Source organism: Halomonas sp. I1, from assembly GCF_032334135.1.
In the GTDB taxonomy this organism is placed as follows: domain Bacteria; phylum Pseudomonadota; class Gammaproteobacteria; order Pseudomonadales; family Halomonadaceae; genus Halomonas.
On sequence record NZ_JAVXUS010000026.1, the window covers coordinates 1 to 40,541 of the forward strand.

Here is a 40,541-nt window from a genome sequence, read left to right on the forward strand (position 1 = left end):
GAAGCTCGAAGCTCGAAGCTCGAAGCTCGAAGCTCGAAGCTCGAAGCTCGAAGCTCGAAGCTCGAAGCTCGAAGCTCAGTATGCCGAACCTCGCGCCTAAAACGTCAAACCCTCCGCGGCATCGCCACGGAGGGTTTTCTTAAAGCTTAGCGCTTACGGCTTACAGCTCCGGACGTAGTCCGGTCAGCCTTCCGGTTGCTCGTCGTCCTGATGCTTGGCAGCAGTGTCCTTGACCAGGGTCTCGAGCTCGCCGTTCTGGTACATCTCGACGACGATATCGCAGCCGCCGACCAGCTCGCCCTCGACCCACAGCTGCGGGAAGGTCGGCCAGTTGGCGACCTTGGGCAACTCGGCGCGAATGTCCGGGTTGTCCAGGACGTTGACGAAGGCGAAGCGCTCTCCGCAAGCCATCAGGGCCTGTACGGTCTGGGCGGAGAAGCCGCATTGCGGCAACTGGGGCGTGCCCTTCATGTAGATCAGGATCGGGTTCTCGCTGATCTGGCGCTGGATGTTCTCGACAGTGGTGCTCATGTGCTTTCCCTCTGGATCGCGGTGTTGACCATGGCGTCACGGTAATACCCGAGCACGCTGGTCGGCCTTATGATGACGTCATTCTACTGATGCGAGTCGCATTGCGCATCCCCCGAGGGCTGGCTAGGATGGTCGTTTTTCTCGTGGAGCGACACCATGGCCACCCGCCATTTTCTGACCCTGCTCGACCTGAGCCCGGAGGAGTCTCGTTATCTGATCCAGCGCGCCATCTCGATCAAGAACGGTCTGAAGACGCACGGTCCGACCTACACGCCGTTTGCCAATCGTACCCTGGCGATGATCTTCGAGAAGTCCTCGACCCGCACCCGGGTCTCCTTCGAGACGGCCATGGCGCAGTTCGGCGGCCACGCGCTCTTTCTCTCCCCGCGTGACACCCAGCTCGGGCGCGGCGAACCCATCGGCGACACCGCCCGGGTACTCGCCGAAATGGTCGACGCCGTGATGATTCGTACCTTTTCCCATCAGGGGCTCGAGGAATACGCTGCGGCAAGCGACGTCCCGGTGATCAATGCCCTCACCGACGACTACCACCCCTGCCAGCTACTCGCCGACATCATGACCTGGACCGAGCTGCGCGGCAGTGTCCGGGGCCGCACCGCCGTCTGGATCGGCGACGGCAACAACATGTGCCACTCCTGGATCAACGCGGCGCGACAGTTCGACTTCCAGCTGCGCATCTGCTGCCCGGAAGGCTACGAGCCCCGCCAGGATATCCTCGAGGCCGCCGGCGATCGCGTCAGCATCCTGCATGATCCGCAAGCGGCCGTGGAAGACGCCGACCTGATCACCACCGATGTCTGGGCCTCGATGGGTCAAGAAGAGGAGCAGGCCAAGCGCGAGGCGGACTTCGCCGGCTTCCAGGTCACCGAAGCCCTGCTCGACCGAGCCGCCGACAACGCCCTCTTCCTGCATTGCCTGCCCGCCCATCGCGGCGAGGAAATCAGCGAGACCCTGCTCGACGACCCCCGCGCCGTGGTATGGCAGGAAGCCGGCAACCGGCTGCATGCCCAGAAGGCACTGATCGAGTTCCTGCTGCTGGGGCGCGTCGAACCCTGACGCCACACCATGATGTCACACCCTCCCGCCCCGGCTTCAGGCCGGGGCGATGCGTTCATGGCCAGGCCATCACGGCAGTTTGACGCATGACGTCAAGTCGACGTCGCCTTCTATATACTCTGCATTGCCATCTTCGCGGACACTCCTCTCAGACTTAACGAGGAGGTCCGACCATGAACCGCAATGTCATCCTGACCTGCGCCGTCACCGGCGCCGGCGATACCACCGGCAAGAACCCCAACGTGCCGGTGACGCCCAGGCAGATCGCCGACAGCTGCATCGAAGCCGCTCGCGCCGGTGCCAGCGTGGCCCATATCCATGTGCGCGATCCGGAAACCGGTGGTATCAGCCACTCGATGGACCACTTCCGCGAAGTGATGGAACGCGTCCGTGAATCCGACACCGATATCGTCATGAACATCACCGCCGGTGGCGGTGGCGACTGGATTCCCGACGTCGAAGACCCGACACGCGGCGGCCCGGGCACCGACATTCAGACACCGGCGCAGCGTCACGAGCCGGTGGGCGAACTGCTCCCGGAACTCTGCACCCTGGACTGCGGCAGCCTGAACTTCGGCGACATGGTCTATATCAACACCGCCGACTGGCTCCGCGAGCATGCCCGTCTGGTGCAGGCCGCCGGCGTCAAACCCGAACTCGAGTGCTTCGATCTCGGCCATGTCTGGTTCGCCCGCCAGCTGCAGCAGGAAGGGCTGATCGATGGCGATCCGCTGTACCAACTCTGCCTGGGTATTCCCTGGGGCGCCGAGGCCGACACCGAAACCATGCTGGCCATGCGCAACAAGCTGCCGGAAAACGCCAACTGGGCGGCCTTCGGCATCGGGCGTCACCAGATGCCGATGGTCGCCCAGGCGGCGCTGCTCGGCGGCCACGCCCGGGTCGGCCTGGAAGACAACCTCATGCTGGAAAAGGGCGTGCTGGCCACCAACGGCCAACTCGTCGAGAAGGCCACCGGCATCATCGATGGCCTGGGCGGTCGTGTCATGACGCCGGCCGAGACCCGTGCACACCTCGCCCTGCGCGATCCCAGCACCGGCCGGGTCGCTGGAGGTGAAGCATGAGCCATCAACTCAGCGTCATCGGCACCGGCGTCATCGGCAATGGCTGGATCGCCCGAGCCCTGGCCCAGGGGTGGGATGTCGTGGCCTTCGACCCGGCCCCCAACGCCGCCGAGCGCACCCGCGCCTTCGTCGCCAACGCCTGGCCGTCGCTGGAGAAGCTGGGCCTCGCCGAGGGCGCCGAGCCCGCGCGACTGACCTTCGTCGACAGCCTCGAGGAAGCCGTGGCCGGCGCCGACCTGGTCCAGGAGAACGTGCCCGAGCGCCTCGAGCTCAAGCGCGAGATCCTCGCCGCCATCGATGCCGCGGCTGCCCCCGGCGTGATCGTCGGCTCCTCCACCTCGGGCTTCAAGCCCAGCGACCTGCAGCGCGACTGCGCCTGGGTGCCGGGTCGGGTGATCGTTGCCCACCCCTTCAACCCGGTCTACCTGCTGCCGCTGGTCGAGCTGGTCGGCGGGGAGGCCACCGAGCCCCACCAGATCGAGCAGGCTCAAGCGCTCTACCAGGACCTGGCCATGCGCCCGCTGGTGGTGCGCCGCGAGATCGAGGGCCATATCGCCGACCGGTTGATGGAAGCGCTATGGCGTGAGGCCCTGCACCTGGTCAACGACGGCGTGGCGACCACCGAAGAAGTCGACGCCGCGGTGGTCTATGGCTGCGGCCTGCGCTGGTCGCTGATGGGCACCTTCCTGACCTTCCACCTGGCCGGCGGCGAGCAGGGCATGCGTCACATGCTCGAGCAGTTCGGCCCGGCGCTGAAACTGCCCTGGACCAAGCTCGAGGCCCCGGAGCTCACCGACGAACTGATCGACAAGGTGGTCGAGGGCTGCGAGTTCCAGGCCGCCGACCGTCCGGTGGCCGAGCTGGACCGCCGTCGCGATGACTTCCTGGTCGAGCTGCTCGACCTGGTGCAGAAATACTGGCCCGAGGCCGAAGGCCTCGAAGGACGCATCTGATGGCCCTGCTCGAGCTCCGCGTGGACAGCCAGTGGGTCGACTACAACGGCCACATGAACGACGCCGAATACGCCCGGGTGTTCTCCCTGGGCGTGGAGGCGCTGATGGATGCCATCGGCCTCGACGAGGCCGGCCGGACGCGCCACGGCTATACCCTCTACACCCTGGAAACCCATCTCTGCTATCGCCGCGAAGCCCACGAGGGCCAGGCACTGCACCTCGATGTCATGCTGCTGGACCGCGACGCCAAGCGCCTGCACGTCTTCTTCGAGATGCGGGACAGCGAGGGCAACCTGCTGGCCACCAGCGAACAGATGCTGATGGGTATCGACAGCCAGGCCGGCCGACCGGCGCCCTTCCCGGCCGACATGGGCGAGGCCGTCGAGGCACTGCCTCGGGCAGAGCCCGATGCCTGGCCGGAACTCGCCGGCCGGCGCATCGGCCTTCCCCCGGCCAGACGCTGACACCGAAGGGCGTCACCCAATCGCCCTACTACGCCATCCCGCCCGGCCGATGCCGGGCGGGCACGGGAACGCCGGCCCGAGGCCCGGCTCCGAGAGGATACGGCTTATCGCTACTTCAACCCCACCCACACCGCCCGACTCGTCGGAAGATGCCACCATGACATCGACGGACTACATGGTGACCGAGCTGTCCCAGACCGGTTTTTTCCGCGGCATGCACAAGGGCATGACCCTGACCTCCGCCGCCCTGGTGCTCGCTTTCGTGTTGTTCACCGGCCTCGGCCCCCAACTGGCCGGCGAGGTCTTCGGGGCAGCACGCGCCTGGATCGAGAATACCTTCAGCGGCTATTACCTCGTGACCGTCATGCTCTTGATGGCCGTCTGCGCCTTCATCGTGGTCAGTCGCTACGGCAGCATCCGCCTGGGCAGCGACGATAGCCGTCCGGAATTCAGCAACTTCGCCTGGTTCTCGATGCTGTTCTCCGCCGGCATCGGTATCGGCATCCTCTTTTTCGGCGTTGCCGAACCGGCCTTCTACCTGGATGACAGCGGCGCCTTCGGCTATCCCAACAACCCCCATGCCGACATGGCCGGCGCCACCGCCATCGGCTACGAACGCGCCGTCGACGCGCTGCGCGTCTCGGTGTTCCACTGGGGGCTGCACGGCTGGGCGATCTACGTCATCGTCGGCATGTCACTGGCCTACTTCGCCTATCGCAAGGGGCTCCCGCTGGCCCTGCGCTCCGCCCTCTATCCCTTTATCGGCGAACGCATCTACGGTCCCATCGGTCACCTGGTCGACATCCTCGGTGTGCTGGGCTGCGTGTTCGGTGTCGCTACCTCACTGGGGCTCGGCGTGAGCCAGATGGCCGTCGGCCTGCAGAGGCTGGTGGGCATCAGTGACGGCCTGGACACCCAGCTCATCCTGATCGCCGGCATCTCTCTTGTCTCCATCCTCTCGGTGGTCTCCGGCGTCCAGCGCGGCATCAAGCTCATCTCCGAGCTCAACATCTGGGTCTCGGTGCTTGTCGTCGGCGCTTTCCTGCTGGGTGGCCCCACCCTGTGGTTGATCCAGGCCTTCGGCTCGACCCTGGTCGACTACGCCGCGAACTTCATTCCCATGGGACTGTGGTACGCCGACGACCCCGGACCGGCCGCCTGGCAGCAAGCCTGGACCATCTTCTACTGGGGCTGGTGGCTGGCCTGGGCGCCCTTCGTCGGCCTGTTCATCGCGCGCATTTCGCGAGGCCGCACCCTGCGCGAGTTCGTGCTCGGCGTGCTGCTGGTGCCGACACTGATCATCTTCGTGTGGCTGGTCATCTTCGGCGGCAATGCCCTTTATCAGGAACTGCAAGCCCCTGGTGGACCCGGCAGTGCCGGCATCATCGAGCTGGTCAACGCCTGGAACCTGCCGGCCGCCCTGTTCGCCAGCGCCGATGGCATCGCCGGCACCGGCACCCTCGGCTGGCTGCTCTCGGCGATGATGGTGTTCCTGCTGATGAGCTGGTTCGTGACCTCCTCGGACTCCGGCACCCTGGTGCTGACCACCATCCTGTCACTGGGCAACGATGAGCCACCTCAACGCTTCCGCGTCTTCTGGGGCGTGGTGATCGGCCTGGTGGCGGCTGTCCTGCTGGTCGCCGGTGGCCTCAAGGCCCTGCAGACCGCCCTGATCGCCGCCGCTCTGCCGCTCAGCGGAGTGATCCTGATCATGACCGCCGGCGTGCTGGTCTCGTTGCTGCGCGAATCGCGTCGGTCCCGGATGGCAACCGAATGATGCAACACGATGCCTTTCGCCGACGCTTCGAGAGCGGTCTCGACGCTCTCGCCGGGTTGCCCATGGAGGCAGCCCGGCGGCATTACGACACGCTCTGTGCAAGCTTTGCGCCCGCCGACCCTCCAGGCATGGCGGTAGACGACGGGCACATTGAGAGTGTCGGCGTACGACGCTTCCATCCTGCCGTCGATGCCGAGGTGGCCCCTATCCTCTATGCCCATGGCGGCGGCTGGAACCTCGGCTCGCCACGCAGTCACCACGGCATCGCCGCCGACCTCGCCGAGCGGCTGGGACGCGAAGTGATCAGTGTCGACTACCGGCTGGCCCCGGAGGCTCGCTACGCCGAAGCACTCGACGACTGCCGTCGAGTCGCCGAAGCCTGCTCGCCTATCGCTCTGGTCGGTGACAGCGCCGGTGGTCGACTGGTCATGGATATCGCTCGGCAGTCGCCTTGGCACGGCGTGCTGGGCCTGATCTACCCACCGGTGGGTCGCCCGACACCCGACACCCTGGGGCCAGATGCACCGCTGCTTGCGCGGGACGATATCCTGGCGCTGTGGGACAGCATCGCCGACGATGTACCGATGCCGGACGCCACCTCAGCCCCCGGCGAGGCCATCGAGGTCCTGGCAGTAGAGCATGACCCTCTCACCCGACCGCTCGAGGCAGCCATCGACGGCTGGCGTCGCGACGGCGCCGACATCGGCTACCGCTGTGCCCCGGGCATGCTGCATGGTGCCCTGCACGCTCATGCCGAACTGCCCTCGATGTACGATGCCTGGCGGGATTTCTGTCGGGCCCTGGGACAACGATTACCGAGGACATGAACCACAGCGGCTTACCCTTTACGGATTTGCCGGGGTGACTGTCCGTAACGACCTCGAAATGCCCGGGAGAAACTCGAGCTCGAGCCGAAGCCACAGGCCAGGCCCACCGACAGCACATCCAGGTCGGTCTCCTCGAGCAGGTAGCGGGCGCGCTCCAGCCGCAGGCTCAGGTACCAGTCACGGGGCGACTGCCCGAGTTCTCGCTCGAAAAGCCGTTGTAGATGACGCAGCGAGATGCCGCTGAGCCGCGCCACTTCCGCCAGGCTCAACGGGGACTCCAGATGCTGTTCCATGAGGTCGACGGCTTCCACCAGGCGGCGTCGATGGGTGCCCAGTCGACGTGCCAGGGTCATGCGCTGCTGGTCGCGGCGCGTGCGAATGCGCTCGTGCACCAGCTGTTCCGAGACGTCGATGGCCAACTGATGGCCATGTCGACGGGCGATCACGTCCAACGCCATGTCCATGGCCGCCGCCCCCCCGGCACAGGAAAATCGCCGACGCCCGAGTTCGAACAGTTCATCCGAGGTCGCGATGGCCGGAAAGCGCTCTTGAAAGGCCGGCAGGCTTTCCCAATGGAGGGTGACCCGTTCGCCCTTCAGCAGACCGGCCGCGGCGAGCAGGAAGCAGCCCGTATCGAGACCGCCCAGCACGCATCCCGCCTCGTCGAGACGGTGCAACCAGCGCATCAGGGCACGACTCAGGCAGGATTCCGGGTCGAACCCGCTGCAGACCGCGAGTGAAGGAAGGTGATGCACCGACTCGATGGACTGGTCGGCCAGCAGTGTCATGCCGTTGGAGGCCGTCACCGGCTCACCGTCCTGGCTGAGCAGCGTCCAGTCGAACAGCGGGCGACCGCTGATGCGGTTGGCGATGCGCAGTGGCTCGACGGCCGAGAAGAAGGCCATCATCGAGAAGCGTGGCAGCAACAGAAAGCCGACGAGTTCCGGCGTGGGTCCGGTGTAATCGAGGCGCATGACGGCAAGCCAAGGGTGTAAAGGGGCCGATCATGATGACCGGCCGGAACCTGTCGGGCAAGATGGCCTCAGTCGAAGTGCGCCTCGACCGCCTCGATGGCGGGACGCCCGTCACGAGCCTCGACCCCCTCGAGCCAGGTCGCCACGGTCTCGTGGTTAGCCACGATCCATTCGCTGGCCACCTCGTCGGCAGGACGTTCCTCGTGACTGTAGGCATGCACCCAGTCATTCTGGTCGGCGGTGTCCACCACATACTGGGTCATGAAACGGTGCACATCGGCATCCTGGTCCTTCAGGCCATCCGGCACCACGGTCCAGACCGTGCTCTCGATCTCCGCCACACCGGCATCATCGGCATCCTCGAGATAGACGAGGTCGAAGCTGACGTTCATCCAGTGCGGCTCCCAGCCGACGAAGGTCACCCATTCGCCGTTGCGCATCTTCTGCTCCGCCTGGGCCAGCATCGCCGCCGTGGAACTCTCGCGCAGATTCCAGTCGCCGAGATCGGCCAGGTCTTCATCGATGGCCGCATTGAGGGCCTTGTTGATACCAGTGCCGGCCTCGATGCCCAGAATGGTGCCGTCGAAGCGCTCGCGGTGCTCATTCAGGTCCGCCACCGACTCGATACCGGCCTCCTTGACGTAACGCGGCACCACCAGGCCAGAGATCGCGCCCTGGATGTTGGCGGCGGCCTTCTCCACCTTGTCGTCGGCCACCAGAGGCTCGACCATGTCCGTCTGCACCGGGTACCAGCCACCCAGATAAGCTTCCAGATCCCCCTCGGCAACACCATTGAGAATCACGCTCACCGCCAGGTCATCCTGCTGTGTCTCGTAGCCCATGGCCTCCAGCAACTGGGCGGCGATTTCGGACTTGACGGTAACCCCCGGCCAGGGCGGTACACCGAAACGAACTTCATCGAGATCGGCCTGGGCCATGGGCGCGGCCAGGGAGGTCAGCGCCAGGGTGGCACCCAGCAGGTGGCGACGGTGGTGCAGCATCGGCATGGTAATCTCCTGTTGCTTGGGGAACCTTCACAGTCTGACGCCTTTCATCAGGGTGACTTTTCACAAGTCGACCCATAGGCGACACAATGCGACAGAGCGAATTCATTCTTGCGCCCCCTGGGAAGCGCTGAACAAATCGACGAGCGGAGCGAAGGCTAGGCCCGTTCCCGACGGGCCATCGCATTTCCCACATCCATGTGGGTCACGCAAGGCGCACGGAGCACAGCACCGAGCGGAGCGACAAACATCCGAAGGATGGCCCCGAAGGGGCGAGAAACCGGAGGTTTCGAGTCAACCGGAGCCTATGGGGTATAGGTGAGGATTCCGAGCACCGCGCACAAATTCGCCAGGAGCGAATTTGAACCGTCTTTAGACGGGCCCGCAGGGTAGCCGCCATGGATGGCGGCTATAGCGCAGCGATTTGCCCGCGCAGGCATTTGTGCAGTGTTTCCCTTGCACGGCCATTGCAAAGGAAGCGATGCCCCCTACAATCGTCACTGCTATCCGATCATCCCCGATGCCCACCGGCCAGGTTCGTCGTCCATGCGCCTACACCCCCAGGTTCCCGAGCCGGAATCCATCGGCTTCTTGCTGCTGCCGCGCTTCGCCATGGTGGCGTTTTTCTCGGCCATCGAGCCATTGCGCATCGCCAACCGCATCAGCGGTCGGACCTTGTTCCACTGGAACGTGATCAGTCGCGATGGCGGCCCCGTCACCGCCTCCAACGGCATGCCGCTTGCCGCCACCTGGTCGTTGCAGGACGCGCCCGAGACCCCGAGCCTGGCGGTCTGCGCCAGCTTCGCTCCAGAACAGGCCCTAGACACGGAACTGCTGGAATGGTTGCGATCCCGTGCAAGGGCCGGCTGCGTCCTGGGTGGCATGGACACGGGCTGCTTCGCACTTGCCGCCGCCGGCCTGCTCGATGAGCAGACCGTGACCCTGCACTGGGAGTCCCTGCCCGCCTTTCGCGAGCGATTCCCCGGGATCGAGGCGGTCGAGTCACTCTACGAAATATCGGCCGAGGGATTTTCCTGCGCCGGCGGCAGCTCGGCCATCGACATGAGCCTGGACCTGATCGCCCGCCGACACGGCGACGAACTGGCCGGCCAGGTGCGTGAACAGCTCGTACACGACCAGGGCCGCCTGCCTGCCAGCCGGCAGCGCCACACCGCCCGGCCGGCCAATGATGTCGACCCTGGGCTCCATCGGGCCATTGCGTTGATGGAGACCCACCTGGAGGCTCCCCTGGGCATCCAAGCACTGGCCGATGAGCTCGGGCTTTCCTGGCGACGGCTCGAGCGGCTCTTCGCTCGTCACCTTGGCCAGACGCCGCTGCATTTCTACCAGGAACGGCGCCTGGCTCATGCCCACCAGTTACTGATCGATACTCGCCACGGCATCATGGACATCGCTCTGGCCAGCGGCTTCGCCTCGGCCTCCAGCTTCACCCGGGCCTTCCGCAGGCGCTACGGCCTGACACCCAGCCAGCTGAGGAGACGCTGATTCGAGACGAATTGTCGAATCGTGCATAGTCGATGTCGAATCATGTCGCATGGCGTTGCCTGTCGGTTGGCATCCTGAGCCGCATCATCACGCTGCCATCTCAGGAGATGCCCATGACCGACACCGAACTGCCACGCACGCCGGATTACGACGCCTGGCCGATCGACGCCGATCTCGACGCGGTCTCCTTCACCTCGCGACGGGTCACGGTGCGCTGGAGCGACGGCCGGGTCAGCCGCTATCACGGCATTTGGCTGCGCGAGAACGCCGCCGACGACACCACCATCAACCCGGCGACTCGGGAACGCATCCTGGACCTCTCCACCCTGCCCGCCTGGCCGGAGGTCAAAGGCGCCGAGATAGACGCGACCGGTGCACTGTGCGTGGATTTCGCCCCCGAGGATCGCCGCCTGCGCTTCCATCCCGGTTGGCTGCGCGCCCACGACTACGACAATGCCAGTGATCCTGAAGCGCCGCTGGTGCCGGTGACGACCTGGCAGGGCGGCCCGGAGGCCGGCCCCGATACCCTGGACGCCACTGGCCTGCTCGATACCGATGCGGGCGACGACGCCGACGAAGCGATCCTCGCCCCGACCCTGGAGAGCGTGCTCGGCAAGGGGCTGGTACGGCTGCGCAACCTGCCCACCGAGCCCGGCTCGCTGGAGGCCATCGCCCGGCGTATCGGTCCGGTGCGTCCCACCAACTTCGGGCAACTGTTCGACGTCAAGGCCAAGCCGGACCCGGATTCCAACGCCTATACCTCCATCGCCCTGCCGCCCCACGTGGACCTGCCGACCCGCGAATACCACCCGGGCCTGCAGATGCTGCACTGCCTGGAGAACAGCGTGGAGGGCGGCCAGGCGGTGATGCTCGACGGCTTCGCCGTGGCCGAGGCACTGCGCGACCGTCACCCCGCGGCCTGGGCGACGCTGACCCGGGTGCGCTGGTGCTACGCCAACACCGCCAAGACCACCGACTATGTGTGGTACGAGCCGATGATCCGTCTCGACGCCCGGGGCGAGCTGCTCGAGGTGCGCATCGCCGACTTCCTGCGCGGCCCGCTGCAGACGGCCTTCGAGGACGTCGAGCCGGCCTATGAGGCACTGATGACACTGCAGCGCCTGCTGCGCGACCCGGCCTTCGCCATCCGCTTCACCTACGCGCCCGGCGACCTGGTGATCTTCGACAACCGTCGACTGCTGCACGCCCGGGATGCCTTCGAGGGCGCCAGCGGCCACCGCTGGCTACAGGGCTGCTACATGGAGCGCGACGAGATCCGCTCGCGTTACCGCATGGTCCAGCGAGCGAGGCGCCAGCGCCGTCTCACCACCGATGTCTGAGAAGCGACGAATGCTCGCCCCCCCTGCCGCCGACATCGGCCTTCGCTGAGCGTCCTGTCGGCCGCTTTCAGCCGCGTTCAGCGGTCACACTGGGCGCCTCCCCGAAGCGCGCCCGATAGGCCCGGGAAAAGTGCGCCAGGTGTGCGAACCCGGTGGCCAGCGCCGCCTCGGTGACCCGACAATGGCTGGCGGCCAGCAGACGCTGGGCTTGGTCGAGCCGCATGCCCAGGTAGCATTGCTTGGGCGTCTCGCCGAAATGGGCCATGAAGCGACGCGTCAACTGGCGCTGCGACTGTCCCACCAACCGGCAGATCTCGGGAATGGGCAGCGCCTGGGCCAGGTTCGCCTCCATGACCGCCAGGGCCCGCAGCACGCTGCGCGGCAAATGCGCATAGCGCTCGTCCCGACTCGGCGAAGGGTCATCATCACCGCGCTGGTGCACCAGTTGACGGCCCACGGCATTGGCCAGCGCCGGGCCATAGAGCCGTTCCATCCAGGCCAGCATCATGTCGATGCTCGCCGACCCTCCCGATCCGGTCAGCCGGGACGCATCGAGTTCGAAGCGTGCCTGGCTGACCCTGAGCTGCGGGAACTCGCGTCGAAACGCCGGTACGCTTTCCCAATGCATCGCGACCCGATGCCCTTCCAGCACGCCCGATCGCGCCAGGATGAAGGGGGCCGTATCCAGTCCCCCCAGCCAACCGCCATGGGCTGCCACTCGCCTCAGCACGGCGAGATCCTGCCCCCGGATGGTCGCCTCCGCCTCATAGGAGGACACCACCATCAGATGCGCGTCATCGGCCACGGCATCGAGCTCGCCATCGACATCGATGCGCACGCCGTTGCTGGCCACCAGCCCTTCTCCATCGGCGGACAACAGTCGCCAGGCAAACAGGTCCCGGCCGAAACGATTGGCCACGCGCAACGGCTCCAGCAGACAGAACAGACTCAGCATCGAGAACTTCGGCACCAGCCAGACATCCAGGGTGTGCTCCGCTTCCTCGGGCGCCAGCAGCGGCGGAGAATCCGGTCTCGGATAGGGCCAGGCGTCGGTAAACTCACTCATTATGGCCAAAAATATCAAATATAGGGCGAATTTATGCAAATGGTAGCGGCGCAGCGGCGTTAGGGTAAAGCCAGTCGCGCATCGGCGCCGGTGGCGACACTTCGTCACGGTCCACGCAATACCCGGAGATAGATCGTCATGACCGCAAGCGGCAAGCTGTGGCTGTCCTCGGACGGACAGCGCATGAACCTCGATACCCAGGGCCAGACCCGTGAATTCGCTGCCCTCTGGCTGCGCGAACGCGCCCCCGATTCCACCACCCTGGATCCCCGCACCGGCCAGCGCCTGATCGAGGCCGCCGAGCTACCTCTCGACCTGGCTCTGGAAAGCGCCGAACTGAGCGGCGAGCATGTGGCGCTACGTTTCAGCGACGGCCACGCCACCGACTTTTCGCTCGAGGAACTGGTCGCGGCCAGCACCGAGATCGCTACCAGCGTGCCCGGCCGTACCCTCTGGGATGCCGGCCTGGCCGAGCCGCCCAGAGCGGACTTCGCGGCCGCCCGCCAGGACGACGCCGCCCTGCTCGACATGCTCGAGAACCTGCATCGTTTCGGCTTCGTGCTGGTCTCGGGCGTGCCCACCGAAGAAGACGGCATGCAGGCCCTGATCGACCGTATCGGTCCCCTGCGCCGCACCAACTGGGGCGGCATCGCCGACGTCAAGTCGGTGGCCAACGCCTATGACCTGACCATGACCCAGCGTGGGCTCGAACCGCACACCGACAACCCCTACCGCGACCCGATTCCCGGCTACATCTGGCTGCATTGCCTGACCAATGCCGCCGACGGCGGTGACAACACCCTGGTCGACGGCTATCAGGCGGCGCTGACGCTCAAGGCGCGCGACCCCGAGGCCTTCGACTGCCTGACCCGTGTCGCCCCGGGCTTTCTCTACCATGACGACACCACGCGTCTGGAAGGTGAAGGGCCGCTGATCGAGCTCGACAGCCACGGCCGCCTGGCGCGCGTTCGCTTCAACAACCGCACCGAACGTGTCGATGCCCTGTCGGCCGATGAACTCGAGCGCTACTACGCCGCGCGTCGGGCCTTCTACCACCTGATCACCTCGGACGAGCTGACCGTTCACCTCAAGCTCGACCCCGGCCAGATGTTGATCATGGACAACTATCGCCTGCTGCACGGACGACGCGCCTACCAGCTCGCCGGTGGCGTGCGCCATCTGCGCCAGGGCTACGTCGACCGCGACAGCACGACCAGCCGACGCCTCGTGCTCCGCCGACAGCTCTCCGGTCAACCATCGCAGGAGGCCAGCGCATGAACCAGGCCAGCTTCCGACGTTTCGACGAAAGCCGGCTCGACGAATGGCACTTGATCGACGCCCGTTTCCGCGACTACCAGGCCGACGCCCCGCGCCGGGTACTCGACCATCTTCACCGCCTGGCCGGCGACCATCACGGCTACCCGGTGGATCGTTTCGAGCACAGCCTGCAGACGGCGACTCGCGCCCTGCGTGACGGTGCCGACGAGGAAATGGTGGTGTGCGCCCTGCTGCATGACATCGGCGACGACCTGGCACCGGCCAATCACGCCGAGATCGCCGCGGGCATCCTCGAGCCGTTCATCGATCCCTTGAATGCCTGGATGATTCGCCACCACGAACTCTTTCAGGGGTATCATTACCGCCACTTCTTCGGCCAGGATCGCCACGCTCGGGAGCAGTTTCGCGACCACCCGGCCTATGCGCGCACGGTACGCTTCTGTGACCACTGGGATCAGGCGAGTTTCGACCCCGACTACGACACCCTGCCACTCGAGCACTTCGTGCCCATGGTCGAGCGCGTCCTGGGCCGTCCGCCCTTCGGTGGCCTGCCCGATCCAATCGAGGAGAGTTCGCCGTGATGACTTGCGCCCAGCGACTGATTCAACTGCTCGAGGCCTACGGCGTCGATACCGCCTTCGGCATCCCCGGCGTGCACACCATCGAACTGTACCGTGCCCTCGGCGAAAGCCGGCTGCACCACGTCACGCCGCGTCACGAACAGGGCGCCGGTTTCATGGCCGACGGCCATGCCCGGGCAAGCGGCCTGCCCGCTGCCTGCTTCATCATCACCGGTCCCGGCATGACCAATATCGCCACCGCCATGGGGCAGGCCCTGGCCGACTCGGTGCCGATGCTGGTGATTTCCAGCGTCAACCAGCGCGCCAGCCTGGGGCGTGGTCAGGGGCGCCTGCACGAGATGCCCCACCAGCGCGAGACGCTGGCCGGCGTCAGCGTGTTCAGCCACACCCTGCACGACCCCGAGGCGCTTCCGGAGGTCATGGCCCGAGCCTTCTCGATATTCCACAGTGCTCGCCCCGGTCCTGTGCATATCGAGATCCCCCTGGACGTGATGGGCGCCCCGGTATCCGACGGGCCCATCACGCCGACCCGCACCTACCCGCCGGCACCGGCTCCCGAGGCGTTGGCGCGAGCCGCCGAGTGGCTCGGCACGGCTTCGCGTCCCCTGGTCCTGCTCGGCGGCGGCACGGCCGACGCAGCGGGCGCGGCCCGGGCGCTGGTCGAACGCCTCGACGCCCCGGCCTTTACCACCATCAACGCCAAGGGCGTGCTCGGGCTCGACCATCCACTGGACCTGGGCGCCACTGCCAGCCTGCCCGCTGCCCGACGGCTGGCCCGCGAGGCCGACGTGGTACTGGCCATCGGCACCGAGCTCGGCGAGACCGACTACGACCTGGTGTTCGATAGTGGCTTCGTCCTCGACGGTCGCCTCATTCGCATCGATATCGACCCCCAGCAGCTCGGCCGCAACCAGGCCGCCGACCTGGCCCTGCTCGCCGAGGCCGGCCAGGCCATGGCGGCCCTCGTCGAACGACTGCCCGAGTCGACGCAACGCGACGGAGCCGAGCGCGCCGAGGCCGTACGTCGAGCCCTGGCCTTCGCCGAGGATGCCGAGGTGGCCCCCTATGCACCGCTCTTCGCCACTCTGCGCGAGGTGCTGCCGGACGCCATCCTGGTCGGCGATTCCACCGGCCCGGTCTACGCCGGCAACTTCCTGGCCTCGCTGCCGGCACCGCGCCGCTGGTTCAACGCCGCCACCGGCTTCGGCACCCTCGGCTACGGCCTGCCCGCCGCCCTGGGCGCCGCCCTGGCCCAACCGGAACAGCCGGTGGTCGCCCTGGTCGGCGACGGCGGCCTGCAGTTCGTGCTCGGCGAGCTGGGCACCGCCCGCGATCTCGGCCGCCCCGTGGCCATCGTGATCTGGAACAACGACGGCTACGACGAGATACGTCGTTACATGGCCATGAGCGAGATCCCGAAGCTCGGTGTCGATCTGGCCGCCCCCGACTTCCCGGCCCTGGCGCAGGCCTTCGCCTGTCGCCACCTCGGCGTGACCGACCCGGCGAGCCTGCACGACGCCCTCGGCCGCCTCGATGAAGCGAGTTCCCCATTGATCATCGAGGTCGATGCCTCCGCCTGGATCGCCTCGCTCTGATCATCGGCACGTTTACCCGACCAGAAAGAAAGATGGAGATATACGCCGGGGACGAGTCGAAGCGAGGGTCTTTTGACCAGGGAAGGCAAAAGTAGCGCCCAAGGACGGGTTTATAGCGCCCTCGCGCAGACTTGTCGCCGGGCATGCCCTGCTGGCATCTGATATGGGTTTTCATCCAACGCATAGCCAGAACCAGCCGACCAGAGATAAAGGAGACGTCTGTATATGAAGACGCATACCACGACCCTGACCATGACCCTGATCGCCGGCCTGACCCTGGCCGGCCCCGCCACGGCCGCCGATCGCGACGACCAGCTGCGCCTGGTCGTGCCGCCCTGGCCCGGCGTGACCGTCAAGAGCGAGATCTTCGCCCAGCTCATCGAGCCACTGGGCTACACCACCAGCAAGCAGCAGCTCAGCTCGACGGTCGGCTACAACACCCTGCAGACCGGCGACAGCGATGCCTTCCTCGCCGGCTGGATGCCGGCACAGCAGGAGAGCTACGACGCCGCCATGGAGGCCGACGCCATTGTCGACCTGGGCAACAACGTCAACGGTGCCCGCATGGGCTTCGCGGTACCGGACTATGTCTACGAGGCGGGCATCACCAGCGCCGAACAACTGGGCGATCCCGAGGTGGCCAAGCGCTTCGACAAGACCGTCTACAGCATCGAGAGCGGCTCCACCGTCACCGACATGCTGAACCAGGCCATCGAGGCCGACACCTATGGGCTGAGTGACTGGGAAGGCATGTCCTCGTCCACGCCCGGCATGCTCAGCGAGGTCGAGGCCGCGGTCGACGAGGACCGCTGGATCGTCTTCTACGGCTGGACGCCGCACTGGATGGTGCCGGAGTACAACACCCGCATCCTCGACGACCCCGAGGGCGTCTATGGGGCCGACAACGGCCGCAGCGACGTCAAGACCATCGTCGCCACGTCCTACGCCGAGGCCAACCCCAACCTGACCCGGCTGCTCGACCAGTTCGTGATCAGCGCCGACGAGCAGAGTGAATTCATCCGCGACTACAGCCTCAAGGAGCGCGAACTGGAGGCCGTGGCCCATGACTGGCTGGCGTCCCATCCCGAGCAAGTCGCCGAATTCCTCGAGGGCGTCGAGACCCGCAACGGCGGCAATGCGCTCGATGCCGTGGAGGCCAGCCTGTGACGACACCTCGCGACGAGGAAGCCATGCAGCGCCGCGACCTGGCCGCCGCCTACCGGCTGGTCGCGCTGGACGGCATGGATGACGGCATCTCGACGCATATCTCGGCACGCCTGCCCGGCGAGCGTTTCCTGCTCAACGCCTTCGGCCTGCGCTTCGACGAGGTGCGTGCCGACAACCTGGTCACCGTCGACGCCGAAGGCGAGATCCTCGACGACCCGACCGGGCTCGGCATCAACCCTGCCGGCTTCACCATTCACAGTGCCATCCATGCAGCACGGCCCGAGGTCGCCTGCGTGCTGCACACCCACACGGTCGCCGGCGTCGCCATTTCCTGCCTCGAGGAAGGCCTGCTGCCACTGAATCAGTGGGCGATGCAGTTTCATGACCGGCTCGGTTATCACGACTATGAAGGCATCGCCCTGGATCTCGACGAACGTCGACGGCTGACCGCCCATCTCGGTCGCCACATGGCGATGCTGCTGCGCCAGCACGGCCTGCTGACCTGCGGACGCAGCGTGGGCGAGGCCTTCCTGCGCATGCGCGATCTGGAACGCAGTTGCCAGGCCCAGCTGGCCGCCCAGGCCACCGGACGCCCCTTGCGTCAGGCCAGCCCGGAACTGTGCGAGCACGTCGCCCGCCAGTACGAGGCCTGGGCCGCCAGCCCGCAGGGCACCGACCTCGCCTGGCAGGCCGAACGCCGCCGCCTGCCAGCCGATGACACTTCCCCTCAGGCCACCTAGCGAGACTTTCATGCGTTATTCCCGACTGACCGACCGTATCGCCGGCGAAGGCGCCGCGGCCTGGGACATCCATAACCGGGCCCTGGCCCGCCAGGCCGCCGGCGAGGACATCACCGTACTGTCGGTGGGCGACCCGGACTTCGACACCCCGGCGACGATCGTCGAGAGCGCCGTGGCCAGCCTGCGTGACGGCGCCACCCATTATCCCGACGTCCAGGGCAAGCACGGCCTGCGCGATGCCATCGCCGAGCGCTACCGCCGACACGGCGTCGAGGCCGACCCCGAGCGCATCATCGTGATGGCCGGGGCCCAGTGCGGGCTCTACGCCGTGGCCCAGTGCCTGCTCGACCCGGGCGACGAGGTCATCGTGCCAGAGCCTTGCTACGTCACCTACGAGGCGGTGCTGCGCTCCACCGATGCCGCCATGGTACGCATCCCCCTGCGGGGCGATGCCGGCTTCCGCCTCGACCCGGCCGATATCGAGGCGGCGATCACCCCGCGCACCCGGGCGATCATGCTCAACAGCCCGCACAACCCCACCGGGCAGCTCATCGACACCGACACCTGGCACGCCATCGCCGAGCTCTGCCACCGCCATGATCTGTGGCTGATCTCCGACGAGGTCTACGCCAACCTGGTCTTCGAGGGCGAGCACCACTGTGCCGCCGCCTTCCCCGACCTGACGGATCGCAGCGTGGTGATCGACAGTCTCTCCAAGTCCCACGCCATGACCGGCTGGCGACTGGGCTGGGTGCTCGGTCCCCGCGAGCTGATCGAGCACCTCGGCAACCTGGCGCTGTGCATGCTCTACGGCTGCCCGGACTTCATCCAGGACGCCGCCCGGGACGCCCTGACCCGACAGGCCCCGGAACTCGAAGCCATGCACCAGGGCTATCGAGCCCGGCGCGATGCCGTCTGCGCGGCCCTGGCGGACTGTCCGGCCGTGGAGGTCATCCCACCGGCGGCGGGCATGTTCCTGATGGTCGATGTACGCGCCACCGGTCTCTCGTCCCAGGCCTTCGCCGACCGACTGCTCGATGAACAGGGCGTGTCGGTGCTGTCCGGCGAGGCCTTCGGTCCCTCCGCCGCCGGTTTCATCCGGCTGAGCCTGACCGTCGACGAAGCCCGCCTGACCGATGCCTGCCAACGCCTGGCCCGCTGTGCCGAGACGGCACGCGACGACGCCGGTCTCCTTTCCACCGTCCAATGAGTCGCCTATGACATCATCGCTCGACGATCACACTCCGCAAGCCACCGCCGCCCCGGCGGTGCAAGCGCGCCACCTCGTCAAACGCTATGGCGACCTCGAGGTGCTGCGCGATGTCTCCCTCGACGTTCCCGAGGGCAGTGTTACCTCCATCATCGGCGCCAGCGGGTCCGGCAAGAGTACCTTGCTGCGCTGCCTCAACCTGCTGGAACGCCCTGACCAGGGCGACCTGGCGATTGCGGATGAGACGATCCAGTTCGACCGCAATCCCCAGGGCGACGTCGTCGGTCTGAACCGACGCCAGCTGCAGCGGCTGCGCGCCAAGGTCAGCATGGTCTTCCAGCAGTTCAACCTGTGGCCGCACTTCAGCGTACTCGGCAACGTCACCGAGGCCCCGATGCGAGTACAGGGGCTCTCCCGCCGACGCGCCACCGAGGTGGCCGAGCACTACCTGGCGCGTGTCGGCATGGCCGACAAGCGCGATGCCTATCCGGCGTTCCTGTCCGGCGGCCAACAGCAGCGCGTGGCCATCGCCCGCGCGCTCGCCATGGAGCCACGCCTGCTGCTGTTCGACGAGCCAACATCGGCGCTGGACCCGGAACGCGTCAACGAGGTACTCGGCGTGATCCGCGACCTGGCCGGCGAGGGCCGCACCATGGTGCTGGTCACCCACGAGATGGCCTTCGCCCGGGAAGTCTCCGACCAGGTCGTGTTTCTCGATCGCGGCGTCATCGGCGTCGCCGGTCCCCCCGGCGAGGTCTTCGACGACCCGCGCTGTCGGCGCTTCGCGGCGCCCGCCGCCTGATCGGCCACAGCCTCCCCACTTTCGAACAACGCGTCAGGAGAACATCATGCAACGCACCCTCATCCCCGCCATCGCGCTTTCCATCGCCAGCCTCGGCGGCACCGCCCAGGCCGCAGAGCCCTTGCAGATCGGCATTTCCGCCGAGCCCTACCCGCCCTTCACCTACACCTCGTCCGAAGGCGAGTGGACCGGTTTCGAAGTGGAGCTGGGCATGGCCATCTGCGAAGCCATGGAAACCGAATGCGAGATCAAGCCCACCGGCTGGAGCGGTATCATCCCCTCGCTCAAGGCCGGTCGCATCGACATGATCATGAACTCCATGTCGATCACCAAGGCCCGTCAGAAGGTCATCGACTTCACCGATCCCTACTACTTCACCCCTGGTGCCTACGTGGCCGCCAGCGACCAGGCACTGAGCCTTCCCGAAGGCCTAGACGGCCTGGTACTGGGCGTGCAGAGCGCCACCACCAATGCGACCTACGCCCGCCGCGCCCTGCGTGACACCGGCGTCGATATCCGCCTCTACGACCAGGCCGAGCAGGTCAACCGCGATCTGCTCTCCGGCCGCCTGGACGTGATCCTGGCCGACAAGATTGCCATGAACGAACTGGTCGAGCGCGACGAAGCCGAAGGCTTCGAGATCAAGGGCACCGCGCCGCACCACGAAGCCTATGGCGAAGGCGTCGGTATCGGCATCCGCCAGGGTGACGACGATCTGGAGGCCGACCTCAACGCCGCCATCGAACGGGTCCAGCAGGAAGGCACCTGCACCCGACTCTCCGAGTCGTACTTCGGCACCGACGTCTGCACCGGCTGAGTACCATCGATTGCCATCGTGATTCGAACCGCCGGGCGGTGACGCCGGCCGGCGGCTTCGCCATGTCCATGCAAGGATGTCAACGCAAGTGTGACACGGTACGCGCCGGTCGATCCCCGAAGAGACCGTACGACGTTCTTCCGCCCCGGCGCGCACTGCGTGTCTTCCAAGGTGCTTTTCGACCATGAACAACCTCTCGCAAGAAGGCTTGGCCGACTGGTCCGGTCCCATCTTACAGGGCGCCCTGACGACCCTCGAGATTGCCGTACTGGCCTATGCCATCGGCCTGCTGCTCGGCCTGATCGGCGCCAGCGCGCGCCTCAGCCCCTGGGCACCGATACGCGGCCTGGGTATCCTGTACTCCACGGCGGTGCGAGCCGTCCCCGAGCTGTTGCTGATCATCCTGCTTTACTATGCCGGCTCCCAGGCACTCACCGCCCTGACCAATGCCATGGGCTTTTCCGGCCAGGTGGCCATCAACGGTTTCGTGACCGCCGTAGGCGTGCTGGCATTCGTCCAGGGCGCCTACATGACCGAAGTGCTTCGTGGCGCCATCCTGGCCATTCCCCGAGGCCAGCTCGAGGCCGCCGATGCCTTCGGCTTCTCGGCCTGGGCGCGCTTCCGACGCATCGTCGTGCCGGCCATGCTGCCCAATGCCCTGCCGGGCATGTCGAACCTCTGGCTGATCCTGATCAAGGATACCGCCCTGATCAGCGTCATCGGCTACAGTGAGCTGTTCTTCACCATCCAGCAGGCGGCCTCCAGCACGCGTGCCCATTTTCTGTTCTATGCCGCCGCCGGCGTCATCTACCTGGCGATGACGCTGTCGTCCACGGCGCTGTTCGCGCGCCTGGAACGTTACCTGCGTCGCAGCCAGCCGACCACCGAGGAGGCCTGACATGGACTTTTCCTGGCTTGGCGACCCCTTCTATCAGGAATACCTGATCGAGGGTTTTATCAACACCCTGTGGCTGATCGCCGTATCGGCGGTCGGCGGCCTGGCCCTGGCCGTGCTCGTTGCCATCACGCGGCTCAAGGCACCCCGCCCCCTGGCACTGGCCGTTCAGGGCTTCACCACGGTGATGCGCGGAACGCCGCTGCTGGTGCAGCTGTTCTTCTTCTACTACGGCGTAGGACGCCTGCTCGAGGGTATCCCCGGCATCCAGGACAGTGTCATCTGGCCATTGCTGCGCGACCCCTTCTTCTATGGTGCCCTGACCTTCATTCTGAGCGTCGGCGCCTATTCCGGCGAGGTCATTCGAGGCGCCCTGTTGAGCGTGCCACCGGGCGAACGCGAGGCCGGCCGCGCCTTCGGCCTGACGCCCCTGCAGGTCTTTTTCCGCCTCTGGCTACCCCGTGCCATCCAGCAATGCCTGCCGACCCTGACCGGCGAAATGATTCTGCTGCTCAAGTCCGTGCCGCTAGTCTCGACCATCGCCATGATGGACCTGCTGCAGGCTGCCAACATCATTCGCGACGAGACCTTCCTGGTCTATGAACCTCTGATGCTGATCGGCGGCATCTATCTGGCCATGACACTGGTGCTCACCCTGGTTCTGCGCCAGGTGGAATGTCATTTCCCCGGCATGAAGCCCGAACGCGGCCGGGGCTGGCTACCGCGCCGCTCCCTGCACACCCATGGAGAAGCCCCATGAGCACACTGACACGACATTTCATCGACAACGCCTGGGTGGAAAGCCGTGCCACGCGATGCCTGGACGTCCTCGACCCTTATCGCCAGACGCGCATCGCCACCGTGACCGCCGGCGACCCCGCCGACGTGCACGATGCCGTGGCCGCCGCTCGCCGTGCGCTGGCCGGGTGGCGAGGCCTGCCGGGCGAACATCGCGGTCGCTTCATCGATGCCATTGCCGACGCCCTCGAGACCCGTCGCGCCTCGCTCGTCGAGCTTTCCAGCCGCAACAACGGCAAGCCGCTGGCCGAAGCCGACCAGGACCTGGCCGACGCCATCGACTGCTACCGTTACTATGCGGGCGAAGCCCGGGTACTGGATGCGCGCCAGGGCGAGGCAGTCGCCACCGGCGAGGCGGACATGGTGTCGCGACGCTACCAGGACCCGGTCGGCGTGGCCGGCTTGATCACCCCCTGGAACTTTCCGCTGGTCAGCAGCGCCTGGAAGATCGCCCCGGCGCTCGCCGCCGGCTGCACGGTGGTCTTCAAGCCCTCCGAGGTCACGCCGCTGCCCGAACAGGCACTGGCCGAGATCGCCCTCGAGATCGAGCTGCCTCCCGGCGTCTTCAACCTGGTGCACGGCGACGGCCGAGGCGTGGGCGAGGCGTTGACCGCTCACCCCGGGGTCGACAAGCTGTCCTTCACCGGCAGCAACCCCGTAGGCGAAGCCGTGATGGCCGCCGCCGCCCGGGGAACCCGCAACGTTTCCCTGGAGCTCGGCGGCAAGTCGCCGATAATCGTCACCGAAGATGCCGACCCGGAGCTGGCCGCCGAGCTGGTACTGGCAGGCTTCGCCTACAACGCCGGCCAGATGTGCTCGGCAACCTCGCGGCTGCTGGTCCACGAGTCACTGGCCGATACCCTCCATGAGCGCCTCGACGCGGCCATCGCCGACCTCGTCCCGGGCGATCCGCTGGACAACGCCACCACGCTCGGCCCACTGGTCAACGCCGCCCAGTACGAGCGAGTACTCGGCTATCTGGCTGCTGCCGAGCAGGAAGGACTCGATGCCGGTAGCGCCCCGGTCTCGACCCTGCCCGATCACGGCTACTTCATTGCCCCCCGGGTCTTTCGCGATGTGCGCACCACGAGCCGGCTGTGGCGCGAGGAAATCTTCGGTCCCATCCTGTGCTCACGTCGCGTGGCCAGTGACGACGAGGCGATCGCCCTGGCCAACGACAGCGCCTTCGGCCTGGCCGCCACCGTTGTCACCGGCAACAAGGGTCGCGCCGCCGATATCGCCTCACGGCTCCAGGCGGGCAATGTCTGGTGCAACACCCACCAAGTGGCCCCGCCCGGGCTGGGCTGGGGCGGCATGAAGGGCAGCGGCATCGGCCGCGAGCTCGGCCGCGCGGGCCTCGAGGCCTATCTGGAGACGCGGTACGTCACCCTGCCCACCTGACGCCCTCTCGATTCCACGAAACGGGCCGCCCGACGGGCGGCTTCGTTGTCGCCTCGGTGCTGCACCCTACGCCAGGCGCGCCCCGTTCTGGCGAGATCGGGCGATGCCAGCACCACCGCACCATCCTCGCGATGGAAGCCGGTGACCAGGCACTCTGACCGCATCGGACCGATCTGCTTGACGGGAAAATTGACCACGGCAATGACCTGCTTGCCGATCAGCTCGGCCGGCGCATACAGATCGGTGATCTGGGCACTCGACTTGCGCACCCCGATCGCTTCTCCGAAATCGACCCGAAGTCGATACGCCGGCCGCCGTGCCTCAGGAAAAGCCTCGGCCTCCACGATGGTCCCCACCCGTATCTCGACCTTGGCGAAATCCGCCCATTCGATCCTTTCCATGCGTCACTCCTCTTCCTGCGTCATGACATGGGCTTGCCCTTCCAGAAAACGGCCCTTCCAGAGAACACTTCCGCCGCTACTCCCTTGATTGTTCGATCCTGGCGTCATCGCGTTGCCGGGACCGGCGACCTCCCAACATGTCGCTTCCGATCAGCGCGCCCCCGCAGATCAGGACCGCGGCGACCAGCAGCGTCGGGCTGGCCGTCGCCAGGCCGGCGGCGATCAGCACCAGGGTCGAAAACAGCGGCGTGGCGTAGGACAACAACCCCAGCAAGCGCACCTGACCGCGCTTCATGCCCAGGTCCCAGGTGAAGAAAGCGCTGCCCACCGGGCCCAGCCCCAGGGCCAGGATCGCCCAGAGATTCGCCCCCTCGGGCCAGCCGAGCGGCTCCCAGGCAAGGTGACAGACGAGCGCCAGCGCGGCGGCGCCCAGGCAGTTCCACGCCACCGCCGTGGTGGGGATGCGCGCCAGCAGCCGCGAGGCCACCGAGTAACCGCTCCAGATAAAGGCCGCCAGCAGGGCCGCGAGATAGCCGAAGGTGTATTCCCCCGCCCAGTCGAGGCCGTCGGGCCCCACCAGCAGCGCCGCGCCCAGAAAACCACAGACGCCGCCCAGCAGATGGATGCCGCGCAGCCGCTCGCCCGGCAGCAGCCAGCCGGCCAGGATCACGATCAACAGCGGCCACAGGTAGCTGATCAACCCCGCATTGGCCGCCGGGGCGTTCTGCTGGGCGATGAAATAGCAGAGGTGATAGCCGAACAGCCCCCCGACGCCCAGCAGCCAGCCCGCCGGCGGCTGGCGGAAGGCCTCGGTCAGGGCCGGGCCATCGCCGCGCGCCAGGAACACCAGCAACGCCAGGCCACCGGCCAGACCGAAGCACAGCGCGGTGAGCAGGAAAGGCGGCACTGGGCCGGCCCATTGGGTGAACAGCGCCAGGGTCGCCCAGTTGAGAACGGTACTGGCACCCCACAGGGTCGCGCGATGCGATATAGCGGATTCGCTGGACATGTCACGGCTCCTTGACGTCATCGCCAGGGAGCTTCACCGATTCGTCCAAGGAAAACTTGTCGATTTCGGCCATCAGCCACGATGGCATCGCCGATACTCGCGGGGCGACGTGCCACGCCATTCACGGAAAAGACGGCTGAAGTGGGCGGCATCGTGAAAGCCGCAGTCCAGAGCGATGGTGGTCAGGGGCGTGTCTTCAGTAGCCAGCCGCCGCGCCGCACGCATCAGTCGCTGCCGTTGCAACCAGCGCCACGGCGTCAACCCGGTGAGCGCCGAGAGACCACGACGCAACTGCCGCTCGGAAAGATGCGTGACCTCGGCCAGGGTGGCCAGGCTCCAGGGGGCGGCCAGATCGGCCTCGACAATGCGGGTCAGCCGCGCCAGGTTGAAACGCGGCCCTGTCAGCAGCGGCGCTTCCGCCACCCGTGCCAGCAGGCTTTGATCGTTTCCTCCTCGCACCGCCGCCACGGGCAGCTTCAGGAAGCGGATGCGCTCGAACAACGCATCCAAAGCCTGATCGCCCACCGCCATGTCCAGCACACGACAGCGGTTGGCCGCCTCGATGCCCAGATAATGGTGTGTGGCACCGGCGGGTATCACGCAGACGCTACCGGGCACCACGGCCGCCCCACGCCCTTCCACTTCCACATCGACCCTTCCGGCCAGCCCGACCAGCAACTGGTGGAAGCCATGAGTATCGCTGAGACACTCCAGTGGATAGGAGCGCTCCTCGCCACTTGCCACACCCACCATATAGATCCCCTTGCCGGACGGTCATCAACGACGCCAGTATGCCGACGCGCCGACATATCGTCGACGCCGACCGGCTCGTTATACTCGCACCACGGTATGTGACATATGCTCCGCCCCGAAACCTTTCGAGACGTGGGCCCATCACGAAGGAGAGAAAGATGTTCGATAAACTCATGGCGGCGGTGGGCATCGGCAATGCCCGCGTGGACACCATGCTCGACAGTGACACCGCCGAGGCGGGTGGCGTCCTCAAGGGCGAAATTCACATTCATGGTGGCGAGGTCAGCCAGGACCTGGACGCCCTGGTACTGGACCTGGCCAGCGAAGCCATCAAGGAGGTCGATGACAAGAAGGTTCATCTGCCTCATTCCTGGGCGACATTGCGCCTCTCGGAGGCGATGACCATCGAGCCCGGCGAGCATCGTACCCTGCCCTTCGAACTGCCCCTGCCACTGCTCTCCCCACTATCGGTGGGCCGACAGCATCCCAAGACCTGGGTAGCCACCCGGGCGGATATCGCCATGGCGCTGGACCCCCGCGACAAGGATCCGCTGCGCATCCTGCCAAGCCCCGTGCAGTACGCCGTCTTCGAGGCCATGGAACAGCTTGGCTTGGCGATGATCTCCGCCCCGCTTGAGTTGTCACGCAAGAACCCCGCCACCGGCTGCCTTCAGGAGTTCGAGTTCAAGCCCACCGCGGGGAGCCACTTCAGGCATCTGGACGAGGCGGAAATTGCCTTCCTGCCCCCTTCCCGCGGCGGCGAGGGGTTGGATCTGCTGATCCAACGCGACACACGTGCCACCGGGCTCGGCTCATTGCTCTCCGAGATGGCCGGCACCGACGAGCGTTTCACTCGCCTTCCCCTCGAGGGCAATGAGACGACCGAAACACTACGTCAAAAACTGGAAAGCGTCCTCACCTGGCCTCACTCATCGCCGGGTCAGGCAAGGCTCCGCCAGACCCGGCGTTTCCACCTCGAGCGATAGAAGGCTGCCCGCCAGGGGGTGACGACGCAGCGCCTGGTCATCCATGTCCTGGGTGGCGGTGGTGATATAGAGGGTACGCAGATCGCGACCACCGAAGGCCAGCATCGTCGGATTCGGGCACGGCACAGCGTATTGCGCTACCAGACGGCCCTCGGCATCGAAGCGGGCCACCCGAGCGCCCCCGTAAAGCGCACTCCAGTAGTGACCATCGATATCTACCGCGGCGCCATCCGGCACGCCGGGAAGGTCGTGCGCGTCCAGATCGATCCAGGTCTCGCCCGCGCCGACCTCACCGGTCGCGGCATCGAAGGCATGGCGCATCACCCGACGTGTCGGTGAGTCGGTGTGGTACAACCAGCGGCCATCCGGGCTGAAGGCCAGCCCATTGGCAATGTGCAGATCGCGCTTGACGGCCACCAAGCGTCCGTCTTCCAGGCGATACAGGGACGCGCCGCCCTCGTCGGGATTCAGGGTACCGACCCAGAAGCGCCCTGCCGGATCACAGCGGCCATCATTGAAACGATTGCCTCCCTCGAGGCCCCACTCAGGGTTGGTCACGCCCGGATCGCTGCGCTCGCCGGACGACAGCGACAGATGCGCCAAGCCCGGCGCGGTGGCTACCAGCAGTCCCTCCTCGGTCAGTGCCACGCAACCGACCGTATGCTCGAAATCGTACCGCCGTGGTGGTGCGAGACCAGCCGGCGACCAGGCATAGACATGGCCGCGATTGATATCGACCCAGTACAACACGTGCTCCTCGGCGGACCAGACCGGACTCTCGCCCAGGCTCATGTCAAGCTCGAGAGCGAGCTCCACGGTATTCGATAGCGTTGTCATCATCCCTTCCATTCGTCTCATCAAGTGATGCGATTATTCTGCCACGACGACAAAAGCCTCCGGACGTCATCAACCTCCGGAGGCTTCATGGTGACTGCTGCTCAGATCTTGTCCGAAGCCTGCCTACACCTAGGCTCGACTGCGTCGCGTCTGCTTCCAGCGATCGAACAGCACCGCCAGCAGCAGGATAGCGCCACGCACCAGGTACTGATAGAAAGTCGGTACGTTGAGCAGGCCCATGGCGTTCTGCACGCAGCCCATGATCAACACCCCGACCAGCACGCCGGTGATCGAGGCGATCCCCCCGGATAGCGCGACACCGCCCAGCACACAGGCCGAGATCACGGCAAGCTCCAGACCCAGCGAGGTATTGGGGTCACCCAGGCCCATCCGCGACGTCAGCAAGACGCCGGCGATACCCGCAACCACGCCCTGAAGGCCGAACACGATGATCTTCAGTCGGCGCACATTGACCCCCGCCAGGGCCGCGGCTTCGGCATTGCCGCCGGTCGCCAGCACGTTGCGCCCGAAGGACGTCATGTTGAGCAGCACGCCGAAGACCACGAAACAGCCGATCATGGTCCACACCGGTAGAGTGAGCCCCAGGAAAGAGGCGCTGCCCAGCTCGAAGAAAGCCGGCACGGTGATCATTACCGCATCGCCGCCCGAGGTGATATAGGCCAGCCCCCGCACGAACTCCATGGCCGCCAGCGTGGCGATCAAGGAGTTGATGCCGAAGCGCGCCACCACGAACCCGTTGAAGGCCCCCACCGCGCCGCCGGCAGCCACGCCACCCAGCACGCCGATCACCACGCTGCCGGAAGCACTGGTGACCACGGCGGCCACCACCCCGGCGAAGGCCACGATGGAGGCCACCGACAGATCGACCTCGCCGAGCGCGAGCACCATCATCATGGTGGTGGAAATGGTCCCGATCAGGGTCACCGACAGCAGCAGCCCAACCATGTTACGACCGGTGAGGAAGTCAGGGATCATCACCGACAGTCCGATGAACAGCAGCGCAAAAATGGCAAAAAGGCCCGAGGTATCGAGCAGGGTGCGCAATGGCTTGGCCAGGGCCTTGCGACCCTCGGGAAGGGGCGACTGAACACTATCGCCCTGAGCAGTCTTCTGGATTGTCATGACAGTCTCTCAAGCATTGTTGTCTTCTGGTCATCAGGCCGGCAATGCCAGACCCAGCAGGCGTTCCGGGGTCGCCTCGTCACGAGACACGATGTCGACCAGTTCGCCGTCGCGCATCACGCCGATGCGATCGCAGATGGCACTGATCTCCGCCAGGTCGCTGGAAATCACCACCACGCCCTTGTCGTTCTCGGCCAGGTCATACAGCAGGGAATAGATATCGCGACGGGCGCCGACATCGATTCCGCGTGTCGGCTCGTCCATGACGAACAGCTCGATGTGCTCCGATAACCAGCGTGCCAGGATCACCTTCTGCTGGTTGCCGCCGGACAGGTTGCTGATGCGCGTTCGCGGGCCCGGCGTCTTGATACTGAGCCTCGTGATGTAGTCCTCGGTATTGGCCAGCTCGCGGCGGGGGTTCCGAAAGCCGCCGAGGCGCTTGAAGAAGCGCCGACAACTGATATTCAAGTTGTCGGTCACACTGGCGATGGGAAAGATGCCCTGGGACTTGCGGTCTTCGGGGCACATGGCAATACCGGCGCGAACCGCTTCACCGGGTGTCGTGAAACGTCGCGCTTCGCCGTCCAGCCTGACCTGACCTTCGCTCGGCGACGCCACGCCACATACCAGCCGCATCAACTCGCTGCGTCCGGCACCGACCAGGCCGAACAGGCCGAACACCTCGCCACGCCGCACCGAAAAACTGACCGGCGCGCTCACACCCCGACCACACAGGCGATCGACCTCCATCAATACGTCGCCGGTGGACCGCGGTCGGTAACCATAGACATCGTCGATGTCGCGCCCCACCATCTCGCTGACCAGGGTGTCGTGATCGAGTCCCGCCATGGTCTCGTGGGTACGAATGTGCCGGCCATCGCGGAACACCGTGACGGCATCACACATCTCGAACACCTCCTCCATGCGATGCGTGACATAGAGCACGACCCGGCCTTCATCGCGCAGGCGCTGAACGATGCGCTTGAGCTGCCGGGTTTCCTGAACGGAGAGGCTACTGGTGGGCTCGTCGAAGGCGATGACCCGGGCATCCCGCAACAGCGCTCGACCGATCTCGATCATCTGCTGCTGGCCGATGGAAAGGTCGCGGACCTTGGTGGCGGGATGAACCGAGTCTTCCCCCAGCTCGACAAGGATCTCCTTGGCTCGCTCATGCAGGCGGCGACGGTCGAGCATACCGCGCCGTTCCGGCAACTGACCGAGCAACAGGTTCTCCGCTACCGACAGATTCGGCGACAGCGTCAGTTCCTGATAGATGATGGCGATACCCTCGGCCAGCGCCTGCCGTTCATTGGCGAACACCTGACGCTCGCCGTCGAGCCACAGGGCCCCCTCGCTGACTCGATTGACGCCGCTCAGTACCTTGAGCAGGGTCGACTTGCCGGCACCGTTCTCCCCCATCAGGGCGTGCACCTCGCCGGCCCGGGCGGAGAAGCTCACCCCGTCCAGCGCCTTGACCCCGGGGAACTCGACCGTCACGTTCTCGACGCTCAGGTAAGCGTCGGCGGCCTTGCCGACGCCTGCCCGTGCGACCGCCACGGCACTATCAGAGACCGAGCTCATCGCGTACCGCCTCCCAGTTGTCACGAGTCATCAGGGTGCCGGTGGTTTCAGTATTGGCCTTCGGCTTGTCACCCTCGGTGACCCAGGTATAAAGGTTCTGCGCCGTCTGGCGGCCATGCATGGTGGAACTGACTGCCACGGTGCCGTGGAAACCGGTCGGCTTCTCCCGGGAGAACTCGGCGAACGCCGCACCGGAACCATTGATGCCGACCCCGATCACGTCGTCGGCGGCCAGGCCGTACTGCTCGGAAGCTCGCACCCCGCCCAGCACGCTTTCTTCGTTGAGCGCATAAATGACCCAGTGCTCGTAGTCGCCGTTCTTGGAGAAGACCGGAGAGGCCGCCGAGAAGGCACTGGAGGTATCGGTGTTCTGCTGAGGGGCATCCAGGATGTTGCTTTCCTGGAACCCTCGGTCCAGCAGCGCATCAGTGGCCCCGTCGGTACGTTTCTTGGCCGTGGGCAGCTCATAGTTGGTAATGCGTAGTGCCGCGACCTTCTCAGGATCCCAGCCTCGGGCTTCCATTTCGTCCGCGATGGCATTGCCGACCTGTTGACCGATCTTGTAGCCCGACATGCCCAGATGCGGCACCGCCTCCATGGGCTCGCCGTCGGCATTGACGAAACGATCATCCACGGTCACCACCTTCATGCCGTACTGTTCGGCGCGGCGCATGATGGTAGGCCCGAGACGCACATCAGGCGGACAGATGACGAACCCCTGGGCACCCTGGGAATTGAGGTTGTCGATGGCGCTCAGCACCTCTTGACCGTCTTCACCGGCGAGCCGGACGACTTCGAAGCCTTTCTCTTCACCCAGCCGGGTGGCGGCGTCCTGCTCATTGATGAACCAGGCCTGTTCGGGTTTCTTGACGATAAAGCCAAGCGTGACGTCATCCTGAGCCTGAACCAGCGGCGACAGCGCCAGGCAGGCACCGAATGCGAGGGGGGCGAGAATGGGGAAGCGGGACATAGGCGTCTCCTTTGCCCTGGGGGGCGTTTGTTGTTGTGACGTGTTGTGAAAGCTGTCTCCGGTGGTGTCATGGCATGCACCGGATGCGCCTCCACCCTATGCCGTCTCAACATAACCATCCAATGCGTTTATGGTCAGTAACTGATACAAAATTAAATATCACTTCCGCGACAAGGACCGAACGACCGAGACCACCATCACCGCCAGGCCCAGCATGCTGCGACTAAAGTGTGTCGCCACCTACGGTTGCCGGGCACGACGACGCCCCGGAGGAAAAACGACCGGGGCGTCGAAGACGATGGAGACAAAGAAAAGCTGCCGAACGGGAACGATGCGTCCAGCGTCCACAGTGAAACGTCAGTCCGACGCCTCGACGGCAGAGACGGTGGAAAAGACGTAACGAGTCTGGCTCTGGTAGGTCTCCCCCGGCCGCAGCAACGTCGAAGGGAAATCGGCCTGATTGGGTGAATCCGGGAAGTGCTGGGTTTCCAGCGCCAGGCCGAAGCGATGGCCGTAGGTCGCCCCGCTCTTGCCGGTCAAGGTGCCATCCAGGAAGTTGCCCGAGTAGAACTGGAGCCCGGGCTCGGTGGTGAGCACTTCCATCACCCTGCCGCTGTGTCCGGCCTCCAGGCGAGCCGCCGTCACCAGGTCGTCCTCGCCCAGTCCCTCGCGGTCGAGGACGAAGTTGTGATCATAGCCCTGGCCTCTGGCCAATTGGGTATTGTCGGCCTCGATACGCTCGCCGATGGCCGTGGGCTCGCGGAAATCGAAGGGGGTCTGAGCCACGGAGCGCAGTTCACCGGTCGGAATCAGTCCCTCATCGACCGGTGTGAAGGCGGCGGCATTGATCGTCAGGCGGTGATCGAGAATATCGTCGCCGGCAGCTCGTTCGCCGGTCACACCATCGAGATTGAAGTAACTGTGCTGGGTGAGATTGACGGGTGTGGTGGCGTCGGAAGTAGCCTGATAGTCGACGATCACGGCATTGTCATCGCTCAGGGTATAGCGAACTCGGGCCTGCAGTTCACCCGGATAGCCCTGGTCCCCATCGGGGCTGGTGAGCGTCAGGATCAATCCCACGCCACGTTTGTCCTCGACGGTTTCGGCCTTCCAGAGGCGTCGATCGAAACCTTGATCGCCGCCGTGCAAATGATTGTCGCCGTCATTGGTGGGCAAGGTATGCACCTCGCCATCGAGAGCAAACTCACCGCCAGCAATACGGTTGCCATAGCGCCCGATCAGGACCCCGAAGTAGGGATTGGCCTGACGGTAAGTCGACGACAGATAGTCCTCCAGTCGATCGAACCCCAGCACGACATCCTCGAACTTCCCCTCGGCATCCGGCACCTCGAGGGCGACGATGATCCCCCCGTAAGGCGTCACCGACAGACGCGCTCCGCGGGCATTGGTCAGGGTGTAAAGCGCCACCTCGCGACCATCCGAAAGCATGCCGAAAACGCCTTGCTCGATACCTCGTTGCTGTTCCATTTCCATTTCGTCCTGCGTTGCCTCCTGAGCGAAAGCGATGCCGGCCACCAGCGGCAAGGCGGCCAGCAAGGCCCATGCCCCCTTGCCAGTGCTGGGCCCAGCACCATGCGTTACCGATGTGCCAGAGAAACGGTCGAATGCGGTCATGTGTTGTTGTCTCCTTATGTGCCTATCTCGGGTCAGACCAGACGCCGGCAACATTAGACACACAAGGCGTTAACCGCTAATACTGACTGGCCGACTTATCCATATCCATCTGGTTATCGCAATATGACACGTCGCTCCCCCATGGGTGAGTTACCATCCGACTGGTTTCTCAAGGTAAGACTAAAGTTACGCCACCTGCAGTTGTTCCTGGCCCTGGACGACCACCGCAACCTGCATCGCGCGGCCGCCAGCCTCTCCATGAGCCAACCCGCGGCCTCGAAGCTGCTCGGTGAACTGGAAGGACGCCTGGGCGTACAGTTGTTCGAACGTCATTCGCGAGGCATCGAGCCCAACTGGTATGGCGAGGTGGCAGTGCGTCATGCCCGCAGCATTCTCTCTTCCCTGCAGCAGACCGGCGACGAACTCAATGCCCTGAACGCCGGCAATGCCGGCGCGGTTTCCGTAGGCACCGTGATGGCGCCGGCAGTGACGCTCATATCTCGGGCCCTGGAGCGCGTCCATCGTCAGCTGCCGGGCCTCAAGATCAGCGTCGATGTGGATGTGAGCCCGGCCCTGGTGCCTCGGTTGCTGGAAGGCGAGCTCGACATGGTCATCTCGCGCATTCCCGCCGGGTTCGACCCCGGGCATTTCGTCTTCGAGGAGATCGGCGAGGAGGCCATCAGCGTCGTGTGTCGACGGGAGCATCCGCTGGCGAATGCCGCCTCGCCGTCGCTGGCCGAGATGACGGCCTACCCCTGGTCGCTCCAGCCTCCTGGCGCCCTGATGCGGCAGCGCGTCGATCACCTTCTGATGTATCACGACCTCTCGCCGCCGACGCATATCATCAACACCTCGGACGTCCTGGTATCGCTGGCACTGGTGGCCAACTCCGACACCCTGACGGTCACCAGCCGGGAAGTCGCCGAGCTGCTATGCGACCCGCAACGTTTTCGGGTGCTGCCCACCGAGGAAGCCCTGAGCGTCCAGCCCTATGGCCTCATCACCCTCCGCCAGCAACGTCTCTCCCCCGGCGCCGCCGCCCTGACCACCCTGTTGCGCGAGGTGATAGCGGAGGGATGGGCCAAGGGCTGACTCGCGTGCTTTTTTCTCGAGTACCTGGCTCGTGTCCCGTATCAGAAGTTGACTGTAGCAAGTCGGCGAGCGAAGGCCCGAGCCAGGCCCGCTATCGGCGGGCCAACGCATTTCTCGCCTCCATGTGGGTCACAAGGGCAAAAATCAGTGAAAAGGCGCCACTGTCTCCCGATGCCCCAACATCATGGCATCCGCCACATGCCGTAACGGCGTGACGTCCACATCGCTGCGCCCCGTGGTCAACAGTTCGTGAAAATGGGTATAGAGGCCCGAATATTCGCGCTCCGGCTCGTCGACCACCGTCTCACCATCGAGCGTCAACCGACGCCCACCGCCGGACAGTTCGAGACGCCCTTCCTCGGTGGTGATGGTCATCTCCCAGCGCGGCGGGTCCTCGTGGCGGAAGTCGAAATCCGCCTCCAGGGGCACGCCCGCACCGTCGCGCAGATGAAGCCGGGCGGCAATCGGGGTCTGGCAATTGTCGGGCACCTCGAGCGTGGCGCGCTTCAGGAAGAAAGGGGTATCGACCAGCCGAGTGACGATCGACAAGGCATTGATACCAGGATCGAACACGCCCATGCCGCCCGCTTCCCAGAGCCATGCCTGACCGGGGTGCCAAACCCTGACGTCTTCATGCCAGACGATCTCGATCCCCGTGACTCGACGCTCGCTCAGCCATTGCCTGGCGACCGGAACGGCGGGGGCAAAACGCGAATGCCAGGCGGCGAAGAGCACGCTGCCCCGCGACTCGGCCAGGGCTTTCAGATCCTCGACCTCGGCCAGGGTCGCGCCGGGCGGTTTCTCGAGCAAGACGGCCTTGCCGTGCGTCAGCGCCTCTCGGGCCAGGCCATGGCGCAGGTGAGCCGGGGTACAGATCGCCACGGCATCCAGCGACGGTTCCTCGGATAACATCGCCTCCAGCGAGGCATGGCCGGGCACGCCCTCGAGACGAGCATGGGGATCGGCCACGGCGACGAGTTCGAGACCGGGCGTGCTCTGAATGGCGGCAAGATGCTGATCGCGAACGATCTTCCCGGCCCCGACCAGGCCCAGGCGAAATGGGGGCATGAAACCTCCTGATGCGAAATGCTGGCCGGGCATCCTACCTTCTCGGCAAGGTGCCCGCCATTGAGGGCAAGATCCGTCTAATGATTGTCCCGGGGCGGACTCTGACGCGCCACATCCCGATAATCGGGCGCATTGCGCAGCGTCATCCCTTCCGCCAAAGGCGCCACCAGCGTCCTCTGGATCTCCTGCCAGGGCGTCTGGTGGTCGGGGTAGCGGTACCCGCCCTCGGCCGCCAGGCGCTCACGGCGCGTCACCAGTTCAGCCTCGTCCACCTGCAGGGTTACCTTGCAGCGCCCGAGGTCGACGCGCAGCCGATCGCCGGTCTCGAGCAATGCCAGGGGCCCGCCAGTGGCGGCCTCTGGCGACGCATTGAGGATCGAGGGCGAGCCCGATGTGCCCGACTGTCGACCATCACCGAGGCACGGCAACGACTCGATGCCCTGCCGAATCAAGGAGGCCGGTGGCTGCATGTTGACCACTTCAGCGCCGCCGGGATGCCCTACCGGGCCGGCACCGCGCATCACCAGGATGGTGGTGGCATCGATCTCGAGGCCGGGGTCGTCGATGCGAGCGTGGTAGTCCTCCGAGCCATCGAACACCACCACTCGGCCCTCGAAAGCATCAGGGTCCTCGGGTGTGTCGAGGAAACGGCGGCGAAAATCGGCGGAAATCACGCTGGTCTTCATCAGCGCCGAGTCGAAAAGGTTGCCCTTGAGATTGAGAAACCCCGCATGCTCGACCAGCGGATTGGCGTAGCGGCGGATCACCTCGTCGTCGGCGGTCTCGCGGCCGGCCAGGTTCTCGGCCAGCGTCTTGCCATTGACGGTCGCCACTTCACCGTGCAGCTGCCCGGCGCCCAGCAGCTCGTGCATCACCGCCGGCACCCCGCCGGCGCGGTGGAACTCCTCGCCCAGATAGGCCCCGGCCGGCATCACGTTGGCCAGCAGCGGCACCTCGTGACCCAGGCGCTGCCAGTCGTCGTTGTCGAAGTCGACCCCGGCGTGGCGAGCGATGGCGTTGATATGGATCGGCGCATTGGAGGAGCCGCCCAGCGCCGAGCAGGTGACCGCGGCGTTCTCGAACGCCTCGCGGGTCAGGATGTCGCTCGGCCGCGTGTCCTCCCAGACCAGGTCGACGACGCGCTCGCCGGTGGCATAGGCCACCGCGCCGCGCTCCTTGTAGGGGCCCGGAATCATCGCCGAGCCGGGCAGGCTCATGCCCAGCGCCTCGGCCAGGGAATTCATGGTCGAGGCGGTACCCATGGTGTTGCAGTGGCCCACCGAGGGCGCGGAATCGGCGATCCGCGACAGGAACTCGGGGTAGTCGATGTCGCCGGCCGCCAGGCGCTTGCGCATCTCCCAGACCACGGTGCCCGAGCCGACGCGCTCGGCGCCCCGCCAGCCGTTGAGCATCGGCCCGCCGGACAGCACGATGGCCGGGATATTGACCGTGGCCGCGGCCATCAGGCTGGCCGGGGTGGTCTTGTCGCAGCCGGTGGTCAGCACCACGCCGTCCAGTGGGTAGCCGTGCAGCACCTCGACCAGGCCCAGGTAGGCCAAGTTGCGGTCCAGCGCCGCGGTGGGGCGGCGCACGTTCTCGTGGATCGGATGCAGCGGGAACTCGAAGGGCACCCCGCCGGCGGCGCGGATACCGTCCTTGACCCGCTTCACCAGCTCGATGTGGTGGCGGTTGCAGGGCGTCAGGTCGGAGCCCGACTGGCAGATGCCGATGATCGGCCTGCCGGACGTCAATTCCTCCAGGGTGATGCCCTGGTTCATGTAGCGCTCGATACACAGTGCCGTGGTGCCCGGATGTTCGGGGTTGTCGAACCAGTCGCGCGAGCGTAGCCGGTCGGACGTCATGCGGGGTCGCTGGGTCGTCATGGCATCTCCGGTCTCAGTGAGAATGGCGCGGCACGTCGGCACCCCGACACCCCACCAGGAAGTCGAAGTCACAACCTTCGTCCGCCTGCAGCACATGCTCGATGTAGAGCTGACGATAGCCGCCACTGCTGGCGATCTGCCGCGAGGCCTGGGTGGGATCGTGCTCGGCCAGGCGTGCCTGGAGCTCATCGTCCTCGATGTCCAGATGCAACTTGCCGGCGTAGGCATCCAGCTCGATCCAGTCGCCGTTGCGCACCGCCGCCAGTGGCCCCCCGGCCGCCGCCTCCGGCGCCACGTGCAGCACCACGGTGCCGTAGGCCGTGCCGCTCATGCGCGCGTCCGAGAGTCGTACCATGTCGGTGACGCCCTGTTCGAGCAGCTTGGCCGGCAGGCCCATGTTGCCCACTTCGGCCATGCCGTGATAACCGCGCGGCCCGCAATGCTTCATCACCAGCACGCTGTCGGCATCGACGTCCAGGTCGGGGTCATTGATGCGCGCCTTGTAGTCGTCGAAGTCTTCGAACACCACGGCACGCCCGCGGTGCGTCATCAGTTCGGGGGTCGCCGCCGACGGCTTGAGCACCGCGCCCTTGGGCGCCAGGTTGCCGTGCAGCACGCACATGCCGCCATCCTCGACCAGCGGGTTGTCCAGCGGCCGGATCACCTCGTCGTTGTACTGCGGCGCCTCGACGACGTTGTCCCACAGCGTCTTGCCGTTGACGGTCAGCGCATCCTTGTTCGGCAAGCGATCGGCCTCGCCCAGCCGGCGCAGCACGGCGGGCAGCCCACCGGCATAGTAGAACTCCTCCATCAGAAAGCGTCCCGAAGGCTGCAGATCCACCAGTGTCGGCGTGCCACGGCCGATGCGCGTCCAGTCGTCCAGCGCCAGATCGGCGCCGATGCGACCGGCAATGGCCTTGAGGTGAATCACAGCGTTGGTCGAACCACCGATCGCCGCATTGGTGCGAATGGCATTCTCGAAGGCCTGCCGCGTCAGGACCTTCGAGAGCCGGAGGTCCTCGTCGACCATCTCGACGATGCGGTTGCCGGAAAGGTGGGCCAGCACGTAACGCCGCGAGTCCACCGCAGGAATGGCGGCGTTGTGCGGCAGTGATACACCCAGCGACTCGGCCATGCAGGCCATGGTCGAGGCCGTACCCATGGTGTTGCAGGTCCCCGCCGAACGAGACATCCCGGCCTCGGCTGCCATGAAATCATGCATCGATATCTTGCCGGCCTTGACCTCTTCGGAGAGCCGCCAGACCACCGTACCGGAGCCAATATCGCGCCCTTCCTGCTTGCCGTTGAGCATCGGCCCGCCGGTGACCACGATCGTCGGGATATCGCAGCTCGCCGCCCCCATCAATAGTGCCGGTGTGGTCTTGTCGCAGCCAACCAGTAGCACCACTGCATCGATCGGGTTGCCTCGAATCGCCTCTTCGACGTCCATGCTCGCCAGGTTGCGAGTGAACATCGCCGTCGGCCTCAGGTTGGACTCGCCGTTGGAAAACACCGGGAATTCGACCGGATAACCGCCCGCCTCCAGGACACCCTGCTTGACGTGATCGGCGATCTTGCGGAAGTGGGCATTGCAAGGTGTCAGTTCCGACCAGGTATTGCAGATGCCGATGATCGGCTTGCCCTGAAACTCATGGTCAGGGATGCCCTGATTCTTCATCCAACTGCGATACATGAAGCCGTTCTTGTCGGCGCTGCCGAACCATTCGGCGCTGCGCAGCGTCGGCTTGTTGGCGTTCTTCGGTGACGACATGGAGGTGACTCCTCGCGGCGTTCCTGGGCGATGGGCAATGCCCACCGATGATGTGCCACGGACACTACGACGAGACGAGCGCAAAGTACACACATACGAAAGTATATGTTGAACATATATGGCTTATGGGCAACATTCTCCCTGCCCGCTTTCGATGGTCCGCGACACGACAACCGCGACCAGCCCCGGATTCGACAAGGAGGGCGGGCACATATCACGACAACTCGAAGCACGCAGCACGAACGTCAACAAAAAACTCCCCCCGAACGGAGAGATTCGATGCCACACCTGACCCCCAAGCTGCTCCTGGGCGCTTCCGCCCTGTTGCTGAGTGTGACCGGTGCCCATGCCGCGGAGTACGAATGGACCTTCCAGGCCTCGGAAACCGCCGGCGAACCGAGCTTCAAGGTCAAGCAGGAGTGGGCCGAACGCATCGGCACCATGACCGATGGCCGCGTCCAGATCGAATTGCTGCCCATCAACGCCGTGGTGGGTCCCACCGAGACACTGCAGGCCGTCAGCTCCGGTATCCTGCAGGGTCACATGACCGACCCAAGCTATTTCTCCGGTCAGAACCCGGCCTTCGGCATGCTGGGTAACCTGGTCGGTGCCTGGAGCGACCCCTACGACTTTCTGGAGTTCATGAAACAGGGCGGCGGCGAGGAACTCTACAATGAGCTCGCCGAGCCCTATGGCTCTCACTTGATCGGGGCCGCCACCTTCCCGCTCGAATCTGTCCCCTCCACCGTCCCCATCGAGAGCCTGGAGGACTTCGAAGGTCTCAAGATTCGCGCGCCACAGGGCATGGTCTACAACATCTTCGAGCGCATCGGCGCCACGCCGGTCAACCTGCCGGGCTCCGAGGTCTATACCGGTCTGGAAAAGGGCGTGATCGATGCCGCCGACTCCACGGTGCTGTCCAACAACGACGCCCAGGGGCTGCACGCCTTCGCCCCCTACCCGCTATATCCAGGCTTCCACTCCATGCCAATGATCGCCGTGTCGATCAACAAGGAGACATGGGACAGCCTGCCGGCGGAGCTGCAGACCACGCTCGAGACCGCCTTCGACGCCATGGCGTATGACCTGATTGCCCGCCTCAAGGAACAGGATATCGAGACCCTCGCCAAGCTTCGTGAGGACCCTGAGGTACATCCCTTCGACCTGCCGGCGGAAGAACGCAAGAAATTCCGTCAGGCCGCAGAGAAAGAATGGAAGGAGTGGGCCGGTCGCAACGAGATGACCCAAAAGGTCTACGACGCCGCCACCGGCTTCCTGGAAGCTCGCGGCCAGCTGTAAGCACGCGCGCTTTTCCACCTCAACACCCGGGCCGGCCTCGCCGGCCCCTTGTCATTACGCCACCACGCTGCCCGACAAGGGCGGCACGGAGTCAAGATGTCTTCCACCACCGAGGATGCTGGCGATCCACGGGGCGCCACGCCGAGTCCGACACCCCCCGATCCGGTGCGCAACGCCTTCGACCGGGGCGTGGCAGCCTGCGGCCGCATCGCTGCCTGGCTGGTGCTG

The 40,541-nt window shown here is 65.6% G+C and carries 37 protein-coding genes; 22 read left to right on the plus strand and 15 right to left on the minus strand.

Features of this window, described 5'->3' with window-relative positions; all coding sequences use genetic code 11:
• Positions 1-183: 183 nt before the first annotated feature.
• Positions 184-531 (minus strand): Grx4 family monothiol glutaredoxin, encoded by a 348-nt coding sequence (locus RSO41_RS17685; RefSeq protein WP_315620573.1) that lies wholly within the window; start codon positions 529-531, stop codon positions 184-186.
• Positions 532-687: 156 nt separating this feature from the next.
• Between RSO41_RS17685 and argF the strand changes: the two genes are divergently transcribed.
• The 6 genes from argF (at position 688) to RSO41_RS17715 (ending at position 6,711) form a co-directional block, all read left to right on the plus strand.
• Entirely contained in the window at positions 688-1,608 is a 921-nt protein-coding gene (gene argF, locus RSO41_RS17690; RefSeq protein ID WP_315620574.1) for an ornithine carbamoyltransferase, read from the plus strand.
• 173 nt (positions 1,609-1,781) lie between these two features.
• Positions 1,782-2,690 (plus strand): 3-keto-5-aminohexanoate cleavage protein, encoded by a 909-nt coding sequence (locus RSO41_RS17695; RefSeq protein WP_315620575.1) that lies wholly within the window; start codon positions 1,782-1,784, stop codon positions 2,688-2,690.
• Entirely contained in the window at positions 2,687-3,643 is a 957-nt protein-coding gene (locus RSO41_RS17700; RefSeq protein WP_315620576.1) for an L-carnitine dehydrogenase, read from the plus strand. The genes RSO41_RS17695 and RSO41_RS17700 overlap by 4 nt, the downstream gene beginning before the upstream one ends.
• A complete protein-coding gene (locus RSO41_RS17705; RefSeq protein ID WP_315620577.1) occupies positions 3,643-4,107 on the plus strand; it encodes a thioesterase family protein in 465 nt (154 codons plus the stop codon). The genes RSO41_RS17700 and RSO41_RS17705 overlap by 1 nt, the downstream gene beginning before the upstream one ends.
• 157 nt (positions 4,108-4,264) lie before the next feature.
• Entirely contained in the window at positions 4,265-5,884 is a 1,620-nt protein-coding gene (locus RSO41_RS17710; protein WP_315620578.1) for a BCCT family transporter, read from the plus strand.
• Positions 5,881-6,711: an alpha/beta hydrolase fold domain-containing protein gene (locus tag RSO41_RS17715; RefSeq protein WP_315620579.1), complete on the plus strand. Its 831-nt coding sequence runs from the start codon at positions 5,881-5,883 to the stop codon at positions 6,709-6,711. Before RSO41_RS17710 ends, RSO41_RS17715 begins: the two co-directional genes overlap by 4 nt.
• Positions 6,712-6,722: 11 nt before the next feature.
• Here RSO41_RS17715 and RSO41_RS17720 read toward each other — a convergent pair whose 3' ends face one another.
• Together RSO41_RS17720 and RSO41_RS17725 are read right to left on the minus strand one after the other, a co-directional pair.
• Positions 6,723-7,685 carry a GlxA family transcriptional regulator gene (locus tag RSO41_RS17720; RefSeq protein WP_315620580.1) on the minus strand — a complete coding sequence of 321 codons (963 nt, stop codon included), beginning with the start codon at positions 7,683-7,685 and terminating at the stop codon, positions 6,723-6,725.
• Positions 7,686-7,753: 68 nt separating this feature from the next.
• Positions 7,754-8,692: an ABC transporter substrate-binding protein gene (locus tag RSO41_RS17725; RefSeq protein ID WP_315620581.1), complete on the minus strand. Its 939-nt coding sequence runs from the start codon at positions 8,690-8,692 to the stop codon at positions 7,754-7,756.
• Between the two features lie 543 nt (positions 8,693-9,235).
• Between RSO41_RS17725 and RSO41_RS17730 the strand changes: the two genes are divergently transcribed.
• Together RSO41_RS17730 and RSO41_RS17735 are read left to right on the plus strand one after the other, a co-directional pair.
• Positions 9,236-10,195 carry a GlxA family transcriptional regulator gene (locus tag RSO41_RS17730; RefSeq protein WP_315620583.1) on the plus strand — a complete coding sequence of 320 codons (960 nt, stop codon included), beginning with the start codon at positions 9,236-9,238 and terminating at the stop codon, positions 10,193-10,195.
• A 113-nt stretch (positions 10,196-10,308) separates the two neighbouring features.
• Positions 10,309-11,535 carry a TauD/TfdA family dioxygenase gene (locus RSO41_RS17735; protein WP_315620585.1) on the plus strand — a complete coding sequence of 409 codons (1,227 nt, stop codon included), beginning with the start codon at positions 10,309-10,311 and terminating at the stop codon, positions 11,533-11,535.
• 67 nt (positions 11,536-11,602) lie between these two features.
• Here RSO41_RS17735 and RSO41_RS17740 read toward each other — a convergent pair whose 3' ends face one another.
• Positions 11,603-12,601 (minus strand): GlxA family transcriptional regulator, encoded by a 999-nt coding sequence (locus tag RSO41_RS17740; protein WP_275288413.1) that lies wholly within the window; start codon positions 12,599-12,601, stop codon positions 11,603-11,605.
• A 138-nt stretch (positions 12,602-12,739) separates the two neighbouring features.
• Between RSO41_RS17740 and RSO41_RS17745 the strand changes: the two genes are divergently transcribed.
• The 11 genes from RSO41_RS17745 to RSO41_RS17795 all read left to right on the plus strand — a co-directional run bounded on the left by RSO41_RS17745 (position 12,740) and on the right by RSO41_RS17795 (position 23,885).
• Entirely contained in the window at positions 12,740-13,879 is a 1,140-nt protein-coding gene (locus tag RSO41_RS17745; RefSeq protein ID WP_315620586.1) for a TauD/TfdA family dioxygenase, read from the plus strand.
• Positions 13,876-14,460 carry an HD domain-containing protein gene (locus tag RSO41_RS17750; RefSeq protein WP_315620588.1) on the plus strand — a complete coding sequence of 195 codons (585 nt, stop codon included), beginning with the start codon at positions 13,876-13,878 and terminating at the stop codon, positions 14,458-14,460. Before RSO41_RS17745 ends, RSO41_RS17750 begins: the two co-directional genes overlap by 4 nt.
• On the plus strand, positions 14,460-16,055 hold the full coding sequence (locus RSO41_RS17755; RefSeq protein ID WP_315620611.1) for a 5-guanidino-2-oxopentanoate decarboxylase: 1,596 nt from the start codon (positions 14,460-14,462) through the stop codon (positions 16,053-16,055). The genes RSO41_RS17750 and RSO41_RS17755 overlap by 1 nt, the downstream gene beginning before the upstream one ends.
• Positions 16,056-16,280: 225 nt before the next feature.
• Complete coding sequence (locus RSO41_RS17760; protein WP_315620589.1) at positions 16,281-17,222, plus strand: glycine betaine ABC transporter substrate-binding protein; 942 nt, start codon at positions 16,281-16,283, stop codon at positions 17,220-17,222.
• A complete protein-coding gene (locus RSO41_RS17765; protein ID WP_315620590.1) occupies positions 17,219-17,962 on the plus strand; it encodes a class II aldolase/adducin family protein in 744 nt (247 codons plus the stop codon). Before RSO41_RS17760 ends, RSO41_RS17765 begins: the two co-directional genes overlap by 4 nt.
• 10 nt (positions 17,963-17,972) lie before the next feature.
• Positions 17,973-19,172, plus strand: coding sequence for a pyridoxal phosphate-dependent aminotransferase (locus RSO41_RS17770; RefSeq protein ID WP_315620591.1), 1,200 nt, complete (start codon positions 17,973-17,975; stop codon positions 19,170-19,172).
• A 7-nt stretch (positions 19,173-19,179) separates the two neighbouring features.
• On the plus strand, positions 19,180-19,974 hold the full coding sequence (locus tag RSO41_RS17775) for an amino acid ABC transporter ATP-binding protein (protein WP_315620592.1): 795 nt from the start codon (positions 19,180-19,182) through the stop codon (positions 19,972-19,974).
• A gap of 46 nt (positions 19,975-20,020) precedes the next feature.
• Positions 20,021-20,791, plus strand: a complete 771-nt coding sequence (locus RSO41_RS17780) for a transporter substrate-binding domain-containing protein (protein WP_315620593.1) — start codon at positions 20,021-20,023, stop codon at positions 20,789-20,791.
• 184 nt (positions 20,792-20,975) lie between these two features.
• Positions 20,976-21,689, plus strand: coding sequence for an ABC transporter permease subunit (locus RSO41_RS17785; RefSeq protein WP_315620594.1), 714 nt, complete (start codon positions 20,976-20,978; stop codon positions 21,687-21,689).
• Position 21,690: 1 nt separating this feature from the next.
• Entirely contained in the window at positions 21,691-22,446 is a 756-nt protein-coding gene (locus tag RSO41_RS17790; RefSeq protein WP_315620595.1) for an ABC transporter permease subunit, read from the plus strand.
• Positions 22,443-23,885: an aldehyde dehydrogenase family protein gene (locus RSO41_RS17795; protein ID WP_315620596.1), complete on the plus strand. Its 1,443-nt coding sequence runs from the start codon at positions 22,443-22,445 to the stop codon at positions 23,883-23,885. Before RSO41_RS17790 ends, RSO41_RS17795 begins: the two co-directional genes overlap by 4 nt.
• Here the strand turns inward: RSO41_RS17795 and RSO41_RS17800 are convergent.
• The 3 genes from RSO41_RS17800 to RSO41_RS17810 all read right to left on the minus strand — a co-directional run bounded on the left by RSO41_RS17800 (position 23,849) and on the right by RSO41_RS17810 (position 26,048).
• Positions 23,849-24,286 (minus strand): tRNA-binding protein, encoded by a 438-nt coding sequence (locus tag RSO41_RS17800; protein WP_410000357.1) that lies wholly within the window; start codon positions 24,284-24,286, stop codon positions 23,849-23,851. The genes RSO41_RS17795 and RSO41_RS17800 overlap by 37 nt on opposite strands.
• A 76-nt stretch (positions 24,287-24,362) precedes the next feature.
• Positions 24,363-25,295, minus strand: coding sequence for a DMT family transporter (locus tag RSO41_RS17805; RefSeq protein WP_315620597.1), 933 nt, complete (start codon positions 25,293-25,295; stop codon positions 24,363-24,365).
• Between the two features lie 72 nt (positions 25,296-25,367).
• Complete coding sequence (locus RSO41_RS17810; protein WP_315620598.1) at positions 25,368-26,048, minus strand: AraC family transcriptional regulator; 681 nt, start codon at positions 26,046-26,048, stop codon at positions 25,368-25,370.
• 158 nt (positions 26,049-26,206) lie between these two features.
• Between RSO41_RS17810 and RSO41_RS17815 the strand changes: the two genes are divergently transcribed.
• Positions 26,207-27,034, plus strand: coding sequence for a sporulation protein (locus RSO41_RS17815; RefSeq protein WP_315620599.1), 828 nt, complete (start codon positions 26,207-26,209; stop codon positions 27,032-27,034).
• On the opposite strand, the gene RSO41_RS17820 is transcribed toward RSO41_RS17815, so the two are convergent.
• The 5 genes from RSO41_RS17820 to RSO41_RS17840 all read right to left on the minus strand — a co-directional run bounded on the left by RSO41_RS17820 (position 26,978) and on the right by RSO41_RS17840 (position 33,200).
• Positions 26,978-27,871, minus strand: coding sequence for an SMP-30/gluconolactonase/LRE family protein (locus RSO41_RS17820; RefSeq protein WP_315620601.1), 894 nt, complete (start codon positions 27,869-27,871; stop codon positions 26,978-26,980). The two genes, RSO41_RS17815 and RSO41_RS17820, sit on opposite strands and share 57 nt — an antisense overlap.
• 129 nt (positions 27,872-28,000) lie before the next feature.
• Positions 28,001-29,014, minus strand: coding sequence for an L-arabinose ABC transporter permease AraH (araH, locus tag RSO41_RS17825; protein ID WP_315620602.1), 1,014 nt, complete (start codon positions 29,012-29,014; stop codon positions 28,001-28,003).
• A 33-nt stretch (positions 29,015-29,047) separates the two neighbouring features.
• On the minus strand, positions 29,048-30,595 hold the full coding sequence (araG, locus tag RSO41_RS17830) for an L-arabinose ABC transporter ATP-binding protein AraG (RefSeq protein WP_315620603.1): 1,548 nt from the start codon (positions 30,593-30,595) through the stop codon (positions 29,048-29,050).
• On the minus strand, positions 30,579-31,565 hold the full coding sequence (locus tag RSO41_RS17835) for an arabinose ABC transporter substrate-binding protein (RefSeq protein ID WP_315620604.1): 987 nt from the start codon (positions 31,563-31,565) through the stop codon (positions 30,579-30,581). The genes araG and RSO41_RS17835 overlap by 17 nt, the downstream gene beginning before the upstream one ends.
• A gap of 357 nt (positions 31,566-31,922) precedes the next feature.
• The gene (locus tag RSO41_RS17840) at positions 31,923-33,200 is read right to left on the minus strand and encodes an aldose epimerase family protein (protein ID WP_315620605.1); all 1,278 of its coding nucleotides are present in this window, start codon (positions 33,198-33,200) and stop codon (positions 31,923-31,925) included.
• 141 nt (positions 33,201-33,341) lie between these two features.
• Here RSO41_RS17840 and RSO41_RS17845 point away from each other — a divergent pair, with 141 nt between their 5' ends.
• Entirely contained in the window at positions 33,342-34,292 is a 951-nt protein-coding gene (locus tag RSO41_RS17845; RefSeq protein ID WP_410000358.1) for a LysR family transcriptional regulator, read from the plus strand.
• A gap of 144 nt (positions 34,293-34,436) precedes the next feature.
• On the opposite strand, the gene RSO41_RS17850 is transcribed toward RSO41_RS17845, so the two are convergent.
• The 3 genes from RSO41_RS17850 to RSO41_RS17860 form a co-directional block, all read right to left on the minus strand.
• On the minus strand, positions 34,437-35,360 hold the full coding sequence (locus tag RSO41_RS17850; RefSeq protein WP_315620607.1) for a Gfo/Idh/MocA family oxidoreductase: 924 nt from the start codon (positions 35,358-35,360) through the stop codon (positions 34,437-34,439).
• A gap of 77 nt (positions 35,361-35,437) precedes the next feature.
• Positions 35,438-37,243, minus strand: a complete 1,806-nt coding sequence (locus RSO41_RS17855; RefSeq protein WP_315620608.1) for an IlvD/Edd family dehydratase — start codon at positions 37,241-37,243, stop codon at positions 35,438-35,440.
• Between the two features lie 13 nt (positions 37,244-37,256).
• On the minus strand, positions 37,257-39,014 hold the full coding sequence (locus tag RSO41_RS17860) for an IlvD/Edd family dehydratase (RefSeq protein ID WP_315620609.1): 1,758 nt from the start codon (positions 39,012-39,014) through the stop codon (positions 37,257-37,259).
• Positions 39,015-39,293: 279 nt separating this feature from the next.
• Between RSO41_RS17860 and RSO41_RS17865 the strand changes: the two genes are divergently transcribed.
• Positions 39,294-40,313, plus strand: coding sequence for a TRAP transporter substrate-binding protein (locus RSO41_RS17865; RefSeq protein ID WP_315620610.1), 1,020 nt, complete (start codon positions 39,294-39,296; stop codon positions 40,311-40,313).
• The last annotated feature ends 228 nt before the right edge of the window (positions 40,314-40,541 follow it).

Coding starts and splice junctions, on each gene's coding strand:
- RSO41_RS17715 (WP_315620579.1), top strand. CDS start 5,881: ATGATGCAACACGATGCCTTTCGCCGACGCTTCGAGAGCGGTCTCGAC.
- RSO41_RS17840 (WP_315620605.1), bottom strand. CDS start 33,200: ATGACCGCATTCGACCGTTTCTCTGGCACATCGGTAACGCATGGTGCT.
- RSO41_RS17785 (WP_315620594.1), top strand. CDS start 20,976: ATGAACAACCTCTCGCAAGAAGGCTTGGCCGACTGGTCCGGTCCCATC.
- RSO41_RS17865 (WP_315620610.1), top strand. CDS start 39,294: ATGCCACACCTGACCCCCAAGCTGCTCCTGGGCGCTTCCGCCCTGTTG.
- RSO41_RS17860 (WP_315620609.1), bottom strand. CDS start 39,014: ATGTCGTCACCGAAGAACGCCAACAAGCCGACGCTGCGCAGCGCCGAA.
- RSO41_RS17700 (WP_315620576.1), top strand. CDS start 2,687: ATGAGCCATCAACTCAGCGTCATCGGCACCGGCGTCATCGGCAATGGC.
- RSO41_RS17725 (WP_315620581.1), bottom strand. CDS start 8,692: ATGCCGATGCTGCACCACCGTCGCCACCTGCTGGGTGCCACCCTGGCG.
- RSO41_RS17735 (WP_315620585.1), top strand. CDS start 10,309: ATGACCGACACCGAACTGCCACGCACGCCGGATTACGACGCCTGGCCG.
- RSO41_RS17820 (WP_315620601.1), bottom strand. CDS start 27,871: ATGACAACGCTATCGAATACCGTGGAGCTCGCTCTCGAGCTTGACATG.
- RSO41_RS17815 (WP_315620599.1), top strand. CDS start 26,207: ATGTTCGATAAACTCATGGCGGCGGTGGGCATCGGCAATGCCCGCGTG.
- RSO41_RS17805 (WP_315620597.1), bottom strand. CDS start 25,295: ATGTCCAGCGAATCCGCTATATCGCATCGCGCGACCCTGTGGGGTGCC.
- RSO41_RS17705 (WP_315620577.1), top strand. CDS start 3,643: ATGGCCCTGCTCGAGCTCCGCGTGGACAGCCAGTGGGTCGACTACAAC.
- RSO41_RS17770 (WP_315620591.1), top strand. CDS start 17,973: ATGCGTTATTCCCGACTGACCGACCGTATCGCCGGCGAAGGCGCCGCG.
- RSO41_RS17850 (WP_315620607.1), bottom strand. CDS start 35,360: ATGCCCCCATTTCGCCTGGGCCTGGTCGGGGCCGGGAAGATCGTTCGC.
- RSO41_RS17795 (WP_315620596.1), top strand. CDS start 22,443: ATGAGCACACTGACACGACATTTCATCGACAACGCCTGGGTGGAAAGC.
- RSO41_RS17810 (WP_315620598.1), bottom strand. CDS start 26,048: ATGGTGGGTGTGGCAAGTGGCGAGGAGCGCTCCTATCCACTGGAGTGT.
- araG (WP_315620603.1), bottom strand. CDS start 30,595: ATGAGCTCGGTCTCTGATAGTGCCGTGGCGGTCGCACGGGCAGGCGTC.
- RSO41_RS17750 (WP_315620588.1), top strand. CDS start 13,876: ATGAACCAGGCCAGCTTCCGACGTTTCGACGAAAGCCGGCTCGACGAA.
- RSO41_RS17760 (WP_315620589.1), top strand. CDS start 16,281: ATGAAGACGCATACCACGACCCTGACCATGACCCTGATCGCCGGCCTG.
- RSO41_RS17835 (WP_315620604.1), bottom strand. CDS start 31,565: ATGTCCCGCTTCCCCATTCTCGCCCCCCTCGCATTCGGTGCCTGCCTG.
- RSO41_RS17855 (WP_315620608.1), bottom strand. CDS start 37,243: ATGACGACCCAGCGACCCCGCATGACGTCCGACCGGCTACGCTCGCGC.
- RSO41_RS17800 (WP_410000357.1), bottom strand. CDS start 24,286: ATGGAAAGGATCGAATGGGCGGATTTCGCCAAGGTCGAGATACGGGTG.
- RSO41_RS17740 (WP_275288413.1), bottom strand. CDS start 12,601: ATGAGTGAGTTTACCGACGCCTGGCCCTATCCGAGACCGGATTCTCCG.
- RSO41_RS17695 (WP_315620575.1), top strand. CDS start 1,782: ATGAACCGCAATGTCATCCTGACCTGCGCCGTCACCGGCGCCGGCGAT.
- RSO41_RS17710 (WP_315620578.1), top strand. CDS start 4,265: ATGACATCGACGGACTACATGGTGACCGAGCTGTCCCAGACCGGTTTT.
- RSO41_RS17775 (WP_315620592.1), top strand. CDS start 19,180: ATGACATCATCGCTCGACGATCACACTCCGCAAGCCACCGCCGCCCCG.
- RSO41_RS17790 (WP_315620595.1), top strand. CDS start 21,691: ATGGACTTTTCCTGGCTTGGCGACCCCTTCTATCAGGAATACCTGATC.
- RSO41_RS17745 (WP_315620586.1), top strand. CDS start 12,740: ATGACCGCAAGCGGCAAGCTGTGGCTGTCCTCGGACGGACAGCGCATG.
- RSO41_RS17755 (WP_315620611.1), top strand. CDS start 14,460: ATGACTTGCGCCCAGCGACTGATTCAACTGCTCGAGGCCTACGGCGTC.
- argF (WP_315620574.1), top strand. CDS start 688: ATGGCCACCCGCCATTTTCTGACCCTGCTCGACCTGAGCCCGGAGGAG.
- RSO41_RS17720 (WP_315620580.1), bottom strand. CDS start 7,685: ATGCGCCTCGATTACACCGGACCCACGCCGGAACTCGTCGGCTTTCTG.
- RSO41_RS17845 (WP_410000358.1), top strand. CDS start 33,342: ATGGGTGAGTTACCATCCGACTGGTTTCTCAAGGTAAGACTAAAGTTA.
- RSO41_RS17685 (WP_315620573.1), bottom strand. CDS start 531: ATGAGCACCACTGTCGAGAACATCCAGCGCCAGATCAGCGAGAACCCG.
- RSO41_RS17730 (WP_315620583.1), top strand. CDS start 9,236: ATGCGCCTACACCCCCAGGTTCCCGAGCCGGAATCCATCGGCTTCTTG.
- RSO41_RS17780 (WP_315620593.1), top strand. CDS start 20,021: ATGCAACGCACCCTCATCCCCGCCATCGCGCTTTCCATCGCCAGCCTC.
- araH (WP_315620602.1), bottom strand. CDS start 29,014: ATGACAATCCAGAAGACTGCTCAGGGCGATAGTGTTCAGTCGCCCCTT.